The sequence below is a fragment of the Luteimonas sp. Soil_N_1 genome (assembly GCF_057656255.1).
Window position 1 is genome coordinate 1 of sequence record NZ_JBDGKS010000001.1, and the last position, 55,201, is coordinate 55,201.

The following is a 55,201-nucleotide window of genomic DNA, read 5'->3' on the forward strand; positions in this document are numbered from 1 at the left end:
AAGCGAGCCGCACATATTACCGCGACCCTCGAGTCTGTCAACACCGCGTGAAGCCGCGTTTCCTTCCTCTTCCCCGCTTGGCCCGCCGCCCCGAAGAGCAGCCCGTCAAGCGGGGGGCGAATTATGCATAGACGAAACCGGTTTGGGAACCCTTCGTGCAAGATTTTTTTCTTGACGCTTGAAGAGCGCATGACGAAGGTGGATGCAGTCCATCCCTCCGGTGCTTCCATGCGCGCTCTACGCCTTCTTCTGCTCTCCCTGCTCGCGTCCTGCCTGCTGCCTGCATGTGCAAGCGGTGGCGACTGGGTCGAACTTGCGGGCAACCGCTACACGGTCGAGATCGCCGCGACCGACGAGGCGCGCGCGCGCGGACTGATGTTCCGCGACACCATGGCAGCAGATCACGGGATGCTCTTCATCCATGAAAGCGAGGCGCCGCAGGCCTACTGGATGAAGAACACCCGCATCGCGCTCGACATCCTTTACTTCGACGATGCACGCAGGCTGGTGTCGCAGCAGCGCGACGTACCGCCGTGCTCGGCCGGCAACCGGTGTCCGCCTTATCCGAGCACAGGTCCTGCGCGCTATGTGCTGGAACTCAATGCAGGCGAGGCGGCACGGATCGGTCTGAAGGACGGCGAGACGCTGATGCTGTCGCCATCGATCCCGGCGCCCTGATCCGCTTGTCTACTGTGGTCAGGATCACCATGCAGGCTTCGACACCATGAGTAATGCATTGGATCTGCCCGACTGGACATCGCTGCCAGGCACCGCGGATGCCGCGGTCCCGTTGTTCGCCTGCACGCTGCTGATCGCGCGCGACGAGTACCCCGCACTGGATGTTGCAGATTGCGATGCGGCGCTGGCGTCGCATGTCCGGCACCTGCAGATCGAGGTCGACACGATCGTGCAGCCGCCACTGAAGATGCAGGCGATCAACCGGCATCTGTTCGAGGAGGTCGGCTACGCCGGCAACCACGACAGCTATTACGACCCGCGCAACAGCTATCTCAATGAAGTGATCGCACGGCGGCTCGGCAACCCGATCGCCCTGGCTGTGATCCAGATGGAGGTGGCGCGGCGCCTCGGCGTGCCGCTGGACGGGATCTCGTTCCCCGGGCACTTCCTGGTCCGGCTGCCGGTCGGTGACAGCATGCTGGTGATGGATCCGTTCAACGGCGGTCGCCCGCTGGATCTGGAGGAGCTGCGGGACCGCGCCTCGCCGCATCTCGATGGCGGGCCGCCCGACGACGACACGCTGGCGGGGCTGCTGCGTCCGGCGACGCCCCGGACAATGCTGGCCCGCATGCTGCGCAACCTGCATGGCACTTATGCCGAAGCGGAAGACTGGGTCCGGGCGGTACGGTGCGCCGATCGACTGCTGGCGCTGGCACCCGGTGCGCCGGATGCGTTGCGTGACCGCGGACTGGGCTATCTGGCGCTGGGCCATGTGTCCGGCGCGCGGGAGGATCTCGGCCAGTACGTGCAGCGTCATCCGGATGCGGCCGATGTGGATTCGGTCCGCGAACAGCTGGTGCGGATCGGTCTGACACGCGATCGCGCGCACTGATTGCCGGCACTGGGCGCCGGCCTCGCATCTCAGAGCGTCATCATCTCGAAGTCGTCCTTGGTGACGCCGCAATCGGGACAGGTCCAGGTATCAGGCACATCCTCCCAGCGCGTGCCCGGGGCGATGCCCTCGTCCGGAATGCCGACGGCCTCGTCGTAGATGAAACCGCAGACCACGCACATCCATGTCTGGTAGGCGCCCTGCGTCGTCGGATCGTTCATCGGATAATGACCACATGCGGCATTGGAAACGGAGCCGCATTGTCCCATCGCGCTCCCCCCACCGGAACCCACGTCGATGAACGCCTCCCCGTCCGCGCCACGCGGCCTGTACCTGCTCACGCCCGATGAGCCCGAGACCGCGCAGCTGCTGGCCCAGGTCGCGGCCGTGCTGCCGCACGCCACGTGGCTGCAGTACCGGAACAAACGCGCCGATGCCGCGTTGCGCCGGGCGCAGGTGCAGGCCCTGCTGCCGCTGTGCCGCGCGACCGGTGTGCCGTTGATCGTCAACGACGACTGGCGGCTCGCGGCCGATCTCGGCGCGGACGGCGCGCATCTGGGTGAGGACGACGGCGCGTTGATCGATGCGCGTGCGGCCCTGGGTGCCGACGCGATCCTCGGCGCCTCCTGCTACGACGACATCACCTTGGCGCAGCGCGCGGTCGAGGCCGGCGCCAGCTACGTCGCCTTCGGCGCGTTTTTCCCGTCACCGACCAAGCCCGACGCCCGCGTCGCGCGCAAATCCCTGCTGCGCGATGCGGAGGTGCTCGGCGTGCCGCGGGTGGCGATCGGCGGCATCACGCCGGAGAATGCGCGCCAGCTTGCAGCCGCCGGCGCCGATCTCGTCGCTGTCATCAGCGGCGTCTTCGCCGCTCGCCATCCGGCCGCCGCCGCGCACGCCTACCGCGCCGCATTCGGCCTTTGAACCTTTTTCTTTCTGGAGTCTCCATGGATACGTCCCGCTCGCATGCCCTGTTCGAACGCGCCCGCACCCTGCTTCCGGGCGGCGTCAATTCGCCGGTACGCGCGTTCAAGTCGGTCGGCGGCGAGCCCTTCTTCGTGCAGCGCGCGGACGGCCCGTATCTGTTCGACGTCGACGGCAACCGCTACATCGATTACGTGGGCTCATGGGGGCCGATGATCGTCGGCCACAACCACGCGAACGTGCGCCAGGCGGTCAAGCGCTCGATCGGTGACGGTCTCTCGTTCGGTGCCCCGACTGAAGCGGAGATCACGATGGCCGAGCGCCTGACCGCGCTGGTGCCATCGATGGAAATGGTGCGCATGGTGAACTCCGGCACCGAAGCCACGCTGTCGGCGATCCGACTCGCGCGTGGCGCGACGGGCCGCACCTGCATCGTCAAGTTCGAGGGCTGCTACCACGGCCACGGCGACTCGTTCCTGGTCAAGGCCGGCAGCGGCGCGCTGACCCTCGGCGTGCCGACTTCGCCGGGCGTGCCGAAGGCGCTGGCCGATTTGACGCTGACCCTGCCCTACAACGATTTCGACGCGGCCACCGCGCTGTTCGACGAAGTCGGCGCAGACATCGCCGGCCTGATCATCGAGCCGGTGGTCGGCAACGCCAACTGCCTGCCGCCGCGTGATGGCTATCTGCAGCACCTGCGCGAGCTGTGCACGCAGCACGGCGCGCTGCTGATCTTCGACGAGGTGATGACCGGCTTCCGCGTCGCGCTCGGCGGCGCGCAGGAGCGTTACGGCGTGACGCCGGATCTCAGCACCTTCGGCAAGATCATCGGCGGCGGCATGCCGGTCGGTGCTTACGGCGGACGCCGCGAACTGATGGAGCAGATCGCGCCGGCCGGGCCGATTTACCAGGCCGGTACGCTGAGCGGCAATCCGGTCGCGATGGCCGCTGGCCTGGCGATGCTGGATCTGGTGTCGGAGCCCGGCTTCCACGACGCGCTCGAAGCCAGTTCGAACCTGCTGTGCGACGGACTTGAAGCCGCGGCGCGCGATGCAGGCGTGCCGTTCACCACCACGCGCGTCGGCGGCATGTTCGGCCTGTTCTTCACCGATGCGGCCTACGTCGACACCTACTCGCAGGCCGTCGCCTGCGACACCGCCGCGTTCAACCGCTTCTTCCACGCGATGCTGGCGCGCGGCGTGTTCCTGGCGCCATCGGCGTTCGAAGCCGGCTTCATGTCGTCGGCGCACGATGCCTCGGTGATCGAGGCGACCATCGCTGCCGCACGCGAGGCGTTCGCCGAACTCGCCGCATGACCCCACCGCCGCTGCGGCTGGTGCTGTTCGACTTCGATGGCGTGCTGGCGCGCTATTCGCACGCCGCGCGCCTCGCGCATCTGGCGCGCGTTGCCGGCTGCACGCCGGCGCGCGCGTCGGAGGTGTTGCTCGACTCGGGACTGGAGCGCGCCTACGACAGCGGTGCGCTCGATACGGCGGCCTATCTGCAGCAGCTGGGTGCGGATCTTGGTTGCACCATCGATGCGAACATCTGGATCAGTGCGCGCATCGCCGGGACACAGGCGGACCTGATCGCACTGGAACTCGTCGCGTCTGTCGCCTCCCGCACGCAGGTCGGCGTGCTGACCAACAACGGCGCGTTGATGCTGGATGCGATCCCCCGCATCGCCGCGCCGCTGTTCCCGATGCTCGAAGGCCGCGTGCTGTGCAGCGGCGTCCTAGGCGTGCGCAAACCGGACCGCGCGATCTTCGACCACGCGCTCGCGCAGTTCGACGTGCGCGCGCAGGACACGCTGTTCGTCGACGACCTGTTCGTCAACGTGCAGGGCGCACGCGCGGCGGGACTGCACGCCGACACGGTGGTCGACGCGCGGTCGATGCGGACGGTATTGCGGCGTTACGGGCTGGTCTGATCGGCCAGATGGTCGACGATCGCCGCACGCAACCGCGCAAGGCCGTCGGCGATGTCGGCATCGGTGATGTTCAACGCCGGCACGAACCGCAGCACGTCGGGACCGGCCTGCAGCACCAGCAGGCCGTGGCGCGCGGCGTGGTCGAGGATCGTCGCAGCCTTGCCGGCATGCTCGGGACTCAGCACGGCGCCGAGCATCAGACCGCGACCACGGACTTCCGAGAACAGGCCGAACTCGGCATCGAGTGCGGCGAGGCCGTCGCGCAGCGCACGTGACTGGCGTTCCACGTTGGCGGCGATTTCCGGCGAGGCCAGCTTGCGCAACGCAACGCGCGCGACGGCGGCGGCAAGCGGGTTACCGCCGAAGGTGGTGCCGTGATCGCCGAACTGCATGGCCTCGGCGACCTTCGGACCGGCCAGCAGGGCGCCGATCGGGAAGCCGCCGCCGAGCGCCTTGGCCAGCGTGACGATGTCGGGCACGACGCCATCCTGGGGATGCGCGAACAGCGTGCCGGTGCGGCCCATGCCGCACTGGATTTCGTCGAGCACCAGCAGCGCATCAAAGCGATCGCACAGCGCGCGCACTGCGGCCAGATAGCCGTCGGCGGCGGGCATGACGCCGCCTTCGCCCTGTACGGGTTCGAGCATCACCGCGGCGACGTCGCCATCGGCCATCGCGGCTTCGAGCTGGGCGATGTCGTTGAAGTCGACATAGCGGAAGCCGCCGGGCAGCGGCTCGTAGCCGGCCTGGTACTTGGGCTGCGCGGTCGCGGTGACTGCGGCCAGCGTGCGGCCGTGGAAGCTGCCACGTGCGGTCACGATGACGCGGCGATCGGGGCTGCGGCCCTGCGCGGTGGCCCACTTGCGCACGAGCTTGATCGCAGCCTCGTTGGCTTCGGCGCCCGAGTTGCACAGGAAGGTGCGCGTGGCGAAGCCGCTGGCCTCGACCAGTTCGGCGGCCAGCCGCAGCGGCGGTTCGCTGAAGAACACGTTGCTGGTGTGCCACAGCTTGCCGGCCTGTTCGACCAGTGCGGCAACGAGATCAGGATCGTTGTGGCCGAGGCCGCAAACCGCGATGCCGGCCGACAGATCGACGTACTCGCGGCCTTCGCTGTCCCAGACGCGCGCGCCGTCGCCACGCTCGAGCACGAGCTCGCGTGGCCGGTAGACGGGCAGCACGTGGCGCTGGGCGAGGGCGATGAGATCGGCGGCGTCCGACGACGGCGTGGAGGCATTCATGGCGTGGGCGTTTCCATCTTGGGGGATCGGCGGCCGCCGCATCCGTCCGCGGCAGTGCGGGACAGGTGCAGGCAGGTGCCAACCGGCCGGACATTATCGGACCGGCGGTGCGGCACCGCCATCGGCGATCGCACACCGGCCGCGGTCCGGCGCCGCATGCAGCCTAGAATCCCGGACTCCCCCGTTCCGGAGCGCCGCATGTCCCGCATCGAGACCCTCGCCGCCCGTGCAGGCAGCCAACCCGATCCCGCCAGCGGTGCACTGGCCGTCCCGTTGCAGCTGGCGACCACGTTCGCCCACACGCCGGACGGACAGCTGCCGCAGGGTTTTCTCTACCAGCGCTACGACAACCCCACGCAGAGCGAGACCGAGCGCGTGCTGGCCGCGCTGGACGGTGCAGCGCGCGCGCTGCTGTTTCCGACCGGGATGGCCGCCGGCGCCACTGCACTGCAGACACTGCCGGCGGGCAGCCATGTGCTGCTGTGCGACGACAGCTATTTCTCGTTCCGCGCGCTGGCGTCCCAGCAGTTTCCGCGCTGGGGCCTGACCTGCACGCTGGTCGACTTCACCGATCTGGACGCGGTGCGCGCCGCCCTGCGTCCGGAGACCAGCCTGCTGTGGGCCGAGACCCCCTCCAATCCGCTGATGAAGGTGTGCGACATCGCCGCGCTGGCCGGCATCGCCCACGAGGTGGGTGCCCGGCTGCTGGTCGACGGCACGTTCGCCTCGCCCGTGCTGCAGCAGCCACTGGCGCTGGGAGCCGACATCGTCCTGCACTCGGCGACCAAGTACCTGGGCGGACACGGTGACGTGATGGGCGGCGTCCTGGCGTTCCGGGAGGACGACGACCAGGCCGCGGCCTGCCACGGACTGCGCCTGCTGGCCGGCGCCACCGCGTCGCCGTTCGCCGCCTGGATGATCCTGCGCGGCGTCCGGACGCTGCCGGCGCGGATGCATTGGCATTGCCGCAGTGCGATGGAGATCGCCGCGGTTCTCGACGCGCATCCGCAGGTGTCGGCCGTGCATTACCCCGGCCTGCCGGGCCACCCGCAGCACGCCATCGCCGCCGCGCAGATGCGCGACTTCGGCGGCATGCTGTCGTTCGAGGTCGAGGGTGGCGAGGCGGCGGCACTGGCCGTCGCCGGACGCCTGCGTCTGTTTACCAATGCGACCTCGCTGGGCTCGACCGAATCGCTGATCGAACACCGCGCTTCGATCGAAGGGCCGACCTCGTCCACGCCGCGCGGCCTGCTGCGCGTGTCGGTCGGCCTGGAGCACGTGCAGGATCTGGTCGACGACCTGCTGCAGGCCCTCGAGCGCTGACCGCCGGCGCGTGCGGGATCGGCGCACTGCCACCGGCCGCTCGCCAGTGGGCGGATGAACCGGTCTGCAGGCCCGGCTATAGTCGCGTCGGTCGTCACCGGACGACGCCGGACACAAGGATCCGCATGGACACGCTCCCGATTTCCGCTGCAGTGCGCCGGGCCGCACGCATCGCCGCCCTCGCCCTCACGCTGGTGGCCCTGAGCGGCTGTGCCTCGTTCTTCGGCGGGCCGTCGCATCGCGCCGGCGTGTCCAGCAGCGTGGTCGACTATCTGTATCCGCCCGGCGACCGGTTCGAACCCGCGCAGGAAGGCGTGCCCGAGGTCCGGCTGCCGGCCCGCGTCGGCCTGATGTTCGTGCCCTCGTCGCGTGAGCCGGCCGGCCTGACCGCGGCCGATCGCCAGCAGCTGCTGGAGAAGGTGCGTGCCACCTTCCAGGCCCAGCCCTTCATCGATCGCATCGAAGTCATTCCCGACAGTTACCTGCGCCCGCGTGGCGGCTTCGACAACCTCGAGCAGATCGCCCGCCTGCAGGGCCTGGATATCGTCGCCCTGGTGTCCTACGACCAGGTCGCCGACACCGGCGATACCGCGGCCTCGTTCCTGTACTGGACCATCATCGGCGCGTACACGGTGCCGGCGACGCGCAACCAGGTCAGCACCTTCGTCGAGACGACGGTGTTCGATGTCGCATCGCGCACGCTGCTGCTGCGCGCACCCGGACAGGACCAGCGCAGTGCCGGTTCCACCGCGATCCGGACCGGCGACACGCGGGACCGTCTGGGCCGCGAAGGCTTCCAGGCGGCGATGGACGACATGAGCCGCAATCTCGACGGCGCTATCGACGGCTTCAGCCAGCGCGTCCGCGACGAGGGCCAGGTGAAGCTGGTCGACAGGCGTTCGGGCGGAAGCTGGCGGGGTCGCGGTGGCGGCGGCAGCCTGGACCTGTGGGAACTGGGCGCATTGCTGGGTGTCCTCGCGCTGGCGCTGTCGGCCCGGCGCCGGACCTGATTCCGCGGAACGCCCCCGATGCCGCTGCCCGCTCCGCACGCAGCGCCCCTGTTCGACGCACTGGTGCTGGACATCGACGCTGTGCTCGGCGGCCAGCTGTGGCGCCTGTGGAGCGGCCACTGGGTCCACCTCGACGCGCACCACGCCACGATCAATCTCGTCGCACTGGTGCTGCTGGCGGTGATCGCGGCCCGCATGCGGCAGCTCCGGCCGCTGCTGTGGACATCGCTGTTGATGATGCCGCTGATCGGCATCGGCCTGCTGGGTTTCGTGCCGACGCTGCAGTGGTATGCCGGCCTGTCGGGCCTGCTGCACGGCTGGGCAGCCTGGCTGCTGATGCGCCACGGTGGGCGGCTGGCGGTGGTCGGGGCCGCGGTGCTGGTGGTCAAACTCGTCTGGGAACAGTCAGGCGCCGTGGGCGGCGACCCGATGTTCCCGGTGATCCATGAGGCGCACCTGATCGGCGCTGTCGTCGGCTTCGCGCTGGCGCTGCCCGGCTACCAGCGCCAACGCCGGCGCGGCATGCGCGTCCGCTGACCGGCAGGCCGGGCGCCCGGTCAGTCGAGGAACAGGTCGGGCAGCAGCGGCTGGTCCGGATCGATCGCGTAGCCGGACAGGTCGTCGATGCCGGCCTCGGCCAGTACTTCGTCGTCGATCAGGAAGCGGCCGTGGAAGCCGGCCGCCTCACGCACGAGGACCGCGTGCGCGGCGTCGCCCATGATCGCCGGGCTGCGGCCATTGCCGCGCTCGACGCCCGGAATCATGTTCAGCGCGTCAGTGCCGATCAGCGTGCGCGGCCACAGTGCATTGACCGCGACGCCCTGCGGGCCGAACTCGGCCGCCAGCCCCAGCGTGACGAAGCTCATGCCCATCTTGGCCAGCGTGTAGCCGGTGTGCGGCGCCCACCACTTCGGGTCCAGCGACGGCGGCGGGCACAGCGTCAGGATGTGCGGATTGGCACTGCGCAGCAGATGCGGCAGGCAGGCCTGGGCGCACAGGAAACTGCCGCGTGCGTTGACCTCCTGCATCAGGTCGAACCGCTTCATCGGCGTGTCGAGGGTGCCGCGCAGCCAGATCGCGCTGGCGTTGTTGACCAGGATGTCGATGCCGCCGAACGCGTCGACGGTGGCGGCGACGGCCGCGCGGACCTGGTCTTCCTCGCGGATGTCGCAGCGGAGCGCCAGCGCGCGGCCGCCGGCGGCCTCCACGGCACGCGCGGCGCTGTGGATGGTGCCGGGCAGCTTCGGATTCGCCACTTCGGACTTGGCCGCGATCGCGACGTTGGCGCCATCGCGGGCGGCACGCTCGGCGATCGCCAGGCCGATGCCACGCGAGGCACCGGTGACGAACAGGGTCTTGCCGGCCAGTGTCGACATGCGCACTCCGTTGGATGGATTCGTCCGCATTATGCGGGCTGCGTCCGCAGCGCCGTGGCGCGATACTGGTGCCCCGCCCCCTGCAGGACACGTCGATGCGCTCCGCTTCCGCCCTCGCGCTGTTGCTCGCCACCACCCTGGTCGCCTGTCAGGACGCGTCGCCGCCCGCTCCCGCCGCGCTGGCGGCCACGCCCGCGCCCGCACCGGCACATCGCGACGCACCCTCGCCTGCGGCCGCACCCGACGACATGGCTGCGGCGGCCGACGGCGACCTCGTCGTGACGGCCGACGCGGTGTGGCAGGGCGACGTGTCCGCCTGCCGCAGCGGCACCGACGCCGTCGACGCCTGCCTGCTGGAGACGATGCGGGCGGACGGGGCCTCGGCGCAGGCGCTGGCGGCCACCACCCGTCTGATCGCGCTCGACAATCCGGGTCACGTCAGTGGCTGGCGTGAGGTCGCAGGCGTCGGTCTGGCCGAGATCACCTACCCGTTCCGCGCCAACACCAACCAGGGCCTGTGGCTCGTCGATTCGGAAGGCCGCGCGGTGGATGTGGACGAGGACGTCCTGCCGGCCGGCGCGGTGCGGCTGCGCGACGGGCTGCGCCCGTTCCTCGATGCGCACCCCGACGCGCTGCCCTTCGCACCGGCGCAGGCGATGGGGGACGTGCCGCTTCCGGAAGACGGCATCCGCCTGCGCTTCGACGTGCCGATGCGGACCTGCCACGCCTGCGAAGACGTCGGCACGCTGGAACTGGGTTACGACTTCGATCGCGAGCGGCGGTACGAAGGTCGCAGCGTCATCGCCCTGCGTAACGCAGACTGAAGCTCAGGGCTTCGGCCCCTGGCCCTCGTTGTCTTCCCACTTGAGGATCCTGCGCGTGACCACGCGGTAGACCGGCTTGCCGGTGCGGAACCACAGGTCGCGCAGCCACGAGGTGCGCTTGAGCACGCGCTTCTCGACGGGCGTCAACGACGCGCGGCAGTACATGCGCTTGTGCTTGAGCAGATGGCGCAGGTCCTCTCGCGCCAGCAGGCGCATCCAGCGTGAGCGCGGCGCGCCGCGGACCGCCAGCTGGAAATCGATGATCGCCGGCCGGCCATCGTCGAGGACCAGCCAGTTGGCCTCCTTGGCGAGATCGTTGTGGGCCAGGCCGCGCCGGTGCAGGCCCTGCAGCAGGCGCCGCGCGCGCCGGAAGTAGACGAGGTCGCCATGCGGCGGACGCTGGTACATCGCCGCGCCTGACATGTAGCTGCGATCGAGCCTGCGCCCGTCCCAGGCCAGCAGTTGCGGCACGTCGGCCATGCCGGCGACCGCGTCCAGTCCGCGCGCCTCGCGCCGTGCCAGCCACCAGGCGGGCAGACGCAGCCACAGCGGCACATGGCGCAGGTCACGGCGCACGAACAGGCCACCGCGGGCGTCGCGCATCAGCGAGATGCGGCCGAAGCTGTCGGATTTCAGCGCCTGCTGTTCGGTGGCCGTGCCGGGATCGTGGGTTCGGGTCATCGGTGCATTGTACGAAGGCCGACCTTGCGCAGCCGTTCCTGAGCGCCCGCCTGCCGCGGTTACATGCCGCAACAATCGCGCCGGAATGCCACTGCCATAATGGCCGGATGCTCACTGACTTCTTCAACAGCCTGGTGACGTGGGTGGGCAACCACCCGGTCGCGGCCGGCTTCGTGATCTTCCTCATCGCGTTCTGCGATTCGGTGATCATCCTCGGCGCGATCGTCCCGGCCCTGCCGATCCTGTTCGCGATCGGTGTGCTGATCGGTCTGGGCGAAATCTCCGGCCCCTACGCGGTGGCCTGCGCCGCGCTCGGCGCGATGGCCGGCGACGGCGTGAGCTACTGGGTCGGCCGTCGCTGGGGCCATGGCCTGCGCACGGTGTGGCCCTTCAGCAAGTATCCGCAGCTGCTCGACCGCAGCGAACTCGTGTTCCGGCGCAATGCGATCAAGAGCATCCTGGTCGCGCGCTACGTCGGGCCGATCCGCCCGTTCGTGCCGGCCATCGCCGGTATCGCGCACATGCCGATGCGCCAGTACCTGCCGATCAGCTTCGCGGCCTGTCTGTCCTGGGGCGCGCTGTTCCTCGCGCCGGGCTGGCTGTTCGGTGCGTCCTACGACGCGGTGGCCGCGGTCGCCGACCGTCTGGCGCTGGTGCTCGGTGCGCTGCTGGTGGTGCTGGCGCTGGCCTGGGCGATCGTCATCTACAGCTACCGCTGGTTCGATGCGCACGCCAATTCGCTGCTGGCGCGTCTGCTGGCGTGGTCGCGCGCGCATCCCTGGCTCGGTCGCTACGCGATCGCACTGGTCGATCCCAAACGCCCCGAATCGGCATCGCTGGCCATCCTCGCGGTCTGCCTGCTGGCGATCGGCTGGGCCTGCTTCGCCCTGCTGGCGACGGTGATCATGCGCGGCGAGCCGCTGCTGATCGACCAGACCGTGTTCCAGTTCATGTACGAGCTGCGCAACCCGCTGGCCGACCGCCTGATGGCGGGGCTCGCGTCGATCGGCGACGTGCACGTGCTCGGTCCCGCGGTCGCGTTGACGCTGGCGTGGCTGATCTGGCGCCGCCGCTGGCTGGGCGCGGCGCACTGGCTGGCCGCCCTGGCATTCGGCATGGCGTTGACGGCGTTGCTGGGCGCGGTGATCGACATGCCCAAGCCACCCACCGTGCATGGCGGCTTCGGTTTCCCCGCGGTCGAGATCACGATGTGCACGATCGTGTTCGGCTTCTTCGCCGTGCTGATCGCACGTGAGCTGCCCGGGCGCACGCGTGTGTGGCCGTATCTGGTCTCGGGCGTGGTCGTGGCGGTGCTCGGCTTCGCGCGGCTGTATCTCGGCGCGCACTGGCTCAGCGACATCGTCGGCGGCATGCTGCTCGGCGTCGTCTGGCTGCTGGTGCTGGGCATCGCCTACCGGCGCCACGTCGAACGTTCGTTCTGGATGCGGCCGGTCGCGCTGATCTTCTACATCACCTTCGCCGTGGCCGCGCTGTGGCACGCGCCGCGCGCGGTGGACCCGCTGCTCGCCAAGTTCGCACCCAGACCGGCGGTGGCCACGCTGTCGGCGCAGGACTGGTGGGCAACGGAGTGGGTGCAGCTGCCGGGCCAGTTGCGCGAGCGCGACCCGGCCCATCGCTGGCCGCTGGACCTGCAGATCGCCGGCCCGCTGGCACCGCTGCAGACCCAGCTCGAAGCCAAGGGCTGGCGGGTGCAGCCGCAGGCCGACTGGATGCGCGTGATCAACCTGCTCGACGACAGCGTGCCGCAGGCCGAGCAGCCGGTGCTGCCGGCGACGCTGGACACATTGGCGGAGACGCTGCTGATGCGCCGCGACAGCGATGCGGACCGGGTCGAAGTGCTGCGCCTGTGGCGCGCACCGGCGATGCTCGACGATGGCACCGAGCTGTGGATCGGCACCAGCCAGTCGATGCTCTATACCCGTCCCTTCAGTGCCTTCGGCCTGTGGCAGCCGCAGCCCGACGCGCACGGCGTACACCGCGGTCTGCGCGAGGTGCTCGGCGCGTTCCCGTCTCGCGAGGACGTGCATCCGCAGTCCGGCGTGCCGACGCTGCGCGTGCGTACCGCGGACGACTCAGTCTTCGTCGTCGACGACGTCGACCAGCCGTAACAGGGTTTCCAGCCGCTCGTCGGGATCGTCGAGCTGCAGCAGCTGCTGTCGGTGCGGCTGTTCGAGCGGCAGCAGTTCGGCGAGTCGCCAGCCCACCCACGCCGCGTCATCGAAGTGCGGCTCAGGGAACGCCTGGTCCGCGCCGTCGATGTGTTCGAGGATCTTGCGCAGCACCACGCCGAGCAGCGCGTGTTCGGGCTGCAGATCGATCGAGGGATCGGCTGCGCACCAGTCGACATCGGCGATGATCAGGCCGCTGTCGCGCACACGCGTGCGCGCCACATGGAAGCGGCGCGCCCCGCGCACGCGCAGGGTGAGCAGGCCGTCTGCGCCGGTATCGAAATCTTCGATCAGCGCTTCGGTACCGATGCCGGCCGGCGTCGCGGGCTGACCGGTCTCCTCGCCGTCGAGGATCAGACAGATGCCGAATCCGGTGCCGCGGCGGCCGCACTCGCGGACGAGATCGAGGTAGCGCGGTTCGAACACGCGCAGCCCCAGGGCAGCGCCGGGCACCAGCACGGTGCGCAGCGGGAACAGCGGCAGGGAGGCGTCGTCTGGCATGCGCCCAGTGTACGCAGGCGGCCGCGAAACCTCAGTCGCGCAGGCGCTGCGCGAAGCGACGCGGCGCGCCGTCGAAGCCGCCGTTGGACATGAAAACTACATGATCGCCAGGCCGCACGCGTGTCGCGAGATCGGCCAGTAGCGCATCGACATCGGCCACGGCACGCGCGTCGCCGCGCACGGCGGACACGACCGCGCCGGCATCCCATGCCAGCTCCGGGCGATGCAGGAACACCACTAAATCGGCGAGATCGAGTGACGGCGCCAGCGCATCGGCATGCGCACCGAGTCGCATCGAATTGCTGCGCGGCTCCATCGCCACGACGATGCGTGCATCGCCGACCTTCGCCCGCAGACCGGCGAGCGTCGTCGCGATGGCGGTCGGGTGATGGGCGAAGTCGTCGTAGACGGTGATGTCGCCCGCGGTGCCCAGCACTTCCATCCGCCGCTTGACGCTGCGGAACGCCGCGAGCGCCGGCAACAGTGCCGCGATGTCGACGCCGACCGCCGCGCAGGCCGCGAGCGCGGCCAGTGCGTTGAGCACGTTGTGGTCGCCGAGCAGCGGCCACTCGACCGTGCCGATCGACACGCCACCGCGCAGGACTTCGAACACGCTGCCATCGTCGCTGCGCTTCACCGCGCACCACTCGAACGCGGCGTCGAAACCGAAGCGTTCGACCGGCGTCCAGCAGCCCATCGCCAGCACTTCGCTCAAGCGCGCGTCGTGGCCGTTGACGATCAAGCGTCCGCGCGCCGGCACCGTGCGCACCAGATGGTGAAACTGGCGCTGGATCGCGGCGACATCGGGAAAGATGTCGGCGTGGTCGAACTCGAGGTTGTTGAGGATCGCCACCGTCGGGCGGTAGTGGACGAACTTGCTGCGCTTGTCGAAGAACGCGGTGTCGTATTCGTCCGCCTCGACGACGAAGTCGCGCCCGCTGCCGATACGCGCCGACACGCCGAAGTCTTCGGCGACGCCACCGATCAGGAAACCCGGCGCGCGGCCGGCGGCTTCGAGCAGATACGAGAGGATCGTCGTCGTCGTGGTCTTGCCGTGCGTGCCGGCAACGGCGAGCACTTCGCGACCGGGCAGCACGTTGTCGCGCAGCCACTCGGCGCCCGAGGTGTACGCACGTCCCGCATCGAGCACCGCTTCCACCGCGGGATTGCCGCGCGAGAGCGCGTTGCCGACCACGACCTGGTCGACATCGTCGCCGATGTGCGCGGGGTTGTAGCCCTGGTGCAGGGTGATGCCCAGCGTTTCGAGCTGGGTCGACATCGGCGGGTACACCGCCTGGTCGCTGCCTTCCACCGCATGGCCGAGTTCGCGCGCGAGCGCGGCGACGCCACCCATGAACGTGCCGGCGATGCCCAAGATATGAAGTTTCACGAAGCCGGGTCCTGGACGATCAGAAGACGTGCGACGAAGCCATGTTTGCCTGACACCTTTACCCCTCTCCCTCGGGGAGAGGGGACGGGGTGAGGGATGCGGTCGATCCGTTCGCGGCCGGATCCGGAATCGTGCAGCTGCAACGGCGGATCAGGCCGCCGCCTGCTCCCGACCGATCGCCTTGACGATGCGGTCGAACACTTCATCGAGCGAACCGACGCCGTCGACGACCGTCAGCTGCTCGTGCTCGCGATAGAACGCGATCACCGGCGCGGTCTGCTGGTCGTAGACGTTGAGGCGGTGACGCACGGATTCGGGGCTGTCGTCGGCGCGGCCTTCGGCCTGCGCGCGGCCTGCGAGACGCGCGATGATCTGCTCGTTGTCCACTTCCAGCTGCACGGCGGCATCGAACGGCGTGCCCAGCTTCACCAGCAGCGCATCGAGTGCGGCCGCCTGGGCGAGGTTGCGCGGGTAGCCGTCGAGGATGAAACCGGCTTGCGTGTCTTCGCGGGAAAACCGGTCTTCCAGCATGCCCAGCAGGATTTCGTCGGAGACCAGATCGCCACGCGCCATGATCGCCTTGGCTTCGAGGCCGAGCGGCGTGCCGGCGGCCACTTCGGCGCGCAGCAGATCACCGGTGGAGATGTGTGGCACCTGCAGATGGTCCTTCAACCGCGCCGCCTGCGTGCCCTTGCCCGAACCGGGCGCACCGAGAAGAACCAAACGCATCGAACGCTCCTGCAACTGTGGGGGACCGCGCCACCGCTCCGACGTACACTCGAACGACACGGCGGCGGACGGCCGCGCCAGCTTACCGTATCCCGCCACGGCCCATCGAAAGGACACGTGCAATGACGTCCGGAACCCTGCTCTATGCCCAGTCCGGCGGTGTCACCGCCGTCATCAATGCCACCGCGTCGGCGGTGCTGCAGGAGGCGCGCAGCCAGCGGGTCAAGGTGCTCGCGGCGCGCAACGGCATCCTCGGCGCGCTGCGCGAGGATCTGGTCGATGCGTCGAAAATTCCGCTGGCCACGGTGCGTGCGCTCGCGCACACGCCCGGCGGCGCATTCGGCTCGTGCCGCTACAAGCTCAAGTCGATCGAGGCCGACCGCGCGAAGTACGAACGCCTGATCGAGGTGCTGCGCGCGCACGACGTGCGCTGGTTCCTCTACAACGGCGGCAACGATTCGGCCGACACCGCGCTCAAGGTCTCGCAGCTCGCCGCGCAGTTCGACTACCCGCTGACCTGCATCGGCGTGCCGAAGACGATCGACAACGATCTCGCCGTCACCGACTGCTGTCCGGGCTTCGGCTCGGCGGCGAAATACACCGCGGTCTCGGTCCGCGAAGCCGCGCTCGACGTCGCCGCGATGGCCGATACCTCGACCAAGGTGTTCGTCTACGAGGCCATGGGCCGGCACGCCGGATGGCTGGCTGCGGCCGCGGGCCTCGCCGGGCAGGGTCCCGACGACGCGCCGCAGATCATCCTGTTCCCGGAGCGCGACTACGACGAGGCCGCCTTCCTCGCCCAGGTGCAGCGCGTCGTCGAGCGCGTGGGCTGGTGCGTGGTCGTCGCCAGCGAAGGCATCCGCGACAAGGACGGGCGCTTCGTCGCCGATGCCGGCGGTGGGCAGGACGCATTCGGCCACACCCAGCTCGGCGGCGTGGCCTCGCATCTCGCCGGCCGGGTCAAGGACACGCTGGGCTACAAGGTGCACTGGACGCTGCCCGACTACCTGCAGCGCTCGGCGCGGCACGTCGCGTCGAAGACCGATGTCGACCAGGCGATGGCGGTCGGGCGTGCGGCGGTGCAGTTCGCCCTGGCCGGCCGCAACGCGACGATGCCGTCGATCAAACGCACGTCCGATGCGCCCTACCGCTGGACGATCGAGGCCGCGCCACTCGAGAAGGTGGCCAACCACGAGAAGATCATGCCGGCCGGCTTCATCCGCCGCGATGGCTTCGGCATCACCGCGGCCGCACGGCGCTATCTCGAGCCGCTGATCCGCGGCGAAGCGCCGCCGCCGTATGGCCGCGACGGGCTGCCGAAGTACGCGACGGTCGATGCGCCTGCAGTTGCGAAGCGCCTGCCCGGCTGGACGGGCTGATCGATCCGTCTCGCGTTCAGCCGCGTGGATTGAATCCGCGCGGCAACGCCCGATCTAGAACGCATGCCTGAACTGCCCGAAGTCGAAACCACCCGCGCCGGCCTGGCGCCGCATGTGCTCGGCCGCACCATCCACAGCGTCGTGCTGCGGCGGCCGGATCTGCGCTGGCCGATCGCCGGTGAAGTCTCGACGGTGCTGCCCGGCCAGCGCGTCGAAGCGATCCGGCGCCGCGCGAAATATCTGCTGCTCGATACCGGTGCCGGCAGCGCGCTGCTGCATCTGGGCATGTCGGGCAGTCTGCGCGTGCTCGATCCGGATGTGCCGGTGCGCACGCACGACCACGTCGACATGACGCTCGATTCCGGACAGGTGCTGCGCTTCAACGATCCGCGCCGGTTCGGCTGCCTGTTGTGGCAGCCTCCCGGCGAAACGCACGATCTTCTGCGCGACCTCGGACCGGAACCGCTCGATGATGTGTTCGACGGCGACCATCTGTTCTTCGCCAGCCGCGGCCGCCGCGCGCCGGTGAAGACCTTCCTGATGGACCAGCGCATCGTGGTCGGCGTGGGCAACATCTACGCAGCCGAGGCGCTGTTCGCCGCCGGTATCTCGCCGCTGCGCGACGCGGGGCGCATCTCGCGCGAACGCTACGCGCGGCTGGCCGCCGAAGTGAAGCGGATCCTGGCGTACGCGATCAACCGCGGCGGCACCACGCTGCGCGACTTCATCAGTCCCGACGGCGCACCCGGCTACTTCGAGCAGGAACTCTCCGCCTACGGGCGCGGCGGCCTGCCGTGTCCAGCCTGCGGCACGCCGCTCCGGCAGGCGCTGGTGGGCCAGCGCGCGACCGTCTGGTGCCCGCGCTGCCAGCGCTGAAAGCCCGCCGCGCCGCGGCTGGATAAGCGCTATAGTCGCGGCGCGGAACGAGGGCTGGGCATGAGCGAAGGTCAGGTTGCCGAGATCACCCAGTGGCTGGACGCCGCGCGCGGCGGAGATCGCGACGCGCTCGATCGCGTGCTCGCCACGCTCTACCAGGAACTGCACCAGATGGCCCGGCGCCAGCTCGCCGGCCAGCACGGGCACACGCTCGATGCGACCGCGCTGGTGCACGAGGCCTACCTCAAACTGATCGGCCGCCACGAGGCGCGTTTCGACGACCGTGCGCATTTCTTCGCCTATGCCGCGTCGGCGATGCGCAGCGTCGTCGTCGACTACGCGCGGCAGCGGCTGGCACAGAAGCGCGGTGGCGATCTGCATCGCGTCACCGAGCTGCCCGAGAACATCGAAAGCGGCCTACGCCTCGATGAAGACACACTGGCGCTGGACATCGCACTGACCCGTCTGGCTGCGGTCGACAAGCGCCTCGCCCAGGTGGTGGAGCTGCGTTATTTCGCAGGGCTGTCGGAACTGGAAATCGCCGCGTTGCTGGAACGGTCCGAACGCAGCATCCGCCGCGACTGGCAGAAGGCGCGGATGTATCTGCTGGCGTCGTTGCGGGAAGACTGAGCCCCGCGCATGGACAGCGCGCGCTGGAAGCGGCTGTCCCCGGCCCTCGATGCGTTGCTCGAACTCGATAACGATGCGCGGGCTGCAGCATTGGCCACGTTCCGCGCGGACGATCCCGACTTCGCCGCCGAGCTCGAAGCGCTGCTCACACTGGACGCCGAACGCGAAGATTTCCTCGCCGAACCGATCGTCGCCGCGCTGTCGGGCATGCTCCCCGGCCGACACATCGGCCCCTACGAACTCGAACGTCTGCTCGGCGAAGGCGGCATGGGCCAGGTGTGGCTCGCACGTCGCGCGGACGGTCTGTACGAACGTCGCGTCGCGCTGAAGCTGCTGCGACCGGGACTGGCCGATCCCGACCTGCGCCTGCGCTTCACCCGTGAGCGGCAGATCCTCGCGCGGCTGGAACATCCGCATATCGCGCGCCTGCTCGATGCCGGCATCAGCACCGACCAGCAGCCGTATCTCGCGCTGGACTACATCGACGGCGAGCCGGTCACCGACTGGTGCAAGCGGCACCAGCCGAGCGTCGCGGACCGCATCCGCCTGTTCCTGCAGGTCTGCGACGCCGTCAGCCACGCGCACACGAACCTGATCGTGCACCGCGACCTCAAGCCCTCGAACATCCTCGTCACCGCGCTCGACGATGTGCGGCTGCTGGATTTCGGCATCGCCAAACTGCTCGACACGTCCGGTCAGGCGCCGGAACACACGCGCACCGGCATGCGCGCTTTCACGCTGCACTACGCCGCGCCCGAACAGATCCGTGGCGAGCCGGTCACGACGATGACCGATGTGTATTCGCTGGGCGTCGTCCTCTACGAACTGCTCTCGGGGCGCAAACCCTATCAACCCGTGCGCACCAGCGATGCGCAGTGGGAACAGGCGATTCTCGATGCCGATCCGCCCCGACCATCGCAGACGCTGCTGCGCGGCATCGACGATGGCGTGGAGCCGACGCAGCGCAGGCGCATGGCCCGCACGATCGCTGGCGACCTCGACACCATCGTGCTGCGCGCGCTCGAGAAAGAACCTGCCGATCGTTACGCGTCGGTCGAGGCCTTCGCGCTCGACCTGCGGCGCTGGAGCGACGGCAAGCCGATCCTCGCGCGCCCGCAACGGCTGTCGTATCGCGTGGGTAAATACCTGCGGCGGCATCGCTGGGCGGTGTCGAGCGCGGCGCTGGTGGCGCTCACGCTCGTTGCGTCGATGGTCGCGGTGACCTGGCAGGCCAACCAGGCGATCGAGGAATCGGCGCGCGCGCAGGCGATGCAGGATTTCGTCGTCGGCCTGTTCGAACAGGCGGGCGCTGCGACCGGCGGCGCGCCACTCGACATCCGCCAGCTGCTCGAAGCCGGTGTGCAACGCGGCGATGCGGAACTTGCGCACCAGCCGGTGGCACGCGCCGAACTCTACGGCGTGATCGCACGCTTGCGGCTGGGGCTCGGCGATTACGACCAGGCGTTGGCGCTGCTGGAACGCCAGTCGGCAGTGGTCGGCGGCATGGCCGATGCGCCGCCGAGCCTGCGTCTGCAATCGGCCAGCGACCATGGGCGCACGCTGCGGCTGCTCGGCCGGCCACGCGACGCGATCGCATCGATGCAGCCGCTGCAGGCACTGGCCCTGCAGCGCGAACAGCTGCTGCCGCGGCAGGCCGCCGAGCTGTACACGCAGCTGGGCCGCGGCCGGCGCGACATAGGCGAGCCCGACAGTGCGCGTCTGCTGTTCCGACGCGCGCTGGCATTGCGTCGCGACAGCGCGGTGCCGGATGAAGCCGGCACGATCGAAAGCCTTGCCGATCTCGCCTCGCTGCACAGCGCCGCCGGCGAGATCGCCGAGGCACTGGCCGACACCGATGTTGCCCTCACGCGCTTGCGCCAGCGTCTCGATCCACGACATCCGCTCGCGGTGGAGCTGCTGCGCACGCGATGTGCATTGCTGCGCGCGGATGGCCGCACGCGGCCGGCCGAAGAGAGCTGCCGCGAGGCGCTGTCGCTCGCGCTCGATCTGCATGGCGCGCGCCATCCGTCCACACTCGACGCGCGCCGGCAACTGGCCGCCCTGCATGTCGATCAGGGCCGCTTCGCCGAAGCCGAGGCGGAGTTCCGCGATGCGCTGGTCTGGACCGTCGCACGGCTCGGCGCCCGCCATGCCGATGTCGCCCGCATCCACAACAGTCTCGGCATCGTGGCCTGGGAGCGCGGCGACGACGACGCGGCGCTGGAATCGCTGGCGCGCACCGTCGACATCTGGCGCCAGACCAGCCCCAACGCGATGCTCGCCGACGGCCTGTTCAACCACGCGATGGTGCTGCACGCCGTCGGCCGGGATGCCGAAGCGCAACCGTTGCTGCTCGAATCCCTCGCGCTGCGCCAAGCGCGTTTCGGCGCGCGGCACGGGCTGGTCGGCGACACGTTGCGGATGCTCGGCGAGGTGGAAGCGGCGCTCGAACCGGGCGCCGGCACCCGCCATCTCGAAGACGCTGCCACCGTCACCGCCGAAGCCTATGGTGCGCAACATCCCAACGCATTGCGCGCGGCGCTGTCGCGCGATCGCATAGCGGCCGACGCCGGCAACATCGACGCGCTCGCTGGACTGGACCGCCTCGCACGCACGCCGCCCGACGACAGCGAACTGCGCAAGATCGCCTGGGTCGCGCGTGCCCATGCCGCCGCCCTGCGCTGCGCGGCGCCGGGCGCCACGCGTGCCCGCAACGACCTCGCGGTGCTCGCCACCCAGGTCCGCGCCGCGCAGCCGGAAGGCGGCGCGATCAGCCGCGACATCGAGGCTGCCCGCAAACGCTGCGGCGCGTTGCTCGCGCGTCGTTGACGTGCGCCCGGATCAGACCAGCGGCAGCGGTGGCTGCACCGGCTCGATCCGCCCCTCGCCGCGCACGATCCGCTTGAACTCCGCGCGGCTCACCGACACGTAACGCTCGTTGCCGCCGATTTCGACCTGCGGGCCGTCCTGCACGGCGTAGCCCTGCTCGTCGACGCGCACGGTCATCGTCGCCTTCTTGCCGGTGTGGCAGATCGTCTTGATCTCGGTCAGCTCGTCGGCCCACGCCAGCAGATGCTGGCTGCCTTCGAACAATTCGCCGCGGAAGTCGGTGCGCAGGCCATAGCACAGCACCGGAATCCGCAGCGCGTCGACGACTTCCGACAGCTGCCAAACCTGTGCCTGCGACAGGAACTGGGCCTCGTCGATCAGCACGCAATGCAGGCTGCCGTCGCCGTCGATCAGCGCGCGGATGCGTTCGAGCAGATCATCGTTGCGATCGAACGCGATCGCATCGGCCGACAGCCCGATCCGCGACGCCACCCGCCCGACGCCTGCGCGGTGGTCGAGCCGCGGCGTCAACAACGCGACCCGCATGCCGCGCTCGCGATAGTTGTGCGCGCTCTGCAGCAGCGTGGTGGTCTTTCCGGCGTTCATCGCCGAGTAGTAGAAGTACAGCTTGGCCATGCCGCGATTGTAGTGCGCCGCCGGGTTCGGCAGGCCTTTCGGAAAATTCTCATAGCCGCGTCTACGACCGCATGGTTGCATGCCTCGAAGGGGCAAATTCCAGCCAGACAACGCTTCAGAGCGGCGGAGATTCGCGAACCGAGCTGCACGCGATGCCCAAGGTGAACTCCATCCAGCACGAGAGGGCGAGTCGCATGAAGAAAGTTATTGCAGTCGCATTGCTTACCGCAGCCTCCACTTCGCTGTTCGCCGCAGGCACGCCGCGGGATGCCAACAAGCGGAATGTCGTCGAGCAGGCGCAGTACGCGGCCCAGATCTCCAACAAGTGGAGCAGTGACATCCAAGCCAGGTACGGCATCTCGTCCGCCGAATGGCTCGACCACATGATGGGCACCTTCAGTGCCGCCGATCTGGGCAACCTGCGCCGCGCCGCACAGGCCACGAGCTTCGACGGCATGACCGGCGCGCTGTTCGGCGGCAGCTCCGCGGCCAACCGCACCGACAACCGTCCTCTGCAGATCGGATCGACCGAGAACGATCTGGTGTTCACGCCGCTGCCCCCCTGCCGCATCGTGGATACGCGGGCCAATGGCGGTGCGCTGACCGCGGGTAGCACACGCAGCTTCGTCGGCTGGACCGCGACCGACTTCCTGACCCAGGGCGGCACCTCCAACAACTGCGGCATTCCGGAGAACGCGTCGGCCATCGTCGCCAATGTCGTAGCGGTGGATACCGTGGACCGCGTGGGCTATCTCACCGCGTTCCCTTCTGGAGAGGCGCGGCCCAATGCCGCCACCATCAACTTCGTCGGCTCCGACCTGGGTAACCAATCGGTCCTCAAGCTGTGCCGCCCGGGTTGTCCGACCCAGTTCTCGGTCTTCTCGACATCGGCGACGCATGTCGTAGTCGATGTTTCCGGTTACTACATGGAGCCGGTCGCGACCGCACTCGACTGCCTGGTGCAGCGCCAGACAGGCACCCTGCTCAATCTCAACATCAACAACGTCAGCGCCAATTGTCCGGCTGGCTACGCCGCTACCGGTGGTGCCTGCTCCACGCTCCTCGGGTTGACCGTGTCCGGCTCGGGCGCTGTCCTCGACGGCAACAGGCCGGTCGGCTGGAACTGCCGATTCGCAGGGTCGCTGCTTGGCGGAGTGCTTGGTTACACCGTGGATGCCAACTGCTGCCGGATTCCTGGCCGCTGACCCCACTGCTTCAACGTTCTCCCGAAGAGGCCGCGCACGCGCGGCCTCTTCGCTTTACGGCACAGCGCCGCCTACGTTCATCCTCAAAGGGCCGACATGCACGACAGCTCCATGCGCCACGCCGCCGACGTGGTGGCCCGCTATCTCGACCGGGCCCGGACGTTGAGCGTTGTCGACATCGGGAGCTATGACATCAATGGCAGCTACCGGCAGGTGCTCGACGCACCAGGCTGGGCCTACGTGGGTGTCGATCTCGAGGCAGGTCCGAACGTGGATGTCGTGCTGGACTCTCCATATCGCCTGCCGTTCTCCACCGGACAATTCGATGTACTGATTTCCGGACAGGCCATCGAACACATGGATTTCTTCTGGATCAGTTGGCTTGAGATGATCCGGGTGGTCAAGCCCGGTGGACTGATTTTTCTCATGGCGCCTTCGCGGGGCCCGGAACACCGCTATCCCGTCGACTGCTGGCGGTTCTATCCGGACGGCTTCGACGCACTGGCCCGCTGGGGTGGCGTCGAAAGCCTGGAAATCACCACCGACTGGACGCCGGATGCGGATCCTGACAGCGCCGCCTGGGGGGATACCGTCGGCGTGTTCCGAGTGGCCGCAGCCGGGTGGCGCCACCGGCTGGCACGGAGCCTGATCCTGCGACTGTCCAGACGCATGCTGCGCAGCCGCCTCGGCAACACCCGGCCGACCCACGCCGGGCAGGATCTCAACCAGCGCAGTTGACTGCGTCACCGATAGCGAGACGGTCGCCGCACAGGGCGCGCTCGCTACACTATGCGCCGCTGTCAGAACTCGTTTCGGATGCACGGTCTCAACCCCCAACAAGCTGCGGCCCTCGGCCACATCGAAGGTCCGTTGCTGGTGCTCGCCGGCGCGGGCAGCGGCAAGACGCGTGTGATCGTCGAGAAGATCGCGCACCTGATCCAGTCGGGCCGCTACCCGGCCAAGCGGATCGCGGCGATCACGTTCACCAACAAGTCGGCCAAGGAGATGCGCGAGCGTATCGCCAAGCGCATCCGCGGCGATGCGGCGGACGGGCTGACGATCTGCACCTTCCATGCGCTCGGCCTGAAGATGCTGCAGATCGACCACGCCAAGCTCGGGCTGCGACGCGGGTTCTCGATCTTCGACGCCGACGACAGCGCCTCGCAGATCAAGGATCTGCTGCCGGGCGTCAAGCCGGACATGATCCAGTTGCTGCAGAGCCTGGTGTCGAAGGCGAAGAATGCCGGCCTGTCGCCGGAGCAGGCGCACGCGGTGGCGATCAGCGCGCGCGAGTTCGAGGCGGCCGCGCTGTATGCGCGCTACCAGGAACGCCTGACCGCTTTCAACGCGGTGGACTTCGACGATCTGATCCGCCTACCGGTGCAGTTGCTCGAATCCGACGACGATGCGCGCGATGCGTGGCGCGAGCGGATCGGCTATCTGCTGGTCGACGAGTGCCAGGACACCAACGACGCGCAATACCGCCTGCTCAAGGCGATCGCCGGGCCGAAGGGCAACTTCACCTGCGTGGGCGACGACGACCAGAGCATCTACGCATGGCGCGGCGCGAATCCGGAGAACCTGACGGCGCTGGGCGAGGACTATCCGGACTTGCGCATCGTCAAGCTCGAACAGAACTATCGGTGCAGCAATCGCGTGTTGCGCGCTGCGAACGCGCTCATCGCCAACAATCCGCACGAGCATCCCAAGACGTTGTGGAGCGCGCAGGCCGACGGCGAACGCATACGCATCTGGGAGTGCCGCGACAGCGCGCACGAGGCCGAGAAGGTGGCCGGCGAGATCCAGTTCCTGCAGTCCTCGCGCCAGGTGGAATGGAGCGAGTTCTGCATCCTGTTCCGCAGCAACCATCTCTCGCGTCCGCTGGAAAAAGCGCTGCAGCTGCTGCGCGTGCCGTATCACCTGAGCGGCGGCACGGCGTTCCTCGATCGCGGCGAGGTCAAGGACGCGATGTCCTGGCTGCGCATGCTGGCCAATCCCGACGACGATTCCGCGTTCCTGCGCGCAGTGCAGTCGCCGGCGCGCGGCGTCGGCCAGACCTCGCTGGCGCGATTGTCGGAACTGGCGCGCGCAGCCGACATGCCGATGTCGCGTGCAATCGAATCGATGGGCCTGCTCAAGCAGTTGCCGCCGCGCGCGGCGAATGCGCTCAGCGAGTTCGGCGACGTGTTACGCGGGCTGCGCGAAGACGCGCGCCGGTTGCCGGCCGGCGAGCTGGTGCGCGAACTCAACGAGCGCTCCGGGTTGATCGCGATGCTCAAGGCCCAGTGCAAGAGCGACGAGCTGTTCCGCATCCGCTCGGGCAACCTCAACGAGCTGGCCGACTGGTTCGAAGGCGCGCGTGGCGCCGGGCCCGGTGAACTGGCCTCGCAGCTCGCGCTGCTGAGCCACGCCGACAAGGGCGACCCCGGCAACCAGGTGCGGCTGATGAGCATGCACGCGGCCAAGGGGCTGGAGTTCCGCTACGTCTTCATCATCGGCATGGACGACAACACCCTGCCGCACGAATCGAGCATCGACGAGGGCCGCATCGACGAAGAGCGACGCCTGCTCTACGTGGGTATCACCCGCGCGAAAGAGCAGCTATGGCTGAGCCACCCGCGCGAGACCCAGCGCTGGGGCCAGAAGCTGCGGCTCACGCCGAGCCGGTTCTTCGAGGAGCTGCCCGCCGCCGAAGTCCAGCGTGACGGCGCCGATCCGGGCGCCGACGCCGCCCGCAAGCGCGAACGCGCCGACCACGGGTTCGCCGCGATCCGCGCGCTGCTCGACAGCTGATTCCGCTCAGCCGGGCAGACGCGCCGTCAGGGTGTCGAGCGCCTCGCGCAACGCGGCGACTTCGGCCTCGAGCGCGTCGACGCGCGCCGCCAGACCCGCATCGCCCGCGGATTCGCGCGCAGGAGCCGCCGCGGCGATGGCGGCCACATCGACCGGCCCGCTCAGCAGATGGGCATAGCGATCCTCGCGGCGCCCGGCCGACGGCGGAATGCGCACGGCCAGACCCTTGCCGGCCAGACGTTCGAGATGATGGCGCGCATCGTCGGCATCGGCGAAGGCATGCATGCGCTCGCTGCGCGTCACCAGTTCGGCGAGGGTCTGCGCGCCGCGCAACATCAACAGCGCGAGCAACACGACCTGCGGCTGCGGGACATCCAGCGCCGTACCCAGTACGTGCTCGTGCCGCTCGGCGCGCGAGGAGAACGACTGCCGCGCGAACCGGTGGCCTTCCAGTTGCCGAAGCGCGTGCTGCACGTCGCCGAACGAGGCCGACATCACCGGATCACGCGCGGTCTTCTGGTTCGCCGCCGATTGCGCGGCGTTGACGGTCAGCGGATAGACATCGGGCGTGGTTGCCTGCTTCTCCACCAGGCAGCCGAGCACGCGCGCCTCGATCAGGGTGAGTCGGGGCCAGCGGGCCTGCTCGTCCATGGGATTTCCAGCCTCGAAGGGGGCGACAGGATGCGCCCCGCATGCCGGCCTGTCATGTTCGCAGCGAGCACGGCCGTTAAACTCGCGTGTTCACACGATGACGACGGACCCGCCCATGCGCCTGACCGCACCCGCCCTCACCCTTCTCGCCAGCGCGCTGCTGCTGGCCGCCTGCAAGCCGACGACGCCTGCGACCGCACCTGCCGACGACGCTGCAGAAGCGGCGCCGACCACCTCGGCCACCCAGGCGCCGGCCGCCACCGATCCCAGCGACAACCTCAACGCGGTGCTGTGGATCCAGCGCTCGGAGGAGTACCGCGCCAACAGCCTGTCGATCTTCCGCGCCGCCGCCGATCATCTCGACGATGCGCTGGCCGAGAAGAACTGGGATGCGCTGGTGCCCGAAGAGCGTGAGCTGATCGGCGACGCCACGGCGCTGCCGCCGGCGGTGATCATGGACATCGACGAGACCGTGCTCGACAACTCCCCCTACCAGGCGCGCCTGATCCAGAACGGCCTGGAGTACGACGAAGTCACTTGGGCGCAGTGGGTCGCCGAAAAGAAAGCCAAGCCGGTGCCGGGCGTGCTTGAGTTCGCCAAGGCGGCCGAGGCCAAGGGCGTGACCATCCTGTATCTGTCCAACCGGGCCCAGCATCTGCAGGAGGCGACGCTCGCAAACCTGCGCGCTGAAGGCCTGCCGGTGAAGGACGACAGCGTGTTCCTCGGGCTGGGCACGTTCGTGGAGAACTGCGAGCAGAACGGTACCGAGAAGACCTGCCGCCGCCGCCTGGCCGGCCGCGACTACCGCGTGTTGATGCAGTTCGGCGACCAGTTGGGCGACTTCGTCGACATCCTCGCCAATACGCCCGAGGCCCGCGGCGAGCTGCTCGACACCTACGGCGACTGGTTCGGCGAGCGCTGGTGGATGCTGGCCAATCCGAGCTACGGCGGCTGGGAGCCGGCCCAGTTCAACAACGCCTGGGACCAGCCCGCGGGCGCCCGTCGCGAGTCGAAGCGCAACGCGCTGGAACTGGCGAACTAATCGAATCAATCACTTGAAATGCATCATTTCAAGTATTGCATCAGGTTTTCGGACGCGGTAGCCTGCGTCCGCCACAACACAGTCCTCCGGCATTGCCGGCTTGAAGGGAGACGAAAGTCTCCCTTTTTTTATGCTGGGACCCAGGTCGCAGAACGGCGCAATCCAGGGTCGACCCTAGGGTGTGCACCGCGCTGCAGGCGCCTACCCTCAAGGTCACCTCATAGAGGTGGACGGTCCTGTCCTGTCGTCGTTCCCGCCTGCCATCCCCCGAGGCAACGGTGTCCTTCCTTCTCGACAAACTCGGCTTGCCTTCGCCGGCCCAGGTGCTCAGCCAGCTGGGCGGCGGTGTCGGCGGGCTCCGTCAGGCATTGACGTCGACCTACAGCGATCTCATGACGGGCATGCCGACCAGCATGGCCCGCAGCATCATGGGAACGGGCACTGGTCCCGGTGCAGCCCCCGGGCCTTCGACGCCGGTCCAGAGCGGCCACTACGGGCAAACGCCGGCATCGTCCAACGGCATCGCCAATGGCAATGGCATCAGCCTTTCCGGTCCAGCGGGCAACGTGTCCATCCCGACGCCATCGCTGCCCCCGGCGCCTTTCACGGGCGCAGGCCCCCAGGCGTCAGCGCCCCTGTCCAACAGCGGGCTGCTGGGCAACCTCGGCAATGTGCTCGGCTCCGTGACGACCGGCCTGCGCAACCTGCTGGGCGGCGGCCCTGCCCAGGGGCCGCCCGGCCTCGCACCCGGCCAGGCCAGCGGCTCGAATGTCCCGTCCGCACCGGGCGTCACACCGGGCCCGGGCACGCTGCCGGGCAATGTCGTCAGCAGCGCCGCCAACGTCGGGCAGGCCGTGACGCAGGCGTTGTCCGGGGGCGTCTCGCCGGCGCCGCAGACCGGATCTGTCCTGATTGCGGCCCAGACCGCTTCGGCGCAGCTGCCGACCGGTCCGATGCAGACCCCACAGGCGTCACTGCAGGCGTCGACCCTGCCTCAGCCAGCATCGCTTCCGACGCAGACGACGACCGCCCAGGGATCACAGCCTCCGGCGACGCAGGCCCAGCCGCAGACAGCGGCCCTGACACCGCAGCAACTCCCGGCGCCACCTCTGCAGCAGGCGCAGCCTTCGCGTGCGGATGCCGCATTCGCCCCGCCTGGCACCACGGCCTCCGATCGCGCCGCCGTGCCCCAGCAGGCACTGCCCCCTACGCAGCCCAGTGTTCCCAGTGCACCGCAGGGTGCCGCACTGCTTGCGGCCGTGCCGCTGGCGACGACTGCCGCACAGGCGCCGGTGGCGCAGCAGCTTGCGGGCAATCCGCAGGCGACCGGCAACCCGCTTGCGGGCAATGCCGCGCTCGACGCCGGAAGTCCCGCCCGGGCCGAACTCACCGGCACAGGGGTCTATACCGCCGAGGGACCTGGACTGCGCCGACGCGAACGCATGCGGGTGGGCGCGCAACAGATGGGGCAGTGGATGCTCGCCATGGCGCAGGGGCGCACGCACCTGGTGCGACCGCATGACGACGACACCCCACGCGAAGTGGCGCGCGCGTTCCAGTGGCTGTACTGGATCCTGGCGATCGTGGCCTACGGCTGTCTGGGGCTGGTGCTGGTCAGCTACCTGCTGAGCGTCAGCGAGTTGCCTGCAGCGCCTGCGCTGCGTCGCTGGACGGGTGGATTCACATTCTCGGGTTTGCTGGCAGCGGCCGGCGCATGGTGGCTGGGCCGGAAGCTCATGCGCGCCGCACGCCCACCTGCCGATCCGATACGACGCTGATCCCCGCAGGTGTCGAGCCGGGCGCTCGGCCCGGCTCGATGTCATGTCAGCGCGCGACGAGCCCGCCATCGCCGAGGGTGATGCGCTGCAGATCCACACCATTGCCCTGCAACCCCTGCCGCACCCCGGCGGCCAGCGCGGTCAGCCCCTGACGATTGCCCTCGCGCTTCATCGTCTGGTACGTCAGCGCCGAGACCATCGTCAGGTACGCGGTCCGCTCCGCCTGCGCCTGCTTGGCCGCATCGCTCATCGCCGCGATCTCGGGGACCGCCGCGAGGGGCCCGATCAGTTGCCGCCGCACGGCACGTTGCCCGGCTGGCGACTGGCGGGAATCCCGATCGTTGACGACTTCCCACGAGATCAGCAGATGTGCAGCGAGGACATCGCCCAGGTTCGAGGGGTCGTACCCGTAGCGGCGCAGGATGGTGTCGAACTCGCGCAGCATGTCGCCGGACCCGATGACCTTTTCGAGGTCTGCAATCTGCTGGGAATTGCGCCCGAACGCGCGGATCGTTTCCTGCTGGACGCGGGCGCTCACCGCCGGATCCCGAGCAAATGCGAGTGTCTCGACGGCGGCGTCAGACACACTGGCGGGCGCCGGACGCGAGGTCGCCTGCTGCAAGGCGCGATTCACCGCGGCGTCGCCATCCGCAGCGACCGCCTGCCCGGCGATCAGCACGGCGGCGACCACCGCACCGATCCACCAGCGGACGCGCCAGGTGCGTCGTGTCCTGACGCCCGGATCGTTGTTTGCATGCATCGTGATGGTCTTCATGGATTCGATCTTCCGGATGAGGATGGGGTTCAACGTGCATCGGGTTGCATCAGACAACGCGCGCCTCGCGGGGATCACTCGAAGCCCGCACGCCCGACATCGATGGCGGCCAGATCCATGCCGGTCTGGCGCTTGAAGTCCGCAAGCACGATGTCCCGCAACTGCGTCATCTCCCGCGCGTCGCCCTCGCGCTGCGCACGCGCATCGAAGAGCACCGCTGCGAGCAGCGAATAGGAACGCGCCAGCCGCCACTCCTGCGCATTGCTCATGTAGGCCGCAGGCGGATTGCGGCGCAGGCTGTCCTGCACCTGCACATGGATCGCGGCCGCCTCGTCGGCAGGAATGTCACGGTCGTGGACCGCTTCCCACCCGGCAATCATCAGCAGCGCGTTGGAGGCGGGCAGCGTCGACGGCGTCAGGCCGAGTCGATCTGCGGTCCGCGTCAGCGTCCGGTCCGCGCTGCCCTCGACGAAGCCTGCAAGATCCGGCACGTCGAGTGCACTGAGCGACGAAAAACCACTGACGAACGCACGATCGAATGCCGCGCGCTCTGCCGCCTCGTCCTCGACCGCGGATGCATCGTCCGGGGTATCACGCGAACTGGCGAAGCCTGCGTCATACGCTTTCTGGAAGGCGGCATCCTGCGTGTCGTCCGTATCCACCACGCTGGCGGATCCGGACGGCACGCGCTCCGATGAGCATGCGGCCGGCATCACGAGCAACATCGCGATGCACACCCGCGGCACCCAGTCCGGCACGCGTCCGTGCAACGCGCCCGGCCTCCACTCAGTCCGCGACGGCAATCTTGCGCGCATCACGACGTCCCATTTCGAAAGCCCATGCGTCCGCACTGTCCTGACCATCAGTCTCGACGCGCCTGCGGTACTCCGCCTGCAAGGACGACAAACGGGCGTCACGCGTCATACCGCTGCCCGCGTAATCACCGGGATCGGCCTCCGCCTCCGCATCGTCTTTCTGGGCATTCATGGCGTTGCGCATCGTCGACTGCGACAGCGCGGTAAACCCGTGTCCCATGCCAAGCTGCTGCGACGCGGCACCATCCCATTGCGCAACTGCGAGAGTGGGTATCAGCAGGCCCAGCGCGGCACATGCCACACGCAGGCGACGGCATATCTGGTCGTCTGGATCAGTCCACATGACACACTCCTGGATAGTGCGAACACGAGCCGATGGTAGTGCGGTGCGTGCCGCCAAGGATTATGGATGGGTGAAAACCGGGGCCGGAATTTCGTGTGCAACGGCCGGTCCATCGCGCAACGGAAAACGGCCCCGAAGGGCCGTTTCCTTTCTCCGCTTCGCGGATCGATCAGGTCTTGCGGGCGTTGGCCGTCAGACCTTCACCGATGGACTTGATCGCGGTCGCCACGGTGTTCGAGAGCATGCTGAACATCTGCGACTGCGCCTGGAACTCGGTCTGCGCTTCCATGAAGGCCTTCGATTCCTTCTCGGCGCCTTCCATCTTCTTGACGGCTGCCTGCATCTTCTCGGCAACGTCGCCCAGCATGGCGCCCATGCCCTTGGCCAACGCCACCAGCCAGCTCTCGCCACCTTCGCTCGAGCTTTCACCCAGCCCGCGGATGCCGGACTGCGCAATGCTGGCGGAGAAATTGAAGTTGATATCGCTCATCGTGGTTCTCCTCAGTGTCTAACGTGGATTTCGGATCTGGTGGCCGTTCGCGCATGCATCGCGGGTTCCGGCTTCATGGGTCCATCGTGTGCCGAGCTGCCGAGGTCAACAACTAGGGCGTACCCTAAGTCGACGTATTCAGCGCCGCAGAGGCGTGACGCCGATCGCAGCTGCGACGTGGGCCGGCACCGCATCCGGTCCACCGCTTTCCACTTTGGCATCGGCCCGGGTCTGACTGGCGAGCCACTCGCGCGCCTGCGCTTCACCGCGCTCGCGGGAAATGCGTGCGAACTCCATGGCCTTGCGTACCGAGTCGTTCTGCAGAACGGCAAATGTGCGTTCGAACGCCTGGTTCGCATTCTGGCTGCCCGCCTGATCCATCAGCCCATGCTGCTGCAGAAGTCCGATCGTTTCGGAAACGCTGGCCTGGATGCGCGACGGGTCGAGCGGCGCATTCAACGTGTCGGGATTGTCGAGCGCTTCGTGCAGGCGGGCCATCATGCTGTCGCGGTCACCCGCGTCCAGCCCGCGTTGCTCACTGAGGATCGCTTCGAAACGCTGCAGAAGCGCTGCGCGCATTTCATAGGGCGTGGACGGAGACGGGTCGGCGGACATGGATCACTCCTGCGGTTGAAGACGGTACGTGACCGTACCGCGATGGGAACTGGCACCATCTTCGATGGCGGGATGTTCGGACAGCGTGCAGTCGCCGCGTCGGCAAGCCGCGCCGACATCAAAAACCCGCAGGCATCGAAGACACCTGCGGGCCCGGATACGACAGTCGGAACGGATGTCAGGCCGCCGGCGCGTTCTGCACGGACGCCAACGACTCCACGATACGACGGGCATCGGCGCCTTCGCGCTCCCCCATCTCACGCGCACACGCACCCAGCCAGGCATCGGCGGCATCCCTGCCGTCTGCTTCGGCGCGGCGCTCGTACTCGGGCACCAGCGCCTTGAGCTCCTGCTGCACCAGTTCGAGACGCTCGTCCATGTGCCGGATGAGCGTGTTCTCCTCGTCCGCGTCGATCGCGCCCTGTTCGCGGAGCTGCGCGAGCCCCTCGATCCAGGCCTGACGCTGTGCCTGCTGGTCGTGCTGCATCGCTTACTTGCCGCCGAGATTGAAGTTGAAGTTGAAGCCACCCTTGAAGCCTTCGCTCACCGCATCCTGTGCGGACTGCGGCAGGCCGAGCGACGAGAACAGACCGTCGATCGCCGAGTTGAACAACTGGCCGACAAGGTCGCCAAGGAAGTTGCCGACCAGGCTGCCGAGCGGGCCGCCAAGTGCGGTGCCGATCAGGGAGCCGATGCTGGAGAAGATATCGCTGGACATGTGATGCTCCTGTTTCTCAGAGGTTGAAATGGAAGATGGAACCTGTTGAATCGATGCGCGTCCGATGGGTCCTGATTCCAACCACGCCGGCGCGACTGCAGGCGTAGTCTCCGCCGGACACGCAGACCGGACAGCTAGGTCGTACCCCATCCTAGGGTCGGCCCTAGATCACACCCCGTACGTGATGGCACGCGCGTCCCGACAGCGCGCTATAAATGCGGGATGGCCAAGACCGAGAGCGCCGGTACACCGCATGCCTTCCCTGGGTTGAGTCCGTTTTCCACGGCCGATCTACCGGCGGGCCGCGACTATCCGGGCGACGAGTACTTGCGCACGCGACGCATGCGCCTGCACGGATTCGCGTTCCGGCACACGCTGGACCTGTTGCGACTCGGCCGCGAAGAACGCGTCACCCGCATGCTGCTCGACGACCCGATCCAAACGCTCGAGGACGCCATGGGACTGGTGGTCTGGGCCAACAAGCTCTACCGGGAGCGACCCGGATCCGGGCTCTGGCATACCTGCGACCGGGCAGGCCGATTCATCGGCCTGTTCTCGCTGACGCCGAGCGGGACGGCGGACGACATCGCGATCGGCGTGCGTCTGTTGCCGTCGGCGTGGGGGCGCGGCTATGCGATCGAGGGAGGCGCCGCATTGTGCGATCACGCGTTCGGAACGCTGGGCCTGCCGGCGCTGATCGCGCAGTGCGCGCCGGACAACCGATCGGTGCCTCCGCTGTTGCTGCGCCTCGGATTTACGGCGCAGGCAACAGGCAGCCAGTTCGGTCATCCCGCGCTGCGGTTCCGTCTGGCACGCGAGGACTGGCAGGGCCTGCGCCCGCGGCGAGCGGGCGGAGGCGAGGCGAGCGGATGATCGCGCACCGATGGTCGCAGGACGCATCGGCGCGCACGTCAGCCGTGGTAGTGCGGCTCGATCGTCAGCGTGCCGAGATTCTGCTCGGCGAAACGTTTGGCCAACTGCGGACCCGCCTCGCGGATCGCATCAAAACTCTCGCGCGAACGACTGTCGGCGCGCAGCACCCAGCCATCCGCACTCTTGCGCAACATCAGATCGGTGCCGGGCAGCGTGGCATCCGCCATGCGCAGCAGCACCTGGCCATCGCCGCCGGGGTCGCGGGCGTCGTGCACGGCCATCTGCCGCACATGCTTCTGCATCATGTCGAACAGCTGGCCCGCGTTGGAGGCCGCAGCTGCCGGTGCCGCTGCGGGCGCGCCGTCACGCAGCGCCATCTGTGCCTGCAGCATCGCCGCAGATTCCATGCCCTGCGGCTGCTGCATGCCCGAACCGCTATCGTGCTGCTGGCGGAACGTGCGGGCATCCACGACATCCGAGAGTGACTGGCGCGCCTTGAAGGCTTCCTGGTGGCTGGCCATGTCCGCCATCTCGCCCTCCTGCAGTTCGCCTTCGCCCTGCAGAGGTCCCTCTAGACCCGACTCGCCCTGCAGACCCGTCAGGTCACCACGCGCCTGCTGCAGCATCGAGCGGAACTGGTCGACACGCTCGCGCGGCGGCGCTTCCTTGGTGTCCGCCTTCGCCTCGCGGTCCACCTGCCGGTTGCGGGCGGCCTGATCCGGTGGCCGGGATGCGGAATCGTTGCGCTGTACGCTCATCGTGGTCTCCTCGTCTCCGACCTTACTTCCGGGCCATGTAGCGGGCCTGCATCAGGTCTTCGTTGATCGCTTCTTCCTGTCGTTCGAACAGCCCGCGCTGCTCGCGCTTCCACATGTCGCGCCGCTTCTCCAGCGCGTCCTGCCGGCCCTTGGCGCGGAAGAACGCATCGCGCGCGTCCTGCACCGCCGCTTCCGCCTGACGTACGGCCTCCTGCGCCTTCGACAACCGCTGGTTCGCCCCGACGATCTGCTCGCCGAGCAGGTCGATGTGCGCTTCGCGCTGTGTCAGTGCGGCCGGCCACGGCACGCCGGACGGCGGGGGATCGAGCAGGCGGGCGCGATGTCCGTGGCGGTCGCGCTCCAGGCCGGTCAGTTCGTCCTGCACCCGGGCACAGGCTTCGATGCAGTGCTGCAGCGCGCGCTGCTTCTCGAGAACCGCCAGACGCGCGGTCTCGGTGCGGTGCTCGCGCAACTGCAGCAGCGTCTGGAGCGGATACCGTTTCATCCGAACAGCTTCCGCAGCGCGCTGGACGATGTGTCGAACGGCACGAGCTCGTGTTCGGATTGCTGCAGCAATGCCCGGATCGGGCCGATCTTCTCGATCGCGATGTCGGCATCGGGATCCGTGCCGCGCTTGTACTCGCCGAGCTGCAGCAGCAGTTCGATGTCCTGGTGCTTCGCCAGATACTTGCGCAGCTGGCCTGCCGCACGCAGGTGGGTCTTGTCGACCACGCGCGGCATCGTGCGACTGAGGCTGGTGAGCACGTCGATCGCCGGATAGTGATACGCGGCGGCGAGCTTGCGCGACAGCACGATGTGGCCGTCGAGGATCGAGCGCACTTCCTCGACGATCGGGTCGCCACCATCCTCGTCTTCGGCGAGCACGGTGTAGAAGGCCGTGATCGACCCCTTGTCGTTGTTGCCGGCGCGTTCGAACAGCTTGGGCATCTCACTGAACACCGAAGGCGGAAAGCCACGGCGGGCGGGCGGCTCGCCGATCGCGAGACCGACATCGCGCAGCGCGCGCGCGAAGCGCGTGACCGAATCGACCAGCAACAGCACGCGCTTGCCCTGGTCGCGGAAATGTTCGGCGATCGCGGTGCCGACCCAGGCCGCGCGGCTGCGCTCGAGTGCCGGCCGGTCGGATGTCGCCACCACCACGACCGACTTCGCGAGACCTGCGGCGCCGAGATTGTCGCGGATGAATTCGTTGACCTCGCGGCCGCGTTCGCCGACCAGCACGATCACGTTGACGTCGGCGTCGCCACCGCGCGCCAGCATGCCCAGCAGCGTGCTCTTGCCGCCACCGGCGACTGCGAAGATGCCGATGCGCTGGCCTTCGCCCGCAGTCATGACCGCGTCGATCGCGCGTACGCCAGTGGTGAATGGACGTTCGATCAATGTGCGGGACAGCGGATTCGGGGACGGCGCATAGATGGGGCCATCCGTCGTGGCGCCGAGTGCGCCCTTGCCGTCGATCGGTGCGCCGTGTGCGTCGAGCACGCGTCCGAGCAGACCATCGCCGACCGGCACCGACGCCTGCTTGCCGGTCGCATAGACCTCAGTGGTCGAGGCGATGCCGTCCAGTGGACCGAGCGGTGTCAGCAGGGTGTGCTGGCGCGACACCCCGACCACCTCGGCGGCGAGTTCGAAATCCGGATCGCCCGGATTCCGCAGATAGCAGAGCTCGCCGATCGCGGCCCGCAGGCCGGTGGCCTTGATCAACGTGCCGTAGGCCTCGCTGACGCGGCCGACACGCTCGATGGTCTGGACGTTGCCGAGTGCGTGCAGCAGCGGATCACTCGCGACCGCACTGGCGCCGAGACCGTCGAGCAGCTGCAGGGCGGAATCGGGGCTCATGGGGACGCCGCCGCGCTCGCCTGCGCCAGAGCGGCGCGGATCGCTTCGATCTGCTGGCTCACGCCGGCCCGCACTTCGCCGGCTTCCGACACCACGATGCAGCTCAGGGGCTCCAGGCTCTCGTCGTCGACCAGCTCGATCACACCGACGCCCGGATGCGCCTGGCGAACGGCACCCAGGCCCTGCGCAACACTTTCGCGTGCATCGGGATGCACACGAATCATCAGGAACTGTTCGGCCTGCGCCGACTCCACCGCACGCATCACCAGCGAGGGCACCACCTGCGATGCATCGAAACCGGGCGCGATCTTCGTGACGATGGCACAGGCGAGATCACCGATCCTGCCCGCGGCATCGCCCAGCACCCGGGCACGCCGTTCGTTGAGTGAAGCGAGCTGTTCGGTCATCTGCTGCTTCACGCGTTCCAGGCCTTCGGCGAAGCCCTCCGCGTAACCCTGCTCGCGTGCCTTCTGCACTTCATCCTGCGCCTGGGCGTGCAGCGCGTTGACCTGCGCCAGCAACGTGTCGAGTTCGGCTAGCGACTGCCATTCGCTGGCCCGCACGATCGGAGATGCAACGCCCCGGTGAAACTGGCGCTGCTCGTACACCGCGGCCGCGCGGGCGGGCGTTCGGGGCACGGGCGAAGAGATGGTCTGGGACATGTGGACTCCGGTGCGCAAGGCTCAGGCGGCGACGGCGCGGTTCTGATGATGCGTGAGCACGACGAGGACCGGTTTTTCGGGGAGATGGGCGTTGGGCAGTGTCCCGGGCGCGTGCATCAGCCGGGCCCACTCGGCCAGCGCGGGTTCGCGCTGCAGCGCCCAGGCCTGGAGTTCCGCACGCCCCTGAAGTTCGAGGGCCGCGAACAGTGCGATCCGTGACGCCTCGTCCCCGGCCAGCAGCGGCGCCAGCGTGAGGCCCAGCGCGCTCTGGAGTGCGGGATCGACCCGCGCGTCCCAAACCGTGCGGTCCAGCGCCAGCAGATACGCGTTGGCAAGCAGATGCTTGAGATGCTTGACCGTCGCCCGGTTCACTTCGGCGCGGATCGCCGGCGCATAGGCGAGCACCCCGAGGTCCCGATGCAGGGCGTCGATGCGCGGACGGCTCCAGCGCGACAGGAGGGTGGCCGCGCCAGCACCGGGCGACGGCGCGAGCAGGGTCTTGGCCGGACCCTCCGCCAACCCGCCAGCCAGCAGACGCCTGCCCAATTGGCTCCCGCACGCCTGCTGCAGCAGCGCTGCATCCATGGCATCCCCGTCGGCGTCGTGCCAGCGGGGATGCACGTCTGCAAGCAGGGCCTGCAGGGACATGGGACTCAGCCCTGCCAGAGCTTGGGCGCGGGCTTCTCGGCAGCAGCCGGACGACGCCGCAGGCGACTGCCGAACGCGAGCGCGATGCCCACCAGCATCACCACCAGTGCGGCGATGCCGATTGCGACCGGGCTCATGGCCGACAGGGCGACCGTGGCCGCACCACCCTGCGCCACTTCCGGCGGCGCGGGCATCGTGACGAACTTCACCGAGACCTGGTTGATGTCGGTCAGACCCTCGACGCCATCCTTGACCACGATCTTGATGTCGGCCTCGCGGTCGCGCACGTTGCCGCCGGGCTGCTCGAAGATCCACACCGCCGCCGACGTCTTGCCGGTCGACCCGCCGAGTGGATCCCGCTCGGGCAGCGCCAGATGCACGCGCGCCTGGGCCACGCCGGGCAGCATGGACAGCGTCTGGCTGATCTCCTGCTGCAGCGCATGCAGATAACGTCCGCGTTCGTCGGTGGACGACGACGCGAAGCCTTCCTTCTTGAAGATGTCGCCCAGGTTCTGGAAGTTCTGCCGCGGCAGTCCCCGTGCACCGAGGACGGCCATGGCCTGGGGGATGTCGCTTTCCGATACCACGACATCCCAGCCCACCTTGCTGGCCGACGGCTTCTTCTGCGCCTGGATGCCCGAGCCGATAAGCGCGCCCATCATCTCGTTGGCCTGACGCTCGTCGACGGCGCTGTAGAGCGCCGTGCCACCGCAGCCTGCCAGCAACAGGCAGGCGAGCAGCACGCCCAGCCAGGCGGACCATCGAGTGGATGCGGATCCGTTCGAAACGGGCATGCCGGTCACCTCGCGATCAGGACTGCTGGCGGAACAGTTGCTGGATGCCATCGGACGTGCGGTTGGCGACGTTCGAAGTCATCTCGCACTGGAACATGAAGTGGTGCGACTTCATGGTCATCTCGATGACCTGGCCCGGCGTGAGCTCGCCGGTGTTCTGGGTCATCGTCTTGGCAAGATCCTGGATGCTGGCTGCGCCACCGTTGAGATTGTCGATGGCCGACATCAGCATGCGCACGCCTCCGGAAGGCTCGGATGCACCGACACCGGCCACGTCCTGGCTCGCATTGGCGCTTGCGGACGCACTGCCCGCGCGGTCCATTGCCTGTGCGAACTGCCCGACTTCGTAGGCTGCGGCGACCGGCTGGTTCGCGCCGGATCCCGATGCCCCCTGTGCCGCGGCTTCGAGCCCCGCGGCCTGAATCGCGTCGACCATGATGTTCTCCTTCCTCGTGCTGTGCGGATGGCTCGCTTACTGCTTGCGACCCAGGGTTTCGAGGGCCTGGCCCACGCTGTTCTGCGAGGTGGAGGCGTTGTTGGACAGGAACTGCATGCGCAGGCTCTCGGCGGTCAGTGCAACGACATTGGAGGGCTGGTCGCCACCCTGGCCGATGATGTCGGACAGGTTGGTGATGCGGGTGGCCTGCTGATCGAGCGTCTGGCCCCACGCGCGCGACATCGCTTCGTACCAGCTCGACGAGCTGGAACCACCGGCGCCTGCCTTGCGGGTGCCGTTGTCGTTGTGCATCGCGGCCTTGCCGACGAAATCGCCAATCGCGTCATTTGAAATGGTGGTCATGCGGTGTACTCCTTTCGACTGCTCTGGACAGATGGAATGTTGCGGATTGAAGGGCGTCGCACGCGACGCCGAAGGTTCATTGCTGGGTCGCCGGGCGCGCCGGCGCATCGCCATCGGGTCCCGCGACAGGCCGCGCGGCGCGACCGTCCGCACGGACGCTGGCGACGACACCGCTGAAGCGCGGATCAGCCGATGCGTCGGACGACTGGGCCACGTCATCCGAGCCGGTTTCGGGCACGGGACCGGGGATGACCTTGGTCAGCTCGCCGTTAGCGTTCAACACATGGGCGAACTCGCCGATCGAGATCAGCTCACCCTTGCCGGGAATGGTTTCGCCAGGCACGAACCGGCGTCCGTCGGATGCGAGCAGGTGCGGATTCTCGCCACGCACGATCGACACGATGTGTGCCTGCGGTGGCGCCTGGGGCTCTTCGACACCGCCCGGCGGCACTGCGCCGGCCGGCGTGCGCGGGAGGATGCGCTGGACGCCCGGGATGTCGGCGATCGCACGCGAACGGGCCAGACGCTCGATCTCCGCACCGTCCTGGAATTCGCCGGTCACTTCGACGTCGCCGTTGCCCACGTAACGGGCCTGCACCGGGATCGACTGGCCGCGGAACATCTCCGCCACGTCACTGGCGATGTGTTCGCCGGTGCGGATCTGCAGCGTTGCGTCGATGCCTTCGGCGCGCAACTGGTTGCGCAGCTGTTCGAGCGATGCCGAATCGTCCACCGCGCCGGTGACGGTGGGACGACCATCGGCACCATCGCGGATCTGGATGTCGGCGACGCGATGATCGTCGAGTAGCGCTGTCAGACGCTCGCGGGCATCGGGTCCACGATCGGTGGCGGGCAGCACGGCGGCGAAGATCGCAAGCGAAGCAAGCGACAGCGCGGCCACGCCTGCGATCCAGGGCAGCTTGCGCACGAAGCCTGAGCGCGGTGCCTGCGCTTCATCGTTCGGTGCGAACACCGTGACGAATTCGTCCCATGCGGGATCGTTCTCGCGACCAAAGGCGATCACGGCTTCGCCGATGCGCACCTGCTGCACCACGGTCAGCTCGACCGGGTCGCCCGGATGGATGTCCTGGGCGCCCACTTTCACGGGGGCGTCCAGTGCACGCACCAGGAAGCGGCCACCCACGAGACTGATCAGCGCGTGGTGGGCCGCAACGGCGTCGTCGGCAAGCACGATGTCGCAGTCCTCGCCGCTGCCGACCAGGATCATCTCCTCGTCGGCGAGCACGCGGCTCGCGCCGGCGTGGAGGCCGTCGACGATGCGCAGCACGTTGTGGGCCTGGGTTTCGTTCTGGTCTGTCATGGTGTCAGTCCTCTCATCGCCTGCGCCGCGCGCGTCGCAGCATGTGCAACGACCACGGGACGCACGCCCCGGAATGAAGCGACTACGTCATGCATTGATCTGTCCCGCCTGCATGATGCGCAGGTCCGGCGCCAGTTCCTGGTACGACAGCACCGGCAGGTCGAAGAAGTCGACCTCCATCAGCTTGCGCAGATGCCGGCGCACGTCCAGCGAACACAGCAGCACCGGCCTGGTGCCCGGCGCCTGACGGCCCAGGTGCGCACGCACCTCGTTGCCCAGACGTCCGGCCAGTTCGGGGGAGATCGCAAGCTGGCTGGCACCGCCCGCTACACGGACCGATTGCCGCAGCTTGTCCTCGAGTTCTGGATGGATCAACAGTACATGCAGCGTCCGCTCATCGTCTGAATAGCGATCGGCGATCTCACGCTTGAGCGCAACGCGCACATATTCGGTCAACAGCACCACGTCCTTTTCGCGACCGCCGACATCGGTGATCGCTTCGAACGCGTCGCGCAGGTTGCGCACCGGCACGCCTTCTTCCGACAGGCGACGCAGCACATCGGCCACGCGCTGGGGCGCGACGACGCGCAGCATCTCCTTCACCAGATCCGGATAGTCGCGCTGCATCTTCGCGAACAGGTTCGAGGTCTCCTGGATACCGAGGAAGCCCCCCATGCGCCGGCGGATCGCCGCGGTCATGTGGGCACCGAGTACTTCGAGCGGTGGCTGCGTGCCTTCGCCGCTCTGCACCCATTCGCCTGCGACCACGGCGGGATAGAAGCCGGGCAGCTTGTTCGCATTTGCCGCGGTGGCAAGCTGCGGCTGCAGCACCGCGTCGCTGCGCAGACGACCGGTTGCGATGCGCGCGCCGAACGCGGTCAGACGGTATTCGTCCTCGCCGAACGTCGACACTATGCGCAGCGACGGCACCGGCACCGGCACGCCGTACTCCTCGCGCAGGCGCTGGGCGATATCCACCGCGCGCGCTTCAAGATTGTGTGCACCCATCGACTGCGCCAGCAGCGGCGAGACCTGCAGCTGCAGCGGCGCGGGCGGCGCCAGATCGTCGTGTTCGACGGAGGCGTGCACGTCGGCAAGCACTTCCTCACCGGTCACGCGGAACAGGCGACGCAGCAATTCGAACTGATAGCGGTAGTGGTAGGCGCTGAAGGTCAGCAGACCCACGCCCAGGAACAGGAACACCGGCCACGGGAAGCCCGGCACCAGGGTCATCAGCAGGGCGAGGATGCCGGTGATCAGCACCACGCGCGGCTGGTTCGACACCTGCCGGGTGATCGCATCGCCCAGATGGCGGTCGTCGATCTCGCCGGTGGTGCGCGTGACCACGAGACCGGCCGCGATCGTCGCCAGGATCGCCGGGATCTGCGAGACCAGACCGTCGCCGATCGTCAGGATGCTGTAGACGTGCGTCGCTTCGGCCAGCGGCATGCCGCGCTGGAGCACGCCGATCGCAAGACCACCCAGCAGGTTGATCAGGATGATGACGATGCCGGCAATGGCGTCGCCCTTGACGAACTTCATCGCACCGTCGAGCGAGCCGTGCAGCTGGCTTTCGGTCTCCAGCAGACGGCGCTTGCGGCGTGCCTCGTCCTTGTCGATCAGGCCGGCGCGCAGGTCGGAGTCGATCGACAGCTGCTTGCCGGGCATGGCATCCAGGGTGAACCGGGCAGCGACTTCGGCCACGCGCTCCGCGCCCTTGGCGATGACGATGAACTGGACGACGGTGATGATCAGGAACACCACCATGCCGACGACCAGATTGCCGCCAGCCACCAGCGTGCCGAAGGTCTCGACGATGTGGCCGCCTTCGGCGTGCAGCAGGATCGAGCGGGTGATCGCGATCGAGATCGCCAGCCGGAACAGCGTGGTCAGCAGCAGCACGCTGGGGAAGCTGGAGAAGGCGACGGGCGTCGGGATATAGATGCCCAGCAGCAGCAGGCCGAAGCCGATCGAGATGTTCACCGCCACCAGGGTGTCGATGATCACCAGCGGCAGCGGCAGGATCATCACGCAGATGATCGTGACGGCGGCAAACGCCAGGATGATGTCGCTGTAGCCGAACTTGGCCCGCGGCGCGGCGCCGGCCGGCGCTCCGGTCAACTGGGCCAGCAGCGCCTTCACGGGGTCACCACCGCAACCGCACAGAACGCCAGGTCGCTCGCGTCCGCACACGTGCAGAGGCGCGTGCAGGCGAAAGCCGCCACGACGTTTCCACACTTCCGGGTGTCCATTCGCCGCATCTTGCCCCTGACCTCGTGCGTCACATTGTGCCCCTGTACGATAGTCGAGCTATGTTATGAACAGGTCAAACGGATGTTGCAAGTGGCTGCATCCAGTAAGGCACGATCCGTGTGAAGAGGCCTCCATTTCGAGCGGCGCCAGAAAAACTTCAAGCGTCACAAGGAGTTAACGACTTTCGTCGATATTGACCAGTGAATGCGCCGTGGACACGGATGCGGCGGGGGCTGGGCTCTCCAGATCTTCATCATCGATATCTGTGATGAAGGTCACGGAATGATTTCCGACCCCGATTGCGAAAACCCGTCCTCCGCGTGATTTCACCAGGACCAGCCGCTCACGGGGACCGACCGGCAGGATCTGGAGCACCGACAGCGGTGCGTCTCCACTCGACAATCCGTACTTCCGCCGTACCAGACGCAGCAGGAACAGCAGGGCGCCGATGATCAGGACCAGTGGAATCACGATGGCGAACATCTCGCCCACGAAGGACCCGCTCGGGGTGGTGCCGCCTGGCGTGGCCGCGTTCGCGGACGCGAGCCCCGCACCGGACAGCAAGGCATGCGGAATGCCGGTGCGCAGCAGCGCGCGGACGTGGCGGGACGAGGACGCGCGGATCATGGATTGCCTTGGCATGGACACCCCAGCGGTGCCCCGCCACCGTATCAGTCAAACCCCACCGTCCATCGCATGACCCCGACGACTGGATCCCGCCGCCGGGACGGCGCGGGCCCGCCCGGGCCCGATGACGAAACCGCCACGCGTGCACTGGACGAGGTCCTGGAGGCCGTGCCGTTCGCGTGCGCGGCCTTCGTCCGCGAGACCGGCGTCCGGGTGGCCGCCAACAGCCGCTTCGCTGCCGATCTGGGCACCCTGCCCGGGCATGCGCAACGCGATGCGTTGCTGGCGACGCTGTATGGCGACGCCACGGGCGACGCGCGCGGCGAGGAAGTCCGCGCGCCCGGCAGCGGCCGCTGGTATGCGCTGCACTGGCGCGACCTCGACTGCGGTCCGCGCGCGCTGTCGCTGCTAACTGCGGTCGACATCAGCGAACGCATCGAGACGCTGGACTCGCACAAATCGCAGCAGGAAAAACTGCTGTTCACCTCGCGGATGATGTCGGTCGGCGAGATGGCGGCGACGCTTGCACACGAGCTCAACCAGCCGCTGGCGGCGATCGTGAACTATCTCAACGGCAGCCTGCGCCTGGTGGGCCAAGCGGGTGGCCCGGTGCAGGTCGAACGCGCCCTGCAGGCGGCACGCACGCAGGCCGAGCACGCCAGCGCGGTGATTGCCCGGGTCCGCGAATTCGTACGCGCCCGTGAGCCGCGCCGCGACGCCCAGGACCTCGCGCTGATCGTCGACACCGTGCTCGAACTGCTGCGGCTGGAGGCGGAACGCCAGCAGCTGCGCATCGAACTGGCGCTCGCTCCCGGGCTGCCGCCCGTCTACGCCGACCGCGTGATGGTGGAGCAGGTGCTGCTCAACCTCGTCAAGAATGCGATCGAGGCGATGCGCGAAGTCCCCGCCGCGCAACGCGGCCTGCGCATCGAGGCGCGGGTCAACCTCGACGGCGAGGTGGAGGTGCGGGTCTGCGATCGCGGCCCCGGCCTGAGCCGCGCCGAGAGCGAGCAGCTGTTCTCGCCGTTCTACACCACCAAATCGGACGGGTTGGGCATCGGTCTGGCGATCTGCCGTTCGATCATCGAATACCACGAAGGCCGACTGTTCTTCGAGGCCAGGGATGGCGGCGGCAGCGTGTTCGGATTCACGCTGCCCACGCCGGACAGGAGGATCTGAAAGACATGACCGTCACCTGTGTCTACCTCGTCGACGACAACGATGGATTCCGCGACTCCACTGCCTGGCTGCTGGAGACGGCAGGGTTCGAGGTGCGCGCGTTCGCGTCCGGCGCCGCATTCCTGACCGTGTTCGACAGCACCCGCCACGGCGACGGCGAATGCCTGGTGTCCGACATCCGCATGCCGGAGATGAGCGGCCTGCAGCTCCAGGACGAACTGCTGCGGCGCGGCTCGACGCTGCCGCTGCTATTCGTCACCGCGCACGGCGACGTGCCGCTGGCGGTGGAGGCGATGCGCAAGGGCGCTTCGAATTTCCTGGAAAAGCCTTTCAGCGACGATGCCCTCATCGACGCGATTCGCAATGCACTCAGCCGCGAACGCGCGCAATCGGGCTCGCCCCAGGGGGCGGCGCTGGCGAAACTGAGTCCACGCGAACGCCAGGTGCTCGACCTGGTCGTGGCCAGCAAGCCCAACAAGATCATTGCCGACATCCTCGGCATCAGCATCAAGACCGTCGAACTGCATCGGGCCAACATGATGAGCAAACTCGGAGTACGTTCCCTCCCTGAACTGATGAAGGTGGCACTGGGCCATGGCTGATGCCGATGTGACGATCCCGCGTCCCCGGGTGTCTACCCTGCTTGACCGCCTGCCCCGGCTTTCGGCCACGCAGGCCGATGTGATGCGCAGCCTGCACGCCCGGCCGCGGCGCTGGGTCACGCCCGAAGGCACGCTGCAGCTGCGGGGCCTACGCAGGGCGCCCGCCGAAGGCGTGTTCGAGGTCGAGGCCGACGGCACGCGGTTGGGCCTCGTGCTGGCTGGCCCCCCTGCCGACGCCGACGCGGAAGACACCCTGCGCTGGCAGGACCACCGCGGGCGCGCCCGCGTGCTTGCATGGAGCCTCGCCCACGAAACCACCCTGGTGCGGATCAGCGAAGCACTCGGCATCTCGCTGCTGCCCCTGCTCGATCCACCGGTGGAGGCGCCGGCCATGGATGCGGTCTGGCTGGAGCTCGACTTCGCGCCGGATTCCGGCGTGCACGCCCGGGGCGCGCTGCGTGCCCCTGCCACCTGGATACAGACCCTGCTCGCGCATGCCGATGCACAGCCGACCCCGCCCACCGACCCGGGCCACTGGCGACAGTTGCCGGCGCTGGTGACGATCGCACTTCCGGCGCCGCCGCTGACGATGGCCGACCTCCGCGGCCTGCGCCCGGGCGATGTGTTCGTGGTGGGCGCGCTGCGCCTGCCGCCGCTGCATGCCACTGCCGTCGGCCTGCGCTGGCCCATCCGTTCCGGTCCGGACGGGTGGCGCATCGACGGCCCGCCCACCCCACGCCCCCGACACCAGGAGAGACCCCGCATGAGCGAGACCGACACCACGACCGAAGCCCCCCGGACCGAAGACGCGCCGCCGGCCGAGGATCCAGCCGGTCGCCTGCCGGTGGAGATCGAGTTCGAACTGGCGAAGGTGGAGTTGCGGCTGTCGGACATCGCCGGCCTGCAGCCGGGCTATGTGTTCGCGCTGCCGGCCCACCTCGAGGGCGCCAACGTCACCGTGCGCGCCAATGGCCGCGTTGCAGGCCAGGGCGAACTGGTCGCGGTCGGCGATACGCTGGGCGTCCGCCTGTTGTCCTGGAGCTGACACATGGATTTCAGCACGTTCTCGCCCGCGCTCGTCCTGGTGACGGTGGTCAGCCTTGCGCTGGCGCCGTTCGTGGCTGTGATGGTCACCTCCTTCACCAAGATCGTGGTGGTGCTCAGCCTGTTGCGCAACGCGCTCGGCCTGCAGCAGGTGCCGCCGAACGTGGTCATCAACGGTCTGGCGATCGTGCTGTCCATCTATGTGATGTATCCGGTGATCCTGGACGTCAACGACGCCGTCCAGGCCCGGCTGGAAGGCCGCCCACCACCGGCCGCGGTGCAACGCCAGATCGAAGTGCGTGCGCAGCAGCAGGCCGTCCGCGAAGGGCGTCCGATCGACGTGCGTCCGGCGCCTGCCGGCGCAGCGGCCGATGCGGACGCCGACTCGCCCGCGCCCACCAGCCCGGCTGCAGCCGACGCGCTGGCCGCAGAAGCCGAGGCCCAGGCGGCGTCGACCGAAGCGCCCGATCCGCTGTTCGCCTCTGTCCAGGGGGGCTCGAGCAACGACCCGCCCCGCGAGTCGGCCGACACGACCCCGCTCGGACTGGCGGAGGAGGTCACGCGCGCTGCCACGCCCGCGGCGGCACCGGCCAGCGGCGCGTTCGATGCCAACCGCATGCTGTTGATGATCGATGCCGGCAAGGAACCGCTGCGGACGTTCCTGATCAAGCATTCGAGCGATACCGAACGCGCGTTCTTCCTGCGCAGCGTGCAGCGCATGCTGCCGCCCGAGCGGCGTGGTGGCATGACGCCCGATGACTTCATCGTCATCGTGCCGGCCTTCACCGTCAGCGAGCTCACCGCCGCCTTCCAGATCGGCTTCCTGATCTTCCTGCCGTTCCTGATCATCGATCTGGTGGTGGCCAACATCCTGCTGGCGCTGGGCATGATGATGCTCTCGCCGACGACGGTGTCGCTGCCCTTCAAGCTGTTGCTGTTCGTGCTGATCGACGGCTGGGCCAAGCTCGTGCATGGCCTGGTGCTGACCTACGGAGCGGCGTAATGAGCGACGTGCTGGAGTTCACCAAGGAAGCGCTGTGGCTGGTGCTGCTGCTGTCGGGCCCGCCGGTCGCGGCGGCGGCGGTCGTCGGTCTGGTGATCGCCTTCCTGCAGGCCGCCACGCAGTTGCAGGAGCAGACGTTCCCCTACGCGCTGAAGTTCCTGACGATCGTCATCACCCTGTTCATCACCGGCTCGCTGATCGGCGGAACGCTCTACGTGTTCGCCGACCGCATCTTCCTCGACTTCCCGGGCCTCGTCGGACGGTGATGTACGACTTCGCCGCCAACCCGCTGCTCGCGCTGGCCCTCACCCTGCCGCGCGTCGCGGGCGCCTTCCTGATGCTGCCGCTGCTGACCACCGAAACGGTGCCGGCGATGGTGCGCAACAGCTTCATGGTCAGCCTGGCGATCGTGGCGATTCCGATCGCGCTCGCCGGCGCGCCGCCGATCGAAGCGGCCGGCACCGCGCACTGGTCGGCGATCGTGCTCAAGGAAACTTTCATCGGCATCTCGATCGGGTTCTGCTATGGCATCGTGTTCTGGGCGATCAGCTCGGCCGGCGTGATCATCGACACCCAGGTCGGCATGTCGATGGCGCAGATCTTCGATCCGATCCAGGGCCACCAGACCTCGCTGCACGGCGAGTTCCTGTCGCAGTTCGCCACGTGGCTGTTCATGGCCAGTGGTGCGTTTCTCGTCTTCCTCGATCTGCTGATGACGAGTTACACGGTCTGGCCGGTGATGAGTTTCTTCCCGGATCTACGGGCCAGCGGGATGGCCCTGTTCGTGGGCCAGTTCGGCTATCTGATGACCGCGATGCTGATGATCGCCGCGCCCGCGATGGTGATCCTACTGGTCATCGACCTGTCGTTCGGCCTGGTCAACCGGTACGCACCGCAGCTCAACGTGTTCGCGCTGACGATGCCGATCAAGGCCTGGCTGGCGACGGCGATCATCCTGTTGATGATCGGCGTGTTCGTGGAGATCGTGATGACACGGCTGGTCCACAACAACGGATTGATCGAGGCGCTCAAGCACGCGTTCAACGCGACGTAGGCAGCGGATCGGCGGGCTGCCCGGATCCGGCGGGACGGCCTGCCGGTCTTCGACAAGGCGCAGGTACGCCGTGCACTCCGAGACGGCTGGAAGGCCATGCGCGTGCAGCCGGCAATTCCCGCGTGCACAGGCAGATGCGCCGCAGCGCGCGCTGCACGGAGTGCATGCACCCGCCCCGCGCGAAGTCTTCGACAGACGCGACACGCGACACGCGGCGCAGCACCGCGTGGATAACGAGCGGCAGCGCGCCCGGCGCCGCCCGTGTCAGCGCATGGGATCCCGTGGATCCTCGAACCGCTCCACCACGGACGGATCATCCGCCAGCGGCGGCGGCAATGCCTCGGGATCGGCCAGCCCGATCTCCTCGCGCATGTCCGGTGGCGGATTGAATTCCGGCGGCTCGGGGCGATGTTCGCCCAGGCGCACGCCTTCGGCCCAGTACAGCACCTGCGCGACGGCTTCGAAGAAATCGTCGCTGATGTAGTCGTCGATCTCGACGCGTGCATTGAGGCCGCGTGCCAGCGGCACGTTCTCCAGGATCGGTACGCCCGCCTCTTCGGCGACGCGCTTTATCTCTTCGGCAACGTGGCCTTCGCCCTTGGCGACGACCAGCGGCAGATCGTCACCCTGTTCGTACTGCAGCGCGACTGCGATGTGCGTGGGATTGGTCACGATGACATTCGATCCTCGGACGGCATTGAGCATGTTCTGTTGCGACCATTCCTGGTGCAACTGCTTGCGACGCTGCTTCACGTACGGGTCGCCTTCGTTTTCCTTGACCTCCTGCTTGATGTCGCGGCGGCTCATGCGCAGCTTCTTCATGTAGGAGTACTTCTGGTACGAGGCATCGACCGCGGACACGAAGAAGAAGACGAAGATCGTCCAGATGCCGATCCACTTGAGCGCGTGCCAGATGGCGCTGCCCATCGCGGCGGGCTGCGCGAACGGCAGCTGCAACAGGTTCGGCAACATGCCCCACAGCACGAAGCCGCCGATGGTCAGCAACGCCGCGCTTTTCAGGACGCTCTTGATGAGCTCGACGAGGTTGTCCATCGAGAACATCTTCTTGATGCCGCTGACCGGATTCATCTTGGACAGGTCGGGTGTGACCTTCTTCATCGACAGGACCGGACCGACCTGCAGGAACTCGACGATCAACGCCAGCAGCACCGCCAGCAGCAGCAGCGGCAGCGTGACCGCCACCAGGGTCTGCGCCGCCAGCGGGCCGATCGTCCGCAGCGCGATGTCGAACGGCTGGTTCATGACGTTCAGACTCTGATCGAACAGCCCGCTGATCCGTCGGAACATGTAGCCCATCAGCATCCAGCCGCCGGCCAGCCAGCCCATGATGAGCACGGTGCTGGTCAGCTCCCGGCTCTTGGCGACGTTGGCGTCCTTGCGCGCGTCTTTGAGCTTCTTGCTGGTCGGTTTTTCGGTTTTGTCGGCGCCCTCGTTCTCTTCGGCCATCCGCGTTCCGATACGTCGCACCGCGCGCGTTCGCGCATCGGATCGGAGGCTAGCATGCGTGGGTGACGCATCCGTTCGGCCCACTGCCCAGGATGCCGCGACCGTGCCGGCGAGGCTCTGTCCAACCGGCGTTCAGCCGCAACGGCCCGTCCGCGCGGCACAGGCGCCTACCTAGGGACAGCCCGAGATAGCCGTTCCATTTCACCGGCGTTACAGTCCCGCCATCGCCGCAGAAGCGGTCCGTCCACCCCCTATGGTTTCCAGGCAGTTCCCGTCCCGATGAGCAGCATCCCCTCCGACGCCAGCTTCAGTGCCGCCAGCCTCGACCGGCTGGGTGGCCATGTCGCGCTCGACGACCTGCAGCCCCAGGGGCCCGGGCTCGCACCGGCGGACGGCGGCTATGCGGATACTGCGACGGCGCGGGGTCCGCTGGCCGATCCCGGCGAAGACATCCTCAATGTCGCGGCATGGGATGGCGTGCCTGCGGGCAATCGCCAGCTCCCCGGTGACCTTGCCTTCGAGGCCCGTCTGTCGGCGATCGACCTGTCGCAGGCCGCTGACCAGGGTACGGATGCGGTGCTCGACGCACTGAACTGAGGCCGGAACCTCCGCCTGTTCGGTTACAGTCCGCCGGCCTTCCCGTTGCATCTCCGGATTGCCGTGCCTGCATGAATGCCGTTCCTTCCGCGCAGTCGTTGCGCGACGCCGCCGACCGCCTCGTGTCCACACTCGCGGCGCATGCAGATCCGGAATATCGCCTGACGGTCCTCAAACGACTGGTGCGCCGGCTGGGCGAAGACCGCTACCCGGTCTTCCTGCGCCTGCTGGGCGTGGTGGCGGAGAGCGACGACACGCGTGCGCAGCGGCTGGTGGCCGATACGATCGGCACGGCCCTGCGCCGCATGGACCTGCCCGGCGGCGCGCTGAGTTCCTGGGGCGCGACGCGGCTTCCCGACAGCACCATGCCCATGTCGGCCAGCACCCTGTCGGGACAGTTCTTCGGCGGCACGCCGCACCGCATGCTCGGGCCGGTGGAATACCTCACGGTCTGGCACCTGCAGCGAACCCAGCGCACGGCCCTGTCGGCCGAGACCTTCCGCACCAGCCTGTCGCGGATGATCGCGCTGCTGAACCAGTCCGAGGATGCGCGCACCCTGTACCCGCAGAAACTGGCGGTTGATGCGCAGAATGAACTGGAGGGCGCCTACACCCGCGCCACCCGCGAACGCCTGGCCGCCATCGCCGCTGCATGGAAGGCGGGCCGCAGTCCGGACGAGATCGCCCAGGCGGCGCTCGATGCCAGTGCCGCCGACACCCCGCACGGCTGGGTGTTGCGCGACCTGTGAGCGCGGCAGCCACGTCATGCCTGCTGGCGATCCGGATGGACAGTCCGACCGATGCGTGCTGATTCCGCGCACCTAGCTGACGACTACCGCTGCCAGCGCAGACGCGCCAGCGTGCGGCTGTTATGCGTTGCAGCCTGCGCGGTCCTGCTGGCAATCCTTTGCCCACCGGTCCACGCCCTCGATTCGAGAACCGGCATCGGCCCGTTCCACCACACCGCCTGGACCGTCCAGGACGGCGCGCCCGGCTACATCACCGCGCTTGCGCAGACCACGGATGGCTTCCTGTGGATCGGCACCGAGGTCGGTTTGTTCCGATTCGACGGCCTCCAGTTCGAGCACTACGAGCCGCCCGCCGATATGCCTTTCCCCGCCACCAGCGTGTCCACGCTTTACGCCACGCCGGATGGCGCCCTGTGGATCGGCTTCCGCTATGGAGGCGTCAGCGTGCTCGACCGCGGGCGGTTGACCCACTACGGCGAAACCGAAGGACTCAGGCTGAGCACCGTTTACCGGTTGCAGCAGGATCACGACGGCACGCTGTGGGCGGCCACCTTCCGTGGGCTGTCGTTCCTGAAGAACGGCCACTGGGCGCGCGTCGGCTCCGAGGCCGGCCTCCCGGGCGAGCAAGCGCACACTGTGTTTGTCGATACCGACGGCACGCTCTGGGTCGCGACCGAGGCCGGCATTGCCACGAAGCGGCGCGGTGCCCCGGGGTTCCAGCGGATGGCGACCGAAACAGGACGGGTGGGCGGGATCGGACAGGCACCGAACGGCAGCATCTGGCTGTCGAGAACGGATGGCAGCAGCGTGCTGCGTGTCTCCCCGTCGACCGGTACGACACAGCCGTTGCCCGCACTCGTGGACCTGCCGGCGTCTGACCTGCTGTTCGATCGCAGCGGTGCGTTGTGGGCGACCACGCTGGGTGAAGGCGTGTTCCGCAGGGAGTTTCGGGCCGACGCATCTGCACCTGCCGGGCGCTTCGCGCGTCAGGACGGTTTGAGTTCGGACTATCTGCGTCCGATCATCGAAGACATCGAGGGCAACATCTGGGTTGGCAGCAGCCGGGGTCTGGACCGATTCCGGCGCACGAATCTGACGCAGGTGCGCCTGCCGGACGAAACCCACGACTTTGCAATTGCCAGTGCTGGTGGAGACGCATTGTTGATCGGCACCCGCAACCTGCCTCCCATGCGCACGGATGGCACGCACACCACGCTGCTGCCGATCGATGCGCCGATCACCGCAGTGACCCACGATGCGGACGGGGCAGCGTGGCTGGCCGGCCCTGCCGGGATCTGGAAAGTCGACAGCGGCGCAGTCGAAAAAGTCGCTGCACTACCGGTCGGCAACCACTCCGGAGTGCAGGCGATCGCGGTGACCGGCGACGGTGCGCTGTGGCTGTCGCTGAACTCGCCTGGCCTGTACCGCTACGGCGATGGCGCTTGGCAGCATCTGTCGCGCGACGGTGGCATGCCCGGCGGCGCATCCCCCCTTACCCTGCTGGCCGCGCGCGACGGATCACTCTGGATGGGGTTCGCGCATGGCATCGTGGGTCGCGCCGAGCGCATGCGCGTCCGGACGTTCGCGCTCGATGACGCCGGGTTCGATTTCGACATCGGCAACGTCACGTCCTTTTTCGAGGGCGCCAACGGTGTGTGGATCGGTGGCGAACGCGGGCTGCTGCGCTTCGTCGAGGGACGGTTCGAGCGCGGGCCGGTGCAGGGCGCCGCAATACGCGGCATTTCCGGGATCATCGAAGACGCCAGCGGTGGCTTGTGGCTCAACGCCGCCACGGGCGTCGTGCACGTACCTGTCGGCACGCGGGAGACGGTTGCACGCGCGGCGACACCTCGGTCGATGCCATCCCCCTCGAAGGCAGGAACGTACGAGCTCTACGATGCCCTCGACGGATTACCCGGGACGCCCGCGCAGTTCCGCCCGATTCCGACCGCTGCGCTTGGCGACGACGGCCGGATGTGGTTCGCGACGACCGCCGGTGTCGTGTCGATCAACCCGTCCACCCGGCAACGCAATCCGATCGCTCCGCCCGTGTCGATCCGCAGCCTCGTGGTCGATGGTGTGAACCGGTCGCTGGACGGCACCGCGCTTCGGCTGCCCGCAGCCACCAGCAACCTGCAGATCGAATACACGGCGTTGAGCCTGTCGATGCCCGAGCGCACCCGTTTCCGCTACCTGCTGGAGGGGTTCGACACGGGCTGGCAGGACGCAGGCAACCGGCGGATCGCCTTCTACACCGATCCCGGACCCGGCACCTACACGTTCCGCGTCATCGCCGCCAACGCTGACGGGGTGTGGAATGAAGTCGGCGACGCGATCGGTTTCAGTATCGCGCCACGCTATTACCAGACCGTCTGGTTCCGCGTGCTCTGCGCGCTTATCGTCGCGTTGACCCTGTGGATGTTGTACCTGCTCCGGATGCGGCACTTCGACGCACAGATCCGCATGCGCCTGGGTGAGCGCCATGCAGAACGCGACCGTATCGCGCGCGAACTGCACGACACGCTGCTCCAAGGCGTGCAGGGCCTGATCCTGAGGCTGCATGTCGCGACGAGACGCCTGCACGCCGACCATGTCGCGCGCAGCGAATTGGAAACCGCGATGGCGCTTGCGGAGAACACCATGGCCGAAGGACGCGACCGGGTCCGCGGCTTGCGGAGCGACATCTCCCATACCAGCGACTTGGGCAGCGCATTGCTGCAGGTAGGCGCAGAGACCTCCGGACAGCCCTTGCCGGAGCTGCGCCTTAGGACGCACGGCACGCAGCGACCATTGAAGCCGGACGCTGCCGAAGAGGCCTACATGGTCGGACGCGAAGCCCTTCGCAACGCTTTCAGGCACGCAGAGGCACGTGCCGTCGGGATCGACCTGGCGTATCAGGCGGACGAACTCCGGATCACGATCTCCGATGACGGCATCGGGTTGCCCGAGAATGCGCCGCGTCCCGGTCACTGGGGCATTGAAGGCATGAAGGAGCGCGCGGGACGGATCGGTGCCGCATTCCACATCGCCCGGGATGGCGACACTGGCACCCGCGTCACGCTGGTCATCCCTGCGCGCACCGCCTACAGCGAATCCGAGCAGCCATACTGGTGGCACAGGCTGACTCGAAGGCTGCGGCCCTGAGCCAGGCACGACGGTATCGATTCCAACCTCCGGAACCTGCGACATGACCCAGACCGAACGTCCCATTCGCGTGCTCGTCGTCGACGACCATGCGTTGCTGCGTGGCGGACTGCAGGCGTTGCTTGCCGACGAGGCTGACATGCAGATGATCGGGGAGGCCTCGGACGGCGAAGAAGGCGTGACTCTTTACCGGGAGCTGCAGCCCGATGTGGTGCTGATGGACCTGCAGATGCCGAGCATGGACGGCGTTGAAGCAACGCAGCGCATCCGCCAGTCCGATCCGGACGCACGCATCATCGTGCTGACGACCTACAGTGGCGATGTCCGGGCGCTGCGTGCGCTGCAGGCGGGCGCGGCCGCCTATCTTCTGAAGGACACGCTGCGCCACGACATGGTGCGGACGCTGCGCGATGTGTTCAGTGGCAAACGCCACCAGATGGCAGCGCCATTGGCCGAGAGCATCGTGGCGCATGTCACAGACGAACATCTGACGCAGCGCGAAATCGA

At 68.0% G+C, this 55,201-nt stretch carries 57 protein-coding genes and 1 pseudogene (1 of these 58 cut by a window edge); 30 read left to right on the forward strand and 28 right to left on the reverse strand.

What is annotated here, in order from left to right:
* Positions 1–228: 228 nt before the first annotated feature.
* Positions 229–678 carry a DUF192 domain-containing protein gene (locus tag AC3A4E_RS00005; protein ID WP_487631977.1) on the forward strand — a complete coding sequence of 150 codons (450 nt, stop codon included), beginning with the start codon at positions 229–231 and terminating at the stop codon, positions 676–678.
* Positions 679–724: 46 nt separating this feature from the next.
* Entirely contained in the window at positions 725–1,570 is an 846-nt protein-coding gene (locus AC3A4E_RS00010) for a SirB1 family protein (protein ID WP_487629536.1), read from the forward strand.
* 29 nt (positions 1,571–1,599) lie between these two features.
* On the opposite strand, the pseudogene AC3A4E_RS00015 reads toward AC3A4E_RS00010, so the two are convergent.
* A pseudogene (locus AC3A4E_RS00015) lies at positions 1,600–1,814 on the reverse strand (rubredoxin).
* Positions 1,815–1,867: 53 nt separating this feature from the next.
* Here AC3A4E_RS00015 and thiE point away from each other — a divergent pair.
* From thiE to AC3A4E_RS00030, 3 genes are read left to right on the forward strand one after another with little or no spacing between them, the layout of a single operon-like run.
* Entirely contained in the window at positions 1,868–2,494 is a 627-nt protein-coding gene (gene thiE / locus AC3A4E_RS00020) for a thiamine phosphate synthase (RefSeq protein ID WP_487629537.1), read from the forward strand.
* Between the two features lie 23 nt (positions 2,495–2,517).
* Positions 2,518–3,810 carry a glutamate-1-semialdehyde 2,1-aminomutase gene (gene hemL, locus AC3A4E_RS00025; RefSeq protein ID WP_487629538.1) on the forward strand — a complete coding sequence of 431 codons (1,293 nt, stop codon included), beginning with the start codon at positions 2,518–2,520 and terminating at the stop codon, positions 3,808–3,810.
* Positions 3,807–4,424, forward strand: a complete 618-nt coding sequence (locus tag AC3A4E_RS00030; RefSeq protein ID WP_487629539.1) for an HAD-IA family hydrolase — start codon at positions 3,807–3,809, stop codon at positions 4,422–4,424. The genes hemL and AC3A4E_RS00030 overlap by 4 nt, the downstream gene beginning before the upstream one ends.
* On the opposite strand, the gene AC3A4E_RS00035 is transcribed toward AC3A4E_RS00030, so the two are convergent.
* Positions 4,409–5,662: an acetylornithine transaminase gene (locus AC3A4E_RS00035; RefSeq protein ID WP_487629540.1), complete on the reverse strand. Its 1,254-nt coding sequence runs from the start codon at positions 5,660–5,662 to the stop codon at positions 4,409–4,411. The two genes, AC3A4E_RS00030 and AC3A4E_RS00035, sit on opposite strands and share 16 nt — an antisense overlap.
* Before the next feature lie 198 nt (positions 5,663–5,860).
* Between AC3A4E_RS00035 and AC3A4E_RS00040 the strand changes: the two genes are divergently transcribed.
* The 3 genes from AC3A4E_RS00040 to rrtA all read left to right on the forward strand — a co-directional run bounded on the left by AC3A4E_RS00040 (position 5,861) and on the right by rrtA (position 8,532).
* Positions 5,861–6,985 (forward strand): trans-sulfuration enzyme family protein, encoded by a 1,125-nt coding sequence (locus AC3A4E_RS00040; protein WP_487629541.1) that lies wholly within the window; start codon positions 5,861–5,863, stop codon positions 6,983–6,985.
* A gap of 125 nt (positions 6,986–7,110) precedes the next feature.
* Positions 7,111–7,995: a rhombotarget lipoprotein gene (gene rhlP, locus AC3A4E_RS00045; protein WP_465075612.1), complete on the forward strand. Its 885-nt coding sequence runs from the start codon at positions 7,111–7,113 to the stop codon at positions 7,993–7,995.
* 18 nt (positions 7,996–8,013) lie between these two features.
* Positions 8,014–8,532: a rhombosortase gene (rrtA, locus tag AC3A4E_RS00050; RefSeq protein WP_487629542.1), complete on the forward strand. Its 519-nt coding sequence runs from the start codon at positions 8,014–8,016 to the stop codon at positions 8,530–8,532.
* A gap of 20 nt (positions 8,533–8,552) precedes the next feature.
* On the opposite strand, the gene AC3A4E_RS00055 is transcribed toward rrtA, so the two are convergent.
* Positions 8,553–9,371, reverse strand: coding sequence for an SDR family oxidoreductase (locus AC3A4E_RS00055; RefSeq protein ID WP_487629543.1), 819 nt, complete (start codon positions 9,369–9,371; stop codon positions 8,553–8,555).
* Between the two features lie 95 nt (positions 9,372–9,466).
* On the opposite strand from AC3A4E_RS00055, the gene AC3A4E_RS00060 reads away from it, so the two are divergent.
* Positions 9,467–10,195, forward strand: a complete 729-nt coding sequence (locus tag AC3A4E_RS00060) for a hypothetical protein (RefSeq protein ID WP_487629544.1) — start codon at positions 9,467–9,469, stop codon at positions 10,193–10,195.
* 3 nt (positions 10,196–10,198) lie between these two features.
* On the opposite strand, the gene AC3A4E_RS00065 is transcribed toward AC3A4E_RS00060, so the two are convergent.
* The gene (locus AC3A4E_RS00065) at positions 10,199–10,876 is read right to left on the reverse strand and encodes a protein kinase family protein (RefSeq protein WP_487629545.1); all 678 of its coding nucleotides are present in this window, start codon (positions 10,874–10,876) and stop codon (positions 10,199–10,201) included.
* 107 nt (positions 10,877–10,983) lie between these two features.
* Between AC3A4E_RS00065 and AC3A4E_RS00070 the strand changes: the two genes are divergently transcribed.
* On the forward strand, positions 10,984–13,005 hold the full coding sequence (locus AC3A4E_RS00070; RefSeq protein WP_487629546.1) for a bifunctional DedA family/phosphatase PAP2 family protein: 2,022 nt from the start codon (positions 10,984–10,986) through the stop codon (positions 13,003–13,005).
* Here AC3A4E_RS00070 and AC3A4E_RS00075 read toward each other — a convergent pair.
* The 3 genes from AC3A4E_RS00075 to AC3A4E_RS00085 all read right to left on the reverse strand — a co-directional run bounded on the left by AC3A4E_RS00075 (position 12,970) and on the right by AC3A4E_RS00085 (position 15,685).
* Complete coding sequence (locus AC3A4E_RS00075; RefSeq protein ID WP_487629547.1) at positions 12,970–13,566, reverse strand: LON peptidase substrate-binding domain-containing protein; 597 nt, start codon at positions 13,564–13,566, stop codon at positions 12,970–12,972. The two genes, AC3A4E_RS00070 and AC3A4E_RS00075, sit on opposite strands and share 36 nt — an antisense overlap.
* Positions 13,567–13,597: 31 nt before the next feature.
* Positions 13,598–14,956, reverse strand: a complete 1,359-nt coding sequence (gene mpl, locus AC3A4E_RS00080; RefSeq protein ID WP_487629548.1) for a UDP-N-acetylmuramate:L-alanyl-gamma-D-glutamyl-meso-diaminopimelate ligase — start codon at positions 14,954–14,956, stop codon at positions 13,598–13,600.
* A 150-nt stretch (positions 14,957–15,106) separates the two neighbouring features.
* Positions 15,107–15,685, reverse strand: coding sequence for an adenylate kinase (locus AC3A4E_RS00085; RefSeq protein WP_487629549.1), 579 nt, complete (start codon positions 15,683–15,685; stop codon positions 15,107–15,109).
* A 122-nt stretch (positions 15,686–15,807) separates the two neighbouring features.
* Here AC3A4E_RS00085 and AC3A4E_RS00090 point away from each other — a divergent pair, with 122 nt between their 5' ends.
* The 4 genes from AC3A4E_RS00090 (at position 15,808) to AC3A4E_RS00105 (ending at position 21,399) form a co-directional block, all read left to right on the forward strand.
* On the forward strand, positions 15,808–17,064 hold the full coding sequence (locus tag AC3A4E_RS00090; protein WP_487629550.1) for a 6-phosphofructokinase: 1,257 nt from the start codon (positions 15,808–15,810) through the stop codon (positions 17,062–17,064).
* A 63-nt stretch (positions 17,065–17,127) separates the two neighbouring features.
* Positions 17,128–17,940, forward strand: coding sequence for a bifunctional DNA-formamidopyrimidine glycosylase/DNA-(apurinic or apyrimidinic site) lyase (gene mutM, locus AC3A4E_RS00095; protein ID WP_487629551.1), 813 nt, complete (start codon positions 17,128–17,130; stop codon positions 17,938–17,940).
* 60 nt (positions 17,941–18,000) lie between these two features.
* Complete coding sequence (locus AC3A4E_RS00100) at positions 18,001–18,570, forward strand: ECF-type sigma factor (RefSeq protein ID WP_232138343.1); 570 nt, start codon at positions 18,001–18,003, stop codon at positions 18,568–18,570.
* Between the two features lie 9 nt (positions 18,571–18,579).
* A complete protein-coding gene (locus AC3A4E_RS00105; protein WP_487629552.1) occupies positions 18,580–21,399 on the forward strand; it encodes a protein kinase domain-containing protein in 2,820 nt (939 codons plus the stop codon).
* A gap of 12 nt (positions 21,400–21,411) precedes the next feature.
* Here the strand turns inward: AC3A4E_RS00105 and AC3A4E_RS00110 are convergent, their stop codons facing one another.
* Positions 21,412–22,035, reverse strand: coding sequence for a thymidine kinase (locus AC3A4E_RS00110; RefSeq protein ID WP_487629553.1), 624 nt, complete (start codon positions 22,033–22,035; stop codon positions 21,412–21,414).
* Between the two features lie 152 nt (positions 22,036–22,187).
* Here AC3A4E_RS00110 and AC3A4E_RS00115 point away from each other — a divergent pair, with 152 nt between their 5' ends.
* The 3 genes from AC3A4E_RS00115 to AC3A4E_RS00125 all read left to right on the forward strand — a co-directional run bounded on the left by AC3A4E_RS00115 (position 22,188) and on the right by AC3A4E_RS00125 (position 26,033).
* Positions 22,188–23,240 (forward strand): hypothetical protein, encoded by a 1,053-nt coding sequence (locus AC3A4E_RS00115; protein WP_487629554.1) that lies wholly within the window; start codon positions 22,188–22,190, stop codon positions 23,238–23,240.
* A gap of 96 nt (positions 23,241–23,336) precedes the next feature.
* Positions 23,337–23,978, forward strand: coding sequence for a methyltransferase domain-containing protein (locus AC3A4E_RS00120; RefSeq protein WP_487629555.1), 642 nt, complete (start codon positions 23,337–23,339; stop codon positions 23,976–23,978).
* Between the two features lie 78 nt (positions 23,979–24,056).
* A complete protein-coding gene (locus AC3A4E_RS00125) occupies positions 24,057–26,033 on the forward strand; it encodes a UvrD-helicase domain-containing protein (protein ID WP_487629556.1) in 1,977 nt (658 codons plus the stop codon).
* Between the two features lie 6 nt (positions 26,034–26,039).
* Here the strand turns inward: AC3A4E_RS00125 and AC3A4E_RS00130 are convergent, their stop codons facing one another.
* On the reverse strand, positions 26,040–26,684 hold the full coding sequence (locus AC3A4E_RS00130) for a YceH family protein (protein ID WP_487629557.1): 645 nt from the start codon (positions 26,682–26,684) through the stop codon (positions 26,040–26,042).
* 115 nt (positions 26,685–26,799) lie between these two features.
* Between AC3A4E_RS00130 and AC3A4E_RS00135 the strand changes: the two genes are divergently transcribed.
* Both AC3A4E_RS00135 and AC3A4E_RS00140 read left to right on the forward strand, forming a co-directional pair.
* Entirely contained in the window at positions 26,800–27,726 is a 927-nt protein-coding gene (locus AC3A4E_RS00135) for a 5'-nucleotidase, lipoprotein e(P4) family (protein ID WP_487629558.1), read from the forward strand.
* Positions 27,727–28,004: 278 nt separating this feature from the next.
* Positions 28,005–29,504 carry a hypothetical protein gene (locus tag AC3A4E_RS00140; protein ID WP_487629559.1) on the forward strand — a complete coding sequence of 500 codons (1,500 nt, stop codon included), beginning with the start codon at positions 28,005–28,007 and terminating at the stop codon, positions 29,502–29,504.
* 46 nt (positions 29,505–29,550) lie between these two features.
* Here the strand turns inward: AC3A4E_RS00140 and AC3A4E_RS00145 are convergent, their stop codons facing one another.
* From AC3A4E_RS00145 to AC3A4E_RS00175, 7 genes are all read right to left on the reverse strand, one after another.
* Positions 29,551–30,195: a DUF6683 family protein gene (locus AC3A4E_RS00145; RefSeq protein WP_487629560.1), complete on the reverse strand. Its 645-nt coding sequence runs from the start codon at positions 30,193–30,195 to the stop codon at positions 29,551–29,553.
* A gap of 158 nt (positions 30,196–30,353) precedes the next feature.
* Positions 30,354–30,944, reverse strand: a complete 591-nt coding sequence (locus AC3A4E_RS00150; protein WP_487629561.1) for a hypothetical protein — start codon at positions 30,942–30,944, stop codon at positions 30,354–30,356.
* A 121-nt stretch (positions 30,945–31,065) separates the two neighbouring features.
* Entirely contained in the window at positions 31,066–31,437 is a 372-nt protein-coding gene (locus AC3A4E_RS00155) for a hypothetical protein (protein ID WP_487629562.1), read from the reverse strand.
* Positions 31,438–31,606: 169 nt separating this feature from the next.
* A complete protein-coding gene (locus AC3A4E_RS00160; RefSeq protein WP_487629563.1) occupies positions 31,607–31,927 on the reverse strand; it encodes a hypothetical protein in 321 nt (106 codons plus the stop codon).
* A gap of 138 nt (positions 31,928–32,065) precedes the next feature.
* Positions 32,066–32,542: a hypothetical protein gene (locus AC3A4E_RS00165; protein WP_487629564.1), complete on the reverse strand. Its 477-nt coding sequence runs from the start codon at positions 32,540–32,542 to the stop codon at positions 32,066–32,068.
* Positions 32,543–32,720: 178 nt separating this feature from the next.
* Positions 32,721–33,029: a hypothetical protein gene (locus AC3A4E_RS00170; RefSeq protein ID WP_487629565.1), complete on the reverse strand. Its 309-nt coding sequence runs from the start codon at positions 33,027–33,029 to the stop codon at positions 32,721–32,723.
* A gap of 3 nt (positions 33,030–33,032) precedes the next feature.
* A complete protein-coding gene (locus AC3A4E_RS00175) occupies positions 33,033–33,260 on the reverse strand; it encodes a hypothetical protein (RefSeq protein WP_487629566.1) in 228 nt (75 codons plus the stop codon).
* Between the two features lie 222 nt (positions 33,261–33,482).
* On the opposite strand from AC3A4E_RS00175, the gene AC3A4E_RS00180 reads away from it, so the two are divergent.
* The gene (locus AC3A4E_RS00180; protein WP_487629567.1) at positions 33,483–34,133 is read left to right on the forward strand and encodes a GNAT family N-acetyltransferase; all 651 of its coding nucleotides are present in this window, start codon (positions 33,483–33,485) and stop codon (positions 34,131–34,133) included.
* 38 nt (positions 34,134–34,171) lie between these two features.
* Here AC3A4E_RS00180 and AC3A4E_RS00185 read toward each other — a convergent pair whose 3' ends face one another.
* The 11 genes from AC3A4E_RS00185 to AC3A4E_RS00235 all read right to left on the reverse strand — a co-directional run bounded on the left by AC3A4E_RS00185 (position 34,172) and on the right by AC3A4E_RS00235 (position 43,855).
* Positions 34,172–34,891 carry a hypothetical protein gene (locus AC3A4E_RS00185; RefSeq protein WP_487629568.1) on the reverse strand — a complete coding sequence of 240 codons (720 nt, stop codon included), beginning with the start codon at positions 34,889–34,891 and terminating at the stop codon, positions 34,172–34,174.
* A gap of 22 nt (positions 34,892–34,913) precedes the next feature.
* Complete coding sequence (locus tag AC3A4E_RS00190) at positions 34,914–35,396, reverse strand: hypothetical protein (RefSeq protein WP_487629569.1); 483 nt, start codon at positions 35,394–35,396, stop codon at positions 34,914–34,916.
* Positions 35,393–36,751, reverse strand: coding sequence for a FliI/YscN family ATPase (locus AC3A4E_RS00195; RefSeq protein ID WP_487629570.1), 1,359 nt, complete (start codon positions 36,749–36,751; stop codon positions 35,393–35,395). Before AC3A4E_RS00195 ends, AC3A4E_RS00190 begins: the two co-directional genes overlap by 4 nt.
* Positions 36,748–37,413, reverse strand: a complete 666-nt coding sequence (locus AC3A4E_RS00200; protein WP_487629571.1) for a FliH/SctL family protein — start codon at positions 37,411–37,413, stop codon at positions 36,748–36,750. The genes AC3A4E_RS00195 and AC3A4E_RS00200 overlap by 4 nt, the downstream gene beginning before the upstream one ends.
* A 21-nt stretch (positions 37,414–37,434) precedes the next feature.
* Entirely contained in the window at positions 37,435–38,061 is a 627-nt protein-coding gene (locus AC3A4E_RS00205; protein ID WP_487629572.1) for a hypothetical protein, read from the reverse strand.
* Positions 38,062–38,066: 5 nt separating this feature from the next.
* Entirely contained in the window at positions 38,067–38,855 is a 789-nt protein-coding gene (locus tag AC3A4E_RS00210; protein ID WP_487629573.1) for a hypothetical protein, read from the reverse strand.
* Positions 38,856–38,871: 16 nt separating this feature from the next.
* Positions 38,872–39,291, reverse strand: a complete 420-nt coding sequence (locus AC3A4E_RS00215) for an EscF/YscF/HrpA family type III secretion system needle major subunit (RefSeq protein WP_487629574.1) — start codon at positions 39,289–39,291, stop codon at positions 38,872–38,874.
* Between the two features lie 36 nt (positions 39,292–39,327).
* Positions 39,328–39,654, reverse strand: coding sequence for a hypothetical protein (locus AC3A4E_RS00220; protein WP_487629575.1), 327 nt, complete (start codon positions 39,652–39,654; stop codon positions 39,328–39,330).
* A 76-nt stretch (positions 39,655–39,730) separates the two neighbouring features.
* Positions 39,731–40,975, reverse strand: a complete 1,245-nt coding sequence (locus AC3A4E_RS00225; protein WP_487629576.1) for an FHA domain-containing protein — start codon at positions 40,973–40,975, stop codon at positions 39,731–39,733.
* Between the two features lie 87 nt (positions 40,976–41,062).
* Positions 41,063–43,117: a type III secretion system export apparatus subunit SctV gene (sctV, locus tag AC3A4E_RS00230; RefSeq protein ID WP_487629577.1), complete on the reverse strand. Its 2,055-nt coding sequence runs from the start codon at positions 43,115–43,117 to the stop codon at positions 41,063–41,065.
* A 285-nt stretch (positions 43,118–43,402) separates the two neighbouring features.
* Positions 43,403–43,855, reverse strand: a complete 453-nt coding sequence (locus tag AC3A4E_RS00235) for a flagellar biosynthetic protein FliO (RefSeq protein WP_487629578.1) — start codon at positions 43,853–43,855, stop codon at positions 43,403–43,405.
* A gap of 69 nt (positions 43,856–43,924) precedes the next feature.
* Between AC3A4E_RS00235 and AC3A4E_RS00240 the strand changes: the two genes are divergently transcribed.
* Genes AC3A4E_RS00240 through sctT form a run of 6 tightly spaced genes read left to right on the forward strand, consistent with a single transcriptional unit; the run spans position 43,925 to position 48,737 of the window.
* Positions 43,925–45,034 carry a sensor histidine kinase gene (locus tag AC3A4E_RS00240; RefSeq protein ID WP_487629579.1) on the forward strand — a complete coding sequence of 370 codons (1,110 nt, stop codon included), beginning with the start codon at positions 43,925–43,927 and terminating at the stop codon, positions 45,032–45,034.
* 5 nt (positions 45,035–45,039) lie between these two features.
* On the forward strand, positions 45,040–45,636 hold the full coding sequence (locus tag AC3A4E_RS00245; RefSeq protein ID WP_487629580.1) for a response regulator transcription factor: 597 nt from the start codon (positions 45,040–45,042) through the stop codon (positions 45,634–45,636).
* Positions 45,637–45,664: 28 nt separating this feature from the next.
* Positions 45,665–46,681 (forward strand): type III secretion system cytoplasmic ring protein SctQ, encoded by a 1,017-nt coding sequence (gene sctQ, locus AC3A4E_RS00250; protein WP_487629581.1) that lies wholly within the window; start codon positions 45,665–45,667, stop codon positions 46,679–46,681.
* A gap of 3 nt (positions 46,682–46,684) precedes the next feature.
* Entirely contained in the window at positions 46,685–47,683 is a 999-nt protein-coding gene (locus AC3A4E_RS00255) for a hypothetical protein (RefSeq protein WP_487629582.1), read from the forward strand.
* Complete coding sequence (gene sctS, locus AC3A4E_RS00260) at positions 47,683–47,949, forward strand: type III secretion system export apparatus subunit SctS (RefSeq protein WP_487629583.1); 267 nt, start codon at positions 47,683–47,685, stop codon at positions 47,947–47,949. Before AC3A4E_RS00255 ends, sctS begins: the two co-directional genes overlap by 1 nt.
* Positions 47,949–48,737: a type III secretion system export apparatus subunit SctT gene (gene sctT, locus AC3A4E_RS00265; protein ID WP_487629584.1), complete on the forward strand. Its 789-nt coding sequence runs from the start codon at positions 47,949–47,951 to the stop codon at positions 48,735–48,737. The genes sctS and sctT overlap by 1 nt, the downstream gene beginning before the upstream one ends.
* Positions 48,738–49,001: 264 nt before the next feature.
* Here the strand turns inward: sctT and sctU are convergent, their stop codons facing one another.
* On the reverse strand, positions 49,002–50,204 hold the full coding sequence (sctU, locus tag AC3A4E_RS00270; RefSeq protein WP_487629585.1) for a type III secretion system export apparatus subunit SctU: 1,203 nt from the start codon (positions 50,202–50,204) through the stop codon (positions 49,002–49,004).
* Positions 50,205–50,483: 279 nt separating this feature from the next.
* Between sctU and AC3A4E_RS00275 the strand changes: the two genes are divergently transcribed.
* The 4 genes from AC3A4E_RS00275 to AC3A4E_RS00290 all read left to right on the forward strand — a co-directional run.
* Entirely contained in the window at positions 50,484–50,801 is a 318-nt protein-coding gene (locus AC3A4E_RS00275; protein WP_487629586.1) for a hypothetical protein, read from the forward strand.
* 98 nt (positions 50,802–50,899) lie between these two features.
* Positions 50,900–51,550, forward strand: coding sequence for a hypothetical protein (locus AC3A4E_RS00280; RefSeq protein WP_487629587.1), 651 nt, complete (start codon positions 50,900–50,902; stop codon positions 51,548–51,550).
* A 51-nt stretch (positions 51,551–51,601) separates the two neighbouring features.
* Positions 51,602–54,694: a sensor histidine kinase gene (locus AC3A4E_RS00285; RefSeq protein ID WP_487629588.1), complete on the forward strand. Its 3,093-nt coding sequence runs from the start codon at positions 51,602–51,604 to the stop codon at positions 54,692–54,694.
* A gap of 43 nt (positions 54,695–54,737) precedes the next feature.
* Positions 54,738–55,201 carry the 5' portion of a response regulator gene (locus AC3A4E_RS00290; RefSeq protein ID WP_487629589.1) on the forward strand. 178 nt of this gene lie beyond the right edge of the window, so 464 of the gene's 642 nt are visible here — the first part of the coding sequence; the start codon lies at positions 54,738–54,740; the stop codon falls past the right edge of the window.

Bases quoted from the DNA above. Each gene is read 5' to 3' on its own strand.
- AC3A4E_RS00060 (WP_487629544.1), top strand. From the start codon at position 9,467: ATGCGCTCCGCTTCCGCCCTCGCGCTGTTGCTCGCCACCACCCTGGTC.
- AC3A4E_RS00125 (WP_487629556.1), top strand. From the start codon at position 24,057: ATGCACGGTCTCAACCCCCAACAAGCTGCGGCCCTCGGCCACATCGAA.
- AC3A4E_RS00005 (WP_487631977.1), top strand. From the start codon at position 229: ATGCGCGCTCTACGCCTTCTTCTGCTCTCCCTGCTCGCGTCCTGCCTG.
- AC3A4E_RS00010 (WP_487629536.1), top strand. From the start codon at position 725: ATGAGTAATGCATTGGATCTGCCCGACTGGACATCGCTGCCAGGCACC.
- AC3A4E_RS00105 (WP_487629552.1), top strand. From the start codon at position 18,580: ATGGACAGCGCGCGCTGGAAGCGGCTGTCCCCGGCCCTCGATGCGTTG.
- AC3A4E_RS00040 (WP_487629541.1), top strand. From the start codon at position 5,861: ATGTCCCGCATCGAGACCCTCGCCGCCCGTGCAGGCAGCCAACCCGAT.
- AC3A4E_RS00130 (WP_487629557.1), bottom strand. From the start codon at position 26,684: ATGGACGAGCAGGCCCGCTGGCCCCGACTCACCCTGATCGAGGCGCGC.
- AC3A4E_RS00075 (WP_487629547.1), bottom strand. From the start codon at position 13,566: ATGCCAGACGACGCCTCCCTGCCGCTGTTCCCGCTGCGCACCGTGCTG.
- AC3A4E_RS00195 (WP_487629570.1), bottom strand. From the start codon at position 36,751: ATGAGCCCCGATTCCGCCCTGCAGCTGCTCGACGGTCTCGGCGCCAGT.
- sctT (WP_487629584.1), top strand. From the start codon at position 47,949: ATGTACGACTTCGCCGCCAACCCGCTGCTCGCGCTGGCCCTCACCCTG.
- AC3A4E_RS00090 (WP_487629550.1), top strand. From the start codon at position 15,808: ATGACGTCCGGAACCCTGCTCTATGCCCAGTCCGGCGGTGTCACCGCC.
- AC3A4E_RS00235 (WP_487629578.1), bottom strand. From the start codon at position 43,855: ATGATCCGCGCGTCCTCGTCCCGCCACGTCCGCGCGCTGCTGCGCACC.
- AC3A4E_RS00185 (WP_487629568.1), bottom strand. From the start codon at position 34,891: ATGAGCGTACAGCGCAACGATTCCGCATCCCGGCCACCGGATCAGGCC.
- AC3A4E_RS00115 (WP_487629554.1), top strand. From the start codon at position 22,188: ATGCCCAAGGTGAACTCCATCCAGCACGAGAGGGCGAGTCGCATGAAG.
- sctS (WP_487629583.1), top strand. From the start codon at position 47,683: ATGAGCGACGTGCTGGAGTTCACCAAGGAAGCGCTGTGGCTGGTGCTG.
- thiE (WP_487629537.1), top strand. From the start codon at position 1,868: ATGAACGCCTCCCCGTCCGCGCCACGCGGCCTGTACCTGCTCACGCCC.
- AC3A4E_RS00070 (WP_487629546.1), top strand. From the start codon at position 10,984: ATGCTCACTGACTTCTTCAACAGCCTGGTGACGTGGGTGGGCAACCAC.
- AC3A4E_RS00220 (WP_487629575.1), bottom strand. From the start codon at position 39,654: ATGACCACCATTTCAAATGACGCGATTGGCGATTTCGTCGGCAAGGCC.
- AC3A4E_RS00180 (WP_487629567.1), top strand. From the start codon at position 33,483: ATGGCCAAGACCGAGAGCGCCGGTACACCGCATGCCTTCCCTGGGTTG.
- AC3A4E_RS00165 (WP_487629564.1), bottom strand. From the start codon at position 32,542: ATGTCCGCCGACCCGTCTCCGTCCACGCCCTATGAAATGCGCGCAGCG.
- AC3A4E_RS00100 (WP_232138343.1), top strand. From the start codon at position 18,001: ATGAGCGAAGGTCAGGTTGCCGAGATCACCCAGTGGCTGGACGCCGCG.
- AC3A4E_RS00215 (WP_487629574.1), bottom strand. From the start codon at position 39,291: ATGGTCGACGCGATTCAGGCCGCGGGGCTCGAAGCCGCGGCACAGGGG.
- sctU (WP_487629585.1), bottom strand. From the start codon at position 50,204: ATGGCCGAAGAGAACGAGGGCGCCGACAAAACCGAAAAACCGACCAGC.
- AC3A4E_RS00170 (WP_487629565.1), bottom strand. From the start codon at position 33,029: ATGCAGCACGACCAGCAGGCACAGCGTCAGGCCTGGATCGAGGGGCTC.
- AC3A4E_RS00200 (WP_487629571.1), bottom strand. From the start codon at position 37,413: ATGTCCCAGACCATCTCTTCGCCCGTGCCCCGAACGCCCGCCCGCGCG.
- AC3A4E_RS00210 (WP_487629573.1), bottom strand. From the start codon at position 38,855: ATGCCCGTTTCGAACGGATCCGCATCCACTCGATGGTCCGCCTGGCTG.
- rrtA (WP_487629542.1), top strand. From the start codon at position 8,014: ATGCCGCTGCCCGCTCCGCACGCAGCGCCCCTGTTCGACGCACTGGTG.
- AC3A4E_RS00205 (WP_487629572.1), bottom strand. From the start codon at position 38,061: ATGTCCCTGCAGGCCCTGCTTGCAGACGTGCATCCCCGCTGGCACGAC.
- AC3A4E_RS00190 (WP_487629569.1), bottom strand. From the start codon at position 35,396: ATGAAACGGTATCCGCTCCAGACGCTGCTGCAGTTGCGCGAGCACCGC.
- AC3A4E_RS00035 (WP_487629540.1), bottom strand. From the start codon at position 5,662: ATGAATGCCTCCACGCCGTCGTCGGACGCCGCCGATCTCATCGCCCTC.
- AC3A4E_RS00225 (WP_487629576.1), bottom strand. From the start codon at position 40,975: ATGACAGACCAGAACGAAACCCAGGCCCACAACGTGCTGCGCATCGTC.
- AC3A4E_RS00285 (WP_487629588.1), top strand. From the start codon at position 51,602: ATGCGTGCTGATTCCGCGCACCTAGCTGACGACTACCGCTGCCAGCGC.
- AC3A4E_RS00155 (WP_487629562.1), bottom strand. From the start codon at position 31,437: ATGTGGACTGATCCAGACGACCAGATATGCCGTCGCCTGCGTGTGGCA.
- AC3A4E_RS00110 (WP_487629553.1), bottom strand. From the start codon at position 22,035: ATGGCCAAGCTGTACTTCTACTACTCGGCGATGAACGCCGGAAAGACC.
- AC3A4E_RS00085 (WP_487629549.1), bottom strand. From the start codon at position 15,685: ATGCGTTTGGTTCTTCTCGGTGCGCCCGGTTCGGGCAAGGGCACGCAG.
- AC3A4E_RS00030 (WP_487629539.1), top strand. From the start codon at position 3,807: ATGACCCCACCGCCGCTGCGGCTGGTGCTGTTCGACTTCGATGGCGTG.
- AC3A4E_RS00065 (WP_487629545.1), bottom strand. From the start codon at position 10,876: ATGACCCGAACCCACGATCCCGGCACGGCCACCGAACAGCAGGCGCTG.
- AC3A4E_RS00135 (WP_487629558.1), top strand. From the start codon at position 26,800: ATGCGCCTGACCGCACCCGCCCTCACCCTTCTCGCCAGCGCGCTGCTG.
- AC3A4E_RS00175 (WP_487629566.1), bottom strand. From the start codon at position 33,260: ATGTCCAGCGATATCTTCTCCAGCATCGGCTCCCTGATCGGCACCGCA.
- AC3A4E_RS00160 (WP_487629563.1), bottom strand. From the start codon at position 31,927: ATGAGCGATATCAACTTCAATTTCTCCGCCAGCATTGCGCAGTCCGGC.
- mutM (WP_487629551.1), top strand. From the start codon at position 17,128: ATGCCTGAACTGCCCGAAGTCGAAACCACCCGCGCCGGCCTGGCGCCG.
- AC3A4E_RS00255 (WP_487629582.1), top strand. From the start codon at position 46,685: ATGGATTTCAGCACGTTCTCGCCCGCGCTCGTCCTGGTGACGGTGGTC.
- AC3A4E_RS00245 (WP_487629580.1), top strand. From the start codon at position 45,040: ATGACCGTCACCTGTGTCTACCTCGTCGACGACAACGATGGATTCCGC.
- AC3A4E_RS00275 (WP_487629586.1), top strand. From the start codon at position 50,484: ATGAGCAGCATCCCCTCCGACGCCAGCTTCAGTGCCGCCAGCCTCGAC.
- AC3A4E_RS00240 (WP_487629579.1), top strand. From the start codon at position 43,925: ATGACCCCGACGACTGGATCCCGCCGCCGGGACGGCGCGGGCCCGCCC.
- rhlP (WP_465075612.1), top strand. From the start codon at position 7,111: ATGGACACGCTCCCGATTTCCGCTGCAGTGCGCCGGGCCGCACGCATC.
- AC3A4E_RS00055 (WP_487629543.1), bottom strand. From the start codon at position 9,371: ATGTCGACACTGGCCGGCAAGACCCTGTTCGTCACCGGTGCCTCGCGT.
- hemL (WP_487629538.1), top strand. From the start codon at position 2,518: ATGGATACGTCCCGCTCGCATGCCCTGTTCGAACGCGCCCGCACCCTG.
- AC3A4E_RS00120 (WP_487629555.1), top strand. From the start codon at position 23,337: ATGCACGACAGCTCCATGCGCCACGCCGCCGACGTGGTGGCCCGCTAT.